This is a genomic window from Jannaschia seosinensis (assembly GCF_001408515.1).
GTDB lineage: Bacteria > Pseudomonadota > Alphaproteobacteria > Rhodobacterales > Rhodobacteraceae > Jannaschia > Jannaschia seosinensis.
This window is the reverse complement of record NZ_CYPR01000085.1, coordinates 1-55,629: the sequence shown is the minus strand read 5'-3', so window position 1 is coordinate 55,629 and position 55,629 is coordinate 1. Positions and strand designations below refer to the sequence as shown.

Genomic DNA, 55,629 nt, shown 5'->3' with positions numbered 1-55,629 from the left:
CCGGGTTGCCTGGATGCTCAAATCTCTGCCTCTCGTCTGCGTCAGTGGCCTCTGGGTCGCGTTTTCACCGATCCGGGCCCGTCAGTCCATGGCCGGGTTCACCCCGAGACCGGTTTCAGGTTCTGGCGTGGTGCCGAACGCCCGCTGGCCAGTCGGTCGTACGGGTCGGAATCGGTCAGCATCATGTCGACGACCTGGCGCAGCAATTGCCGTCGTCCACGCGCCGAATAGAAGCCCCCCGCGACCTGCGACGTCTCCAGAAGGTAGTGCCGGTAATTGCGGTAGGCCCGGGAATCGGGTCGTTGCGGATCGGCGAAGAAGGCGGAAATCGGCTGATCGCTCACGAATTCGGGCTTGGCGTAGACGGAACGGCCGAGAGCGAGGACGGGCAGGCCGCGCCAGAGCGCCTGCTGCGCCGCGGTGGAATTGACCGTGATCGCCGATCGCGCCCCGTTCATCAGATGGGCCAGCTTGCCGCCGCGCAGGACATGGACGCGGCCCGCTAGCCCGTGCTTCCGGGTCAGTCGGCGGATCGCCGCCTGATCCGGCCCGCGTCCGGCATCGAGCGGGTGGGCCTTGAGCACGAGGTGGTGATGCGCCGGTGCCCCGGCGGCAAAGCCCGCGATGACGTCTTCGAGAAAGGCCATCGTCGATGGGTAGGGCGAATGAGCCCTGAAGTTCGAATCGTGCTCAAGCTGCATCAGGCACAGGTGGTAGGGAAAGCCACCATGGACGATGCGCCGCGTGCGCACCCGCCGCTCCAACGCGGTGAAAGGCATGGTGAGCAATCGGCGCAGGTGGAGGCGGAATTCCTGCCCGACCGTGAGGTCGCGATGCGGGCGCCAGCAGGTGTAGCGGGCGGGTCGCAGCAGCACGAAGAAGTGGTAGAGCGCGCCGTAGAAGACGTGGTGGCGCATGTCGCCCCAATGGGCCGGCGCGTCGGGCAGGTCGCGATTCATTCCGGCCAGCGCAGCCTGCATCTGCGGCACGGTGAAACCCATCAGCCGCGAATTCGCATTCGCGCCGCCGCGTTCGTAGGAAACCCACCACGGGCGCAGGTACCCTTCTTCGAAGACATGGATGCGGATGCCGCGGGTGCGCGCGGCGGCGATGGCGGCGGCGTGGATCGGCCGCGTGTCGCCGTAGAGCACCAGATCGGTGACGGCGGTGTCGTCCAGCAGCGCGCCGCAGGCGGCGGGCCAGTCCTCCGGCGTTCCCTGATAGGCCGTGAAGCTGTCTCGGCGGGGCCAGAACGCCTCGTCGCCGCGGTTGAAACCCACCCGGTGCACATGTGCCCCGGCCGCGCGCAGAAGGCCGGCGAGCCGGTGGAAGAAGGGCCCATGCGGACCTTGCAGGAACAGAAAGCGGCGAGTGTCCATGGTCGCTCCCGATACGATTCCGGCCGTCGCAGTGCCAGCACCCGGGACGCGAATGCCGCAACCGTGACGCCAATGGGTCACTTGCGGCGGGAGGCGGCCTTCGCTAGCCCGAAATGCGACCTGAGGGAGTGCCTCCATGTTCACTGGCATCGTCACCGATATCGGCACCATTCGCCGTCTCGACCCGCGCGGCGACCTGCGCGTGCGCATCGGCACCGCTTACGACCCCGCCGGGATCGACCTCGGCGCGTCGATCGCCTGCGACGGCTGCTGCCTGACGGTGGTGGACCGGGGGACGGATGCCGATGGCGGCTGGTTCGATGTCGATGTCTCCGCCGAAAGCCTCTCGAAGACCGCGCTGGGCGACTGGGTCGAGGGATCACGCGTGAACCTGGAGCGCAGCCTGCGGGTCGGCGACGAAATGGGAGGGCACATCGTGTCGGGACATGTCGACGGTGTGGCGCGGATCGTGTCGATCACGCCGGAGGGAGACTCGCGCCGTTACCTGTTCGAGGTTCCGGCGGAGCTTGCCCGCTTCATCGCGCCGAAAGGCTCGGTCGCGTTGAACGGGACGTCCCTCACCGTCAATGAGGTGGAGGGGACCCGCTTCGGCGTGAACCTGATCCCCCATACGCAGGAGGTCACCACATGGGGCGGCGCGGCCGAGGATGATCGCGTGAACCTCGAGATCGACACGCTCGCCCGTTACGTGGCCCGGCTGGTCGAGACCGGCATCTGAGATGGGTATTCTGCGGCCATCTATTTCGCGCGGCTGGTAACGAGACGCCCGCTCTTTCATCTTCGCAGCTTGATTTGCGTCAAGGCCGGCCGGTCCGGCGCAGGTTATCGGGCAGGGGACAAAAAGCGGAGATCGTCATGTCCCATGTGCCCCACGAATTGTCCGAAGAATTCCCCGATGCCGGCGAGCGGATCTCCCGGCTGAAGTCCGGATCCACCCATTTCGCGAAGATGGTGGATCGGTATCACGAGGTGAACCGGGAGATTCACCGCGTCGAGACGAATGTGGAACCTTGCTCCGACCAACATGCGCTGGATTTGCGGCGGGAGCGGCTGCACCTGAAGGATTCCATCGCCGCCGCGCTGGCCGCCGAGACGGCCTGAACAAACCGGATCCAAGGGACTTCGACGGCCGCGCCGGGACCTGGACCCGGCGCGGCCGCCTTGTTTCCGCGGGGCAGGGAAGCATGTTCCGAGGCATCGGTCACGGCAGGCGCGTGCAGCAACACCGGCTGAAACGCCTTCGGACGAGGTCGGGGTGCCGTTTCGTGCGCCGCGGGCTATGTCGCTCGCGGAGAACCTGTTTCGGAGCACAGACATGAGCCGCACCCCCTTGGCGCTGGTTACCGGCGCATCCTCGGGCATTGGCGCCGAGATCGCGCGGATCCACGCCGCGCGCGGCGGCGATCTGATCGTGGCCGCGCGGCGGCAGGCCGAGCTCGATGCGCTGAAGGTGGAGCTTGAAGCGGAGCATGACGTCTCGGTCACGCCGGTCGCGGCCGATCTGGGCACGTCCGGCGGCCAGTCCACCGTGCTGGCCGCCTGCGAGGGGCGCGAGGTGGGCATCCTCGTCAACAATGCAGGCTTCGGCGGGCGCGGTACATTCCTCGAGCGGCCGCTGGCCGACGATCTCGCGATGATCGACCTCAATATCGGCGCACTGGTGACGCTTTGCCATGCCTTGGGGCAGCGGATGGCGGAGCGTGGCTCCGGGCGTATCCTGAACGTGGGCAGCACCGCCGGCATGATGCCCGGCCCGCTTCAGGCCACGTATTTCGCCAGCAAGGCCTTCGTGAACAGCTTCAGTCAGGCCCTCGACGAGGAATTGCGCGAACGCGGCGTCACCGTGACGCTTCTCGCGCCGGGCTACGTTGAAACCGGCTTTGCCGCGCGTGCCGACATGGAGGGTATCCCTCTGACGAAATCCGGCAAGGACGCGGCCTCGGTCGCACGCCATGGCTACGATGCGATGATGGCCGGCCGGCTGGTCGCGGTGAACGAGCCGGCGTTGGCTGTCGGCACACGGCTGATGGGTCTGATGCCGCGGCGTGCCGTGCTGCGGATGGTGCGAAAGATGCAGACGCGGTGATCGCCGCCGCACTGGCTTCCGGCCGGTCGGCCCGCTAGGACGCCAGACGACAGGAGGTGCCTATGACCGATCCCATTCCCTTCGAGACGCCCGGACCTGTGGAAGCTGGCCTGAGCGACGTCATCTCGCCCATCGAGGAGATCATCGAGGCCGCGCGAAACGGCAAGATGTTCATCCTCGTCGATCACGAGGACCGCGAGAATGAGGGCGATCTGGTCATCCCCGCGCAGATGGCGACTCCGGACGCGATCAATTTCATGGCGACGCATGGTCGCGGGCTGATCTGCCTGACCCTGCCGGGTGAGCGGATCGACGCGCTCGGCCTGCCGCTGATGTCCTCGCATAACTCGTCGCGCCACGAGACCGCCTTCACCGTGTCGATCGAGGCCCGCGAGGGGGTCAGCACCGGGATCAGCGCGCATGACCGTGCGCGCACTGTGTCGGTCGCCATTGACGCGTCGAAAGGCGCGGCCGACATCGCCACGCCGGGCCATGTCTTTCCGCTGCGCGCGCGCGACGGCGGCGTTCTGGTTCGGGCGGGACACACGGAGGCGGCGACGGACATCGCGCGGCTGGCCGGCCTGAACCCGTCGGGCGTGATCTGCGAGGTCATGAACGAGGACGGGACGATGGCCCGCCTGCCCGATCTCATCGCCTTCGCACAGCGCCACGCGCTCAAGATCGGCACGATCAGCGACCTGATCTCCTACCGGCGCCGGCACGACAACCTCGTGAACCAGACGTCCTCGCAGAAGGTGGCGTCACGGGTCGGAGGCGACTGGTTGATGCGCATCTTCACCGACGAGACGCAGGGTGCCGAACACATCGTGCTGACCAAGGGCGACATCGCGTCGCCCGAGCCGCTTCTGGTGCGGATGCACGCGATGAACCCGCTCGAGGACGTTCTGGGGATCGGCGACAGCGATCTTGTCGGCGCCATGCAGGTGATCGCCGACGCGGGCCGCGGAGCGGTGGTCGTGCTGCGCGACACCGAGATGAAGCTCGATGCCGAGGGTGTGAGCCCGAACAAGCTGCGACAATACGGGCTGGGTGCGCAGATCCTCGCCGCACTCGGTGTGCACGAGATGGAACTGCTGACAAATTCCGGTACGCCGCGCGTCGTCGGCCTCGAGGCCTACGGGCTTACGATCATGGGAACGCACGCAATTCCGCGGGACGGCGAGGGAGAGAACTGAGATGGCCGGACATTCCGACAACGTGCTGGCGCTGCCGTCCTTCGAGGGCGACCGCCCGAGCGTCCTGATCGTGATCGCGCCCTATTACGGCGCCATCGCCACGCAGCAGCTCGCCTCCGCGCGGCGCGTCTTGGAAGAGGCAGGCGCCACGCATGAAACCGTCGAACTGCCCGGGTCGCTCGAGATCCCGACGGCCATCGGCATCGCCCACAGACAGGCGGAGTTCGACGGCTACGTCGCCCTCGGCTGCGTGATCCGGGGGCGGACATCGCATTACGACGTCGTCGTGGGCGAAAGCGCGCGGGCGCTGGCGACGCTGGGGTTGGGCGGGGCCTGCATCGGCAACGGTATCATCACCGTCGAGAACATGGAGCAGGCCGAAGAGCGGGCCGATGCCGACAGGCTCGACACTGCGGGCGGGGCTGCGGCGGCGGCACTGCATCTGATCGCGCTGCAGCGTGCGATGAAGAAAGCTCCGCAGGGCATCGGGTTCAAGCCAGGCTCCGCGCCGCGTGACGGGTAGGAAAAGGCGAGGTCGGGCGCCGTCTGACGCTCCGATCCTGACGCTCCCCTCATCGCTGCCGCTTGACCCCGCCCGGCCGCCCCCATAGGTCCGCCGCCATGGCCGAGATGACACCCGATGACCGCCGCGCGCTCAAGCGCCGGATGCGCTCCGCAGCGCGCCTTTACGCCGTGCAGGCGCTCTTTCAGATGGAGGCGATCGGGCTGACCGTCGACAAGGTCCGTGTCGAGTTCGAGACCTATCGCTTCGGCATGGTCACCGAAGAGGGCGAGTTCGCCGAGGGCGATGTCGATACGTTCCGCGCGATCCTCGAAGGCGCGGTCGAACATCAGGCCCGGATCGACAAGATGACGGACCGGGCGCTGGTCGCGAAGTGGCCGATCGACCGGATCGATCCGACGCTGCGCGCGCTGTTCCGGGCGGCCGGGGCGGAGTTGGTCGACCGAGACACGCCGCCGAAGGTCGTCATCACCGAATTCGTGGAGGTCGCCCGCGCCTTCTTTCCCGAAGGCAAGGAGGCCGGCTTCGTCAACGCAGTCCTCGACCACATGGCGCGGGCCGCCCGACCCGAGGCGTTCTGAGCGGCGGATCGTCTGCGCGAACGGGTGCCGAGGTCGCCCGATGCCGGGCTCAGACCGCCTCAGGACCGTCTGACCGGAGGCGCCGCCTGCGGGCCAAGCTGATCCCGGCGACGATCCACGCGACGAGAAGCAGGACAGCCGTTCCGCCCACGAAGAGCGCCACGGCGCCAGCCATGCCTGGGACCAGCGTGTCGAACGGCCCCCATGGCGCGCCCGTGGCAAGCGTCCAGCCCAGCGTCAGCCCGCCCCAGCCAAGGATCGCCGCGCCCAGCGCAAGGCCCAGCAGCCCCACGCCGCGCCCGCGCCCGCGCCGCCGCACAGGCAGGCGCAGCATGCGGCGGAACGCGGCGGCCAAGCGCGTGGCATCCGCGCCCATGGCCAGGATCGCCGGCACCAGGATCAGCACCAGAAACATGCCGAAGCCCAGCCCGTAGCTCAGCGTGATGACCGTGGGACGCAGGAATTGCGCATCGCTCGACGTCTCGTAAAGCAGCGGCGTGAGACCCAGCACCGTCGTCAGCGTCGTCAGAAGGATCGGTCGCAACCGGTCGCAGACCGCGTCCACGATCGCGGGCCGCAGCGCGCGGGTCTGCGCGTATTCGTCCACGCTCGTCACCAGGACGATGGAGTCGTTGATGATGATGCCCGTCATGCCAATCAGGCCGACGACGGAGAACATGCTCAGCGGCACGTCCCAGAACCAATGCCCCCAGATCGCGCCGATCAAGCCGAAGGGGATCACCGCCATGATCACCGCCGGCCGGGTCCACGACGAGAAAATCCAGGCGAGCACGAGGTAGATGCCCAGAAGGCACGACACGAGGCCCAGCGTCGCGTCGGTCAGGAACTCCCGCTCCTGCTCGGCCAGACCGCCGAGGCGGTAGGAGACCTGATGCGCGGCCGCGATTTCGGGCAGGATCTCCTCCGACAGGGTCTGGCGGATGTCGTTGGCCCGCGCCGCGTCATCTTGGTTGATGTCGCCGGACACGGTGACCACGGGCACGCCGTTTTCGCGCTGGATGGTGGCGAAACCCGATTGCGTCCGGACCGTCACGATATCCGACAGCGCCACGTCACCGCCCGAGGGCGAGGAGAGCCGCAGCGTGTCGAGGAAATCGGCGCGCACCTCGCCCTTGGGCAACTCGACACGGATTGCCCCGGTGCGTGGCCCCGCCGGAAAGGTGGCCGCCTCGATCCCGCCCAGCCTGTCGCGCAGCACCCGGCCCAGCGCGTCGATGTCGAAGCCCAATGCCTCGCCCTGCGGGGTCAGGTCGAGGATCAACTCGTCACGGTCGTAGGGCAGGCTGTCCTCGAGACCCGAAACCTCTGGAAACCGCGCCGCCGCGTTCTTGAGCGCCTCTGCCGCGCTCTTCAACGTCGCCGCGTCGGCGCCGGAGAACTCCACCGACAGGGAATCCCCGCCCGGACCGGAGCGCCAGCCGCGAAAGCTGATCTCTTCGGTCAGGGGCAGTTGGCGGGCACGCTCCTGAAGCGCTTCGACGAACTGGAACGACGAATATGGCCGCAGGTCGGCTTCGATGAGTTCAAGGGATATGGCGCCAAGCTGCTCGGGCTCCTTGTCATCGGCGGAGGGCAGGGGGCGGCCCGTGTTGCCGCCAATCTCGGCCAGCATGTAAGCCACCGGATTCGCGCCGTATTCGCCCGCGTATTCCTCACCCAGTTCGGTCGCGGCGCGTTGCAGTTCGCGCATCTGCGCCAGCGTGTCCTCCCGCGTTGCGCCGTTGACCATCGCGAAATTGCCGGTGACCGATCCCTGCTCGGGCGAGTTGAAGAAGCGCCACTGGACGTCGCCCGTCAGGAACAGCGCGATCTGCGACGCGAACAGGACGACCGCCCCGGCCGCAACGGGATAGCGCGCGATCAGAACCAAGCGGATGAGCGGGCGGAACACACGCTCGCGCACCCAACCCAAGGCTCGGTTCGTCAGCCGCGAGGGCATGTCGTACCAATGCCCCCGCGCCGTATGCCGCAGCGCCCCCGCCATGTGATGGGGCAGGATCAAAAAGCACTCCACCAGGGACGCGATCAGAACGGCGATCACGGTCAGCGGAATGTCGAGGATCAACTCTCCGAACCGCCCGCCGATGGCCACGAGTGCGAAGAACGCGATCACTGTCGTCAGGGTGGCCGAGAAGACTGGGGTGAACATGCGCCGTGCCGCGTTTTCCGCCGCCGTCGCCGGAGGTTCACCGAGATTGCGGGCACGGAAATCTGCATGTTCGCCCACGACGATGGCGTCATCGACCACGATGCCCAGCGTGATGATGAGCGCGAAGAGAGAGATCATGTTGATCGTGATCCCCGCCAGCCACATCAGCGAGATCGCCGACAGCATCGCCACCGGAATGCCCGCTGCCACCCAGAAGGCCGTGCGTGCGTTTAGAAACAGGAACAGAAGCCCAACGACCAGCGCGAGACCCAGAAGCGCGTTGTCCACCAAAAGGTCGATCCGGCCCGTGATCGCGTCGGTCCGGGTACGGATCAGTTCGATCTTCGTGCCCTCGGGCGCGTCGCGCAGGATCTCGTCGGCCACGGTCTCGACCTGGCGCTGCAGGGCGATCGCGTCGCCTTCGGCGGACCGGTCGACGCGCACGCTGATCGCCGGGTCGTCGCCGACGAAATAGGCCCGCTCCCGGTCGACGCCTTCGGAGATGACGGTTGCCACATCCCCCACGGTCAGGGCGGCGCCTCCCGCCTCGCGGCGCAGGACGATGGCCTCGATCGCGGCGGCGCCGCGGCGGACCTCGCCGGTGCGGACGCGCGCATCTGCCCCGGCCACATCGCCCGCCGGACTGGCCTGCGCCTGCGCGGCGAGGGCGGTGGCGATCTCGCGCATGGTCAGGTCGTGGCGGATGAGTTCGGCCGTGGGCACCTCGACGACGATCTCGGGGGCGGCGACGCCGCGGATGTCTGTGCGCGTGACCCCGGCGGCGAAGAGGCGGACGACGAAGGCATCGGCGATGCGGGCCAACTGATCCACCCCGATCGGGCCTGTCACGATCACGTCGGTCACACGGTCGCGCCAGCGGTTCTGCCGGACCTCCGGCTCCTCGATCCCTTCGGGCAGGCCGGTGACGCCATCGACCGCTGCCTGCACATCGTTGGCCGCATCCGCCGCATTGCGGCCGGGCTCGAATTCCAGACGGATGCGCGCCGATCCCTCGCGGGAGACGGCGGAACTGTCGATCACCCCCTCTACGGCCATCAGCGCGGGCCCGAGCACCTGAACGACGGCGCGGTCCACGTCCTCCGCGCCCGCGCCACGCCAGACGACGGAGACATCGATGTCCTCGACGATGATGTCGGGAAAGAACTGCGCCCGCATGTTCGGCAGCGACAGAAGACCCGCCGCGAGCATCAGCACCAGAAGCAGGTTCGCGGCCGTCCGGTGGCGGGTGAAGTAGCCGAGGATTCCCATCAGCCGCCGAGCCGCGCTTCGAGGCGCGCGACCATGGCGGCGGGAACCGTCTCCTCCTCGAGCTGCGCAAGCAGGCGGCTGCGCCGTTCGGGGGGAATGCGGGTGTTGGACTGCAGGAACGCGACGAGCCGTGCGCGCCGTTCGGGATCGAGGGTGATGCGGTCCGCTCCGGTCTTCGCCTCATCCGCCGTGCCGGGCGAAAGCGGCCGCACGCGGATCCCGGTGCCGAGGGCCGGACCCCGTTCCGCGACAACGACCCGATCGGCGATGTCGCCGCCGACAAGCACCTCGTCACCCTGACGGCGCAGCAGCGTGACCTCGGCTTCCTCCAGCCGCTCATCCGCCCCGAGCAGGAGCACCGTGGAGGTGGCCGAGAGCGCGGTGGCCGGCAAACGGATCGCATCGTCGAGCGGCGGCTCCTCCACCTCGACGCGAACGAAATCGCCGGGTCGAAAGCCGGGCGCGTCGCCCAAGCGTGCATAGACCAGCCGGCCGGTCTGCCCTTCCCCCACGGCGGCGGCCTCACGGATGACCCGACCGGTTGCCGCGAGTGTCAGCCCCTCGACATCGAGCACGACGCGCAAATCCGCCCCGATCAGGTCCCCCGCTCCATCGAGCAGTCGCGCATGCTGTGCCGCCGACAGCCGAAACGCCACCTCGAGCGCGTCGGGATCGATCAGCCGCGCCACCCGTTCGTTGGCCGAGACGAGCCCCCCGGCGAGAACGGCGACGTCGGTCAATTGCCCGTCGAACGCGGCGACGAGAATGCGGTCCTCAAGATCCCGTTCCGCCTGCGCCAAGGCGATGCGGGCGCGGTCGATGCCGAGGCGGGCAGTGTCGATCCGCGCCTCGGCCTGGACCAGCGCGCCCCGCCGGGTCAGGACCGTCTGCTCCGCCGAGGAGAGCGAGAGTTTCGCCGTCTCGACCGTCGCCGCCGCACCCACGCCGCGTGCCGCGAGGTCTTCCTGCCGGTCAAGCGCCTGCTGCTGCAGATCGCGCTGCGCCTGCGCCCCGGCGAGTTCGGCCCGCGCGAGGTCCAGACCGCGCTCGGCGTCGCGCAGTTCCGCCTCGGCCCCGGCCAGATCGGCCCGCGCGACGGCCAGATCGGCCTCGGCCGCGGCGGGATCGATGCGCATCAGCACCTCGCCCTCCCGCACCGCCGCGCCTTCCTCGAACCCTTCGGCCAGTTCCACTACGCGTCCGCCGCCGGGCGCGCGCAATTCCAGGATCCGGCGGGCCCGGATCTCGCCGAAGGTGGTCAGGACGGGAGTGATCGTCTCGGGTGTGGCGCGCACCACATTGACCGCCAGCACCCGTTCCTGCGCCGGCGGCGCACCGGCATCACGGCTCTGACGGGCCTCCATCGCGGTAAACGTGATCTGCGCGGCCCAAGCCAGCAGCCCCGCCGTCAGAGCGGCGAGGAACAAGGCGGTGAGGCTGCGACCGAGAAAGCGCATGGGAACTCCGGCGATGTACCCACCAGTAGATAGGCGGTTCCGGACACGTATCCCATAGCACATCCGCAGGGCGGGAGGATCCGTCGCAGAGGCGGGCCTCGTCCGAGCGCGCAGTCCTTGGAAGTCATTTGCCGCGCGGTCATGGTCCCAAGGGGAAGTCGATCACTTCCGCCGCAGATGTTCGTCCAGCCGGGGCATGATCTCTACGAAGTTGCAGGGCCGGTGCCGGTAATCGAGCTGATGCACGAGAATCTCGTCCCAGGCGTCGCGACAGGCCGAGGGCGAGCCCGGAAGCGCGAAGAGATAGGTGCCCCCCGCCACGCCCCCACAGGCGCGCGATTGCACGGCGGAGGTGCCGATCTTCTGCATCGAGACGAGCGTGAACATCGTCGCGAAGGCGTCGATCTCCTTCTCGTACACATCCCGGTGCGCCTCGACCGAAACATCGCGCCCCGTCAGTCCCGTGCCGCCCGTGCTGATCACTACATCGATGGCCGTATCGGCACACCATTCCCGCAATCGTGCCGCCACCGCCGCGCGATCGTCGGGAAGGATCGCGCGGTCGGCAAGCACATGCCCCGCCGCCCCCAGCCGTTCGACAAGCGTGTTGCCGGACTGGTCGTCGGCCTCGGTTCGCGTATCGCTGACCGTCAGGACAGCGATGCGGCAGGGGAGGAACTCTCGCTCGGACATGCGCCTCTTTCTGGTTGGGGGTCGCGGGGGGCGCTCAGCGGTCGAAGTCGGCGCGCGAATGGCGTTCCGGCAGCTTCAGGGACTCGTCGTCGCCGAAGTTGCGGTTCACCATCCGGCCGCGCCGGATCGCGGGGCGGTCATCGATGCGCCGCGCCCATTCCATGACGTGCTCGTATTCGTGAACCGACAGGAAGGTCGCCGCGTCGTAGAGCCGCCCGAGGCAAAGCTGCCCATACCACGACCAGATCGCCATGTCGGCGATGGAGTAGTCGCCCGCCATCCATTCGTTCTCGGCGAGGTGGCGATTGAGCACGTCGAGCTGCCGCTTCGCCTCCATCGTATAGCGGTTGATCGGATATTCCAGCTTCTCGGGCGCATAGGCGTAGAAATGCCCGAAGCCGCCCCCGAGGAACGGCGCGGAGCCCATCTGCCAGAACAGCCAGGAGAGCATTTCGCTGCGGGGCTGGCCGAGGAAGGCGTCGTAGCGCTCGGCGAGGTGAAGCATGATCGCCGCGCTTTCGAACACACGCACCGGTTCGGGGCCGGTCCGGTCGAGCAGGGCGGGGATCTTCGAATTCGGGTTCACCGCGACGAAGCCGGAGCCGAACTGGTCGCCCTCGCCGATGTCGATGAGCCAGGCGTCGTATTCGATGTCGTGCCCGGCCTCGATGAGTTCCTCGAACAGGATCGTCACCTTGACCCCGTTGGGCGTGGCCAGAGAGTAGAGTTGGTAGGGATGCTCTCCCTCGGGCAATGGCTTTTCATGCGTCGGGCCCGCCACGGGGCGGTTGATCGAGGCGAACCGGCCGCCGGATTCGGAGGGCGTCCAGATTTTGGGGGGCGTGTAGGTCATCGGGCGGTGTTCCTTCTTGGTAGTGCGGGAGCGAGGGGAAAGTCCCTCGCGCTCCCTGAGGTGTTTCTCAAGCGAAGAAGCGGGATGGTCACGACGGCGGTTCGTCCAGCCGGGCGGCGAGGGAGAGCAGATCCGCCCAGGCGTCACGCTTCGCGGCGGGCTGGCGCAAGAGGTAGGCAGGGTGGAGCATCGGCAGGACCGGCAGGCCGAGCGCCTCGCTCCAGGCTCCGCGCAGCCGCGTGATGCCGCGCTTTCCCAACAATGCGAAAGCCGCATGGTTGCCCATCACGACAAGCATCTCGGGCGCCGCCAGTTCAACGTGCCGGCGCAGGAAAGGCAGCATCATCGCCACCTCGTCGGCCGCGGGATCGCGGTTCGAAGGAGGGCGCCAGGGCAGGACATTGGTGATATAGATGGCACGCGCGGGATCCTCGGCCTGCCGCGCCAGCCCGATCGCGCCCAGCATCCGGTCGAGAAGCTGCCCTGCCTGGCCCACGAACGGTTTGCCCTGGCGGTCCTCCTCGCGTCCGGGCGCCTCGCCCACGATCATCACGCGCGCGGCCGGATCCCCGTCGGAGAAGACCAGCGATTTCGCCCCGAGCCGCAGGTCGCAATGGGGATAGGCCATCATCGCCGCCTTGAGGCCCGCAAGATCGGCGGCGCCGGCGGCGGCACGTTCCGCCGCCGCGACGGGATCCTCCGGTGCCGCCGATGCGGGGGCGAATTGCGGGACGGAATCGGGCGGAGGCGTCTTGGCGCGCGCGGGCGCCGGCATCCGCGCCGGAAGAGCGTAGCGGTCCACCGGAGACGGGCCGATCGCCTCGTCGCAGCCCATCTCGATGAGCCATTCGAGCGCGGCGCGCGCGGCGTGGGGATCGAGATCGGGTTCCATGCCGTGGACGTAGCGCGGCCGGCCGCCGGGGGAAAGGCTCGCCCCGGCGGCCCGATTGTTGCGCCGGATCGCCCGCCCTGCGTGCGCGAAGGGTTGAACCGGCCGGGCAGCGCGGCGACAAGCGGTCCATGACCTTCACCCAGCGCCACCTCCTCGGCATCGAGCCCCTGCATCCCGCCGAGATTACCGCATTGCTCGACCGTGCGGACCACTACGCCGAGGCCCAGCGCCGGGGCGATCGCCATGGCGATGCCCTGGCCGGACTGACGCAGGTCAACATGTTCTTCGAGGCGTCCACCCGGACGCAGGCCTCCTTCGAGATCGCGGGCAAGCGCCTCGGCGCGGATGTCATGAACATGGCAATGCAGGCCTCCAGCCTGAAAAAGGGCGAGACGCTGATCGACACGGCGCTGACGCTCAACGCGATGCGGCCGGATCTGCTGGTGGTGCGGCATCCGCATTCCGGCGCGGTCAATCTGCTGGCGGAAAAGGTGAACTGCGCGGTTCTCAACGCCGGCGACGGGCGGCACGAGCATCCGACGCAGGCGCTGCTCGATGCGCTGACGATCCGCCAGGCCAAGGGGCGGTTGCACCGGCTGACCGTCGCGATCTGCGGGGACATCGCCCATAGCCGGGTGGCGCGGTCGAACCTGATCCTGCTGGGCAAGATGGAGAACCGGGTCCGTCTCGTGGGACCGCCGACGCTGATGCCGGCGCAGGTCGGGGAGCTGGGCGTGGAGGTTACCGACGACATGGCCGAGGGTCTGCGCGACGCGGATGTGGTGATGATGCTGCGCCTTCAGCGGGAGCGGATGGACGGTGCCTTCATCCCGTCGGAGCGGGAATATTATCACCGCTTCGGATTGGACGCGGAAAAGCTCAGGGCGGCCAAACCCGACGCGATCGTCATGCATCCCGGTCCGATGAACCGGGGGGTGGAGATCGACGGCACGCTTGCCGACGACATAAACCGGTCCGTCATCCAAAAGCAGGTGGAAATGGGCGTGGCCGTCCGTATGGCGGCGATGGATCTTCTGGCGCGGAACCTCCGGGAACGCGTGAACGGCGTCTGACGGAGGCGGCGTCGGCGCGATCGCCGGGCGGACAGGGGGCGAACCGCCGCCGGGCTCTGCGCGTTCACCGATGGAACCCCGAGCCCGAAGGACCGCACATGCCCATCGAACTTCTCCCCCGCGACCCGCGCATCCACGTTTTCGCCGTCTCCGACGGGGCGCTGAAGCTGCCGCACCAGACGTATCTGTCGCAAATGCGCGAGGAACCCGGCGAGACGCCGTTGTCGGAGGCGTTCGGGGCCGAGATCGACGCAACCTATGCCGAGGTCTTTGCCGTGCGCGATGTGCATCCGATCGGGCTGCGAACCTATCTGGCGCAGGCGCACGACATTCCAGATGTGGCTCTGGCGCCGGATGCGGCCAAGCTCGATGCCTTGTCGGGGGATGTGGTGGTGTTGGCGCCGCGCGCGGTGGAGGGCGTGGACAAGCTCGAACTGACGCCGGAACTGACGCATATCGGCAGCTATGCGCCCGCCGAGGCCGACATGAGTCAGCGTGCCGTTCCCCGCAGCACCGACGTGCCGCCCACGCCGAGGGACAGCCCGGAGGAGCCTGCGCGGCGTGGTCTCGGCACCGGCACGATCGTCTGGATCGTGGTCGCCGCGCTGGTGCTGGCGGCGCTGCTCGTGGTTCTGGCCTGACGCGCGCGATGGACAGCGGGACAGGGCCCGGCTAGCACAAGCGTCATGAGCACGACCCTCTTCACCAATGTCCGCTTGATCGACCCGGTCTCCGGGACTGACGCGCCGGGCGAGTTGCGCATCGAGGACGGGCGGATCGCCGCGCCGGGCCCGGCGTCGGAGGTCGTGGATTGCGGCGGCCGGTGCCTTGCCCCCGGGATCGTTGATGTGGGCGTCAAGGTCGGGGAACCGGGCGAGCGCCACAAGGAGAGTTTCCGCACCGCCGGGCGGGCCGCCGCGCGGGGGGGCGTGACGACGATTGTCTGCCGTCCCGATACAATCCCCGTGATCGACGGACCCGAGATGCTGGAACATGTGCGCGCACGCGCCGCCGAATCGGTCGTCCGTGTCCGGCACATGGCCGCGCTGACCAAGGGGCGCGCGGGGCGCGAGATGACGGAGATTGGCTTCCTGCGCGATGCCGGCGCCGTGGCCTTCACCGACGGGACGCATGTGGTCGAGGATACGAGGGTCCTGAGCCGTTGCCTGACCTATGCGCGGTCGCTCGGCGCGCTGGTCGTCGGGCATCCGCAGGATCCGGGGCTCAGCCGGGGGGCCTGCATCACGTCGGGCAAGTTCGCGTCGCTGCGCGGGTTGCCCGGCGTCGCGCCGCTGGCCGAGCGGATGGGATTGGAGCGCGATCTTGCGCTCGTGGAGGCGACCGGCGTCGCCTATCACCTCGATCAGATCACCTGCGCCGCATCGCTGCCTGCGCTGGTGCGGGCGCGGGCGGCGGGGCTCGATGTGACGGCGGGGATTTCGATCCATCACCTGACGCTCAACGTGCTCGACATTGCCGATTACCGCACCTTCTTCAAGGTGACGCCGCCTCTGCGGGACGAGGACGACCGGGTCGCCATGGTCGCGGCGCTCGCCGAGGGGGCGATCGACGTGATCTCGTCCATGCATACGCCGCAGGACGAGGAGTCGAAGCGCCTGCCCTTCGAGGAGGCCGCGCCCGGTGCCGTGGGGCTGGAGACGCTGCTGCCGGCGGCGATGCGGCTGGTCCATGCGGGGCATCTGGACCTGCCGTCGCTGTGGCGGGCGCTGTCGACCAATCCGGCGCGGCGGCTCGGGCTCGAAGGCGGGACGCTGGAGGTCGGCGCACCGGCCGATCTGGTTCTGTTCGACCCCGATGCGCCCTTCGTGCTGGACCGCTGGACGATGGCGTCGAAGTCGAAGAACACGCCGTTCGACGGCGCGCGGATGGAGGGACGGGTGATCGGAACTTGGGTGGGCGGAACCCGCATCTTCGACCGGAACAACGCACATGCCTGATTTCGTCACGCCGATCGAGTGGCTCGCCGTGACCGCGGTTTTGTCCTATTTCCTCGGCGCGGTGCCGTTCGGGATCGTCATGGCGCGCCTGTTCCGGTTGGGCAATCTGCGAACCATCGGATCGGGCAATATCGGCGCGACCAACGTGCTGCGCACGGGCAACAAGCTCGCGGCGTTCCTGACGCTGATCGGGGATGCCGGAAAGGGCGGGTTCGCGGTATTGATGGCGCGCACGACCTTCGGCGAGGATGCGGCGCAGGTTGCGGCGCTCTTGGCATTTCTCGGCCATGCCTATCCCGTCTGGCTTGGCTTTCGTGGCGGCAAGGGCGTGGCGACGTTCCTCGGCACGATGCTGGCGCTGGCCTGGCCGCTGGGTCTCGCGGCCTGCGGCACCTGGCTTGCGGCGGCGGCGGTGACGCGGATCTCGTCGCTGGGCGCAATCGTCGCGGCGGCGTCGGTGCCGTTCTGGGCACTGATGCTGCGGCCCGAGGCGGCGTTTCTGGCGACCGTCTTCGCTGTAATGGTCGTCTGGTTCCATCGCGGCAACATCTCCCGCCTGCGCCGGGGCGAGGAGCCGCGGATCGGGCGCAAGTGACCGACGCGGAAACGGTTTCGGCGGCGTTGCACGACTTGCCGCTCGGCACGTTTCGCACCGAAGTGGCAGGCGTGGATTGGATCGTCACGCGGACCCTCTTTTCACGCGGCGCATCGGAGAAGCTGGTGGCCCGCGCGCTTGACGGATCGGACTACATCAGCTTCAACCTCTACCGCCTGGACCGTGGCCCATTGCTGAAGCCGTGCGAGATGCCGCGCGCCAAGGTCGTGGCCTTTATGGCCGACCTCGTGCAACGAAGGTGATCAGCGAGGCGCCGCGTCGCGATCCATCGCATCGGCCATGCGGCGGGTGTTGTGGTAGATGCCGAGGCCCAGATACATGAAGCCGCCAAGCAGGATCAGGTTGATCGATCCGCCAATGAGGATCGCCAGCGCCATGAGCACGCCGCCGCCGTTGGGCGCGAGCAGCGCGGCGCCCGCCGAAATCACGATCCCGACCGCGCCGAGGATCACGATGATCCCGACAAGATTGTCGAGAGCCTTGATGAAGAAATCACGCATGTTCGGGGACCTCCGGTCGCGCTGCACTAGGCAAAGATCAGACCGGACCGACAGCCCGGCGCAAGCTCCGGTTGCCGCAGCTTCACGCATGTTGCCCGAGCGCAACGGCCTCGGTCAGTAGGCGCGCTCCGCGAAGATGCGCGTCAGGTCGCCGCCCCACGGTCCGTGATAATCGTCAAGGAGTTCGTCGGCATAGGTGCGTCCGGTCTCGACGCTCTCTTTCAGGGCGTTGAGAAAGTGCGTCTCGTCGGGGATCAGGCCGCCCGCGCCCTCCCGCGCTCGCGCCTTCAGGCCGGCTTCGGAGATTGCCAGCAATTCGCGCGCAAGATCGTGCATCCGCACGCCGTTGGTTTTGGCCTGCAGCCCATCCTCGCTTGCCGCGACCCGCAGGGCGAGGCGCGTCTCCTGATCCCAGTCCTTTGCGAGGTCCCAAGCCGCGTCCAGCGACGTCGCATTATACATCAGGCCCACCCAGAAGGCGGGGAGCGCGCAGAGCCGGCGCCACGGGCCGCCATCGGCGCCGCGCATCTCCATGTATTTCTTGATCCGCGCTTCGGGGAACAGCGTCGTCAGGTGGTCGGCCCAATCGCTCAGCGTCGGCTTTTCACCCGGCAGGGCGGGCAGTTCCCCGCGCAGGAAATCGCGGAACGACTGACCCAGCGCATCGATGTAGCGGCCGTCGCGGTAGATGAAGTACATCGGCACGTCGAGCGCGTAGTCCACCCACCGCTCGAAGCCCATGCCGTCTTCGAAGACAAAGGCGGGGATGCCGGTGCGGTCCTCGTCCAGATCGCGCCAGACGCGGGCGCGCCAGGATTTGTGACCGTTCACCTTCCCCTCGAAGAAGGGCGAGGAGGCGAACAGCGCCGTCGCCACCGATTGCAGTGCCATCGCCACGCGCAGCTTCTTCACCATGTCGGCTTCGGAGGCGAAATCGAGATTGACCTGCACCGTGGTGGTGCGCCGCATCATGACGCGCCCCATCGTGCCGACTCGGCCCATATAGCCGTCCATCAACTTGTAGCGGCCCTTGGGCATCAGGGGCATGTCCTCGTGCCGCCAGATCGGGGCGGCGCCCAGCCCGATGAAGCCGACGCCCAGCGGCTCCGCCACCGCCTTTACCTCGCGCAGGTGGTCGTTCACCTCGTCGCAGGTCTGGTGAATGTTCTCGAGCGGAGCGCCGGACAGCTCGAGCTGGCCACCGGGTTCGAGCGAGACGTTGGCACCGTCCTTCTCCAGCCCGATCAGACGGCCGCCCTCCTCGACCGGAGACCAGCCGAAGCGGTCGCGCAGGCCGGACAGGACGGCGAGGATTGAGCGGTCGCCCTCATAAGGGAGGGGGGTCAGCGTATCGGTGCGGAAGCCGAACTTCTCATGCTCGGTCCCGATGCGCCACTCGGCTTCGGGCTTGCAGCCGGATGCAAGATATTCGGCAAGCTGCGCGTGGTCGGTGATCGGCCCGCCGCCGGATTGTGGAATGGACATCGGGGCCTCTCGCGTCGTCGTCGGGGGGACGAGTGACCGCGCCCCCCGCTCAAGTCAAGGCGCGCGAATGGTCGTTGGACGGATGCCGCCGCCAGATCACGCGTGATGTCCCCCGTCCCGTGCGGGTTGCGCGGACCATGGCGCCGGAATTCAGCCCCGGCAGGGCGGAGAGGGCATCGAGAAGCTTGTCCGCCCCGAGCGCGCCGTCCGGAACCATCAGCGGCGCACCCCCGTCCTGTGCGATGACCCAACCGGCCGGCCCCTGTTCGGGACGGACGAAGACGATCTCCGTCATGTCGTCGAGTTCGGCCGTTCCGCCATTCGTGGGGCCCATATAGGTGACACGGCCCTCAATCACCTCGACCATACCCGGTGCATCGCCGGTGGCCGAGAGCCGGGCACGCCGCAGGCCGGAGACGGCGAGGACCAAACCGACGGCCATCGCCGCCAACCCGAGCAACGCAGGAATGCCCCCCGTCGCCACCGCGAGCCACAGACCGAGCGTCAATGCTCCGACCCCGATCAGGGCCTCGCGCCAAGGGCGCAGGCGCGCCGCGAGTTCCGGGCGGATCACGCCCGCGCCCCTGTGGACAAGATCAGGCGGAGGCGCTGTCCATCCAGGTCTTGTGCCGCTGCTCGTCCTCGAGCGCACGCTCCAGCATCGGGCGCATCGTATCGGGCAGCGACGCGTTGTCGCAGCCGTTGCGATAGGCGGTTACCGTGTCGGTCTCGTTGGTCGACATCGCGCCGAGCACCGCCTCGTCGCTGCCCAAGGCCGCAATCGCTACCTTTCCCTGGGTCAGCATCGCCTTGGCATCGGTGTCGGTTGGAATGTCGGCCCCCAGATCGCGGGCGAAGCCCTCCAACTCTTCGAGGTGGCGCAGGTGGTCCTGCTTGAACTCGTCGATCTTCCCCTTCGCCTCGGCATTCGTGAGGCGGTCGATCGTGGTGTCGTATGCCGCGATCGCGTCGCGTTCGAGTTGGATGAGGTCCGAGACGACCGTTTTGGGATCGCTTCCTGTTCCGACTGTCGTGACCATTGCAATATCCTGCCATTATTACGAGATTCCTGAATCGGAAAAACGCGGGCCGGGCTCGGACGGTTCCCGGCTCAACCCCAGTCGCCTTGTGCGGTCTGCCACAGGGTCAGGGCCGCGACGGCCGCCGTGTCGGCGCGCAGGATGCGGGGGCCGAGCGCGATGGCGGCGGTCGCCGGATGGGCGCGCAGGCGCTCGCGCTCCTCGGGGGAGAAGCCGCCCTCCGGCCCGATCAGGATGGCGGCAGGGGCAGGGGGCAGGCGCTGCGCCGTGCTGGTGCGGGACCCATTCGCCTCTCTCCATGTCGGGTCCTCCGACAGGGCCTCGTCGCAGAAGATCAGCGCCCGGCCCTCGGGCCAATCATCCAGCAGGCCCGACAGCGGCGCGATCTCGTCGACTTCGGGGACGAAGGTTCCGCCGCATTGCTCGGCGGCTTCGATGGCGTGGGCCTGCAGGCGGTCGCGGCGGATACGCTCGGAATTGGTGTGATCGGTGCGCACGGGCAGGATGCGGGCGCTGCCGAGCTCGGTCGCCTTCTCGACGATGAAGTCCGTGCGCGCCTTCTTGATCGGCGCGAAGAGAAGCCACAGATCCGGCGGATCGCGCTGCGGCGCAACCTGTTCCTCGCAGGTCAACTCCCCACTCCGCTTGGACAGCGTGGCAATTCGCGCGCGCCATGCGCCGGAGCGGCCGTCGAACACGGTGAGGGTGTCGCCGACCGACAGGCGCATGACCCCCGACAGATAATGGACCTGCTCGCGGCTCAGCTCCACCGCTTGTCCCGATGCGACCGGTGCGGCTACATGCAGCCTGACTTTGCTGTCCATGGGGAACCCCGCGCGATGACCGACACGTCCGATCAAGGACAGGTGGCCGACGCCGTCAAGGGCAACTGGGTCGATACCCACGCGCCCGCGCCGATGCGGCCCTATCTGCGCCTGAGCAGGGCGGACCGGCCGATCGGGACTTGGCTGCTGCTGATCCCGTGCTGGTGGGGGCTTTCGCTCGCTGTCGCGGCCACAGGGTTCCGCCCGGTGACGATCTGGCTTGCGCTTGCCTGTGCGGCGGGCGCTTTCCTGATGCGCGGGGCCGGCTGCACATGGAACGACGTGACCGACCGCGACATCGACGCGAGCGTGGCGCGGACGCGCTCCCGACCGATCCCGTCGGGCCGGGTCAGCGTGCGTCAGGCGCTGCGCTGGATGGGGGTGCAGGTGGGGATGTCGGCGCTGATCCTGTTCACCTTCCCGCCGATCGCGATCGGGCTGGGGATCCTCGCACTGGTCCCCGTGGCAATCTACCCCTTCGCCAAGCGTTTCACTTGGTGGCCGCAGATCTTCCTGGGCCTTGCGTTCAACTGGGGTGCGCTGCTGGCTTGGGCGGCGCAGACCGGGGCCCTCGGCTGGCCGCCGGTGCTCCTTTATCTCGGCGGCATCGCCTGGACGCTCTTTTACGACACGATCTACGCCTATCAGGATGTCGAGGACGACGCGCTGATCGGGGTGGGATCCACTGCCCGGCGTTTCGGGCGCGAGCCGCAACCTTGGCTGCGGGGCTTCGCCGCGGCGACGGCGATCCTGATGGGGTCAGCCGTCCTCGTGGCGCTGCCGCTCCTGCCGGCGCTGGTCGGGCTGGCGGGGCTCGGGGCGATGGGCTGGCACATGGGCTGGCAATTGGCGCGGCTCGACATCGACGACCCGGCCCGCTGTCTCGCGCTCTTTCGCTCCAACCGGACGACCGGGCTCATCCCTCTGCCGTTTTTCGCCGCCGCCGCGCTCCTCTGATTGCGGGCTGATGGTGGTGCGGATAAGCACCCGGCGGAGGATGAAAGACATCTGATGAGCCGCAAGTTCAAATTCGCATCCATCGCCGCCTTCGCGCTCGCCGCCGCCGCAGCGGCCGGCGGTGCCTGGTTCGGCGCAGACTTCGTCGAGGAACGGTCGCGTGCCGCCGTGACCGCAACCTTCTCGCAGACCGGCATCGAATGGGCCGACGCGCAGACCGACGGGCTGCAGCTGATTCTGACCGGCACTGCACCGGACGAGCCGTCGCGCTTTCGCGCGGTGACGGCGGCGGGCAGCGTGGTCGATCCCGGCCGCATCGTCGACGCCATGCAGGTGGTGCCGCGCGAAGGGGCCGTGGCGCCACGGTTCTCGCTGGAGATCCTGCGCAACAAGGATGACGTCTCGCTGATCGGCCTGGTGCCCGCGCGCGACGATGACCTGCTCGACACGCTGCTCGACCGGACGGCGCGGGCGGAGTTTCTCGAGATCGTCAACATGGTCGAGCGGGCAGACCATCCGGTCGCCGATAGCTGGGACGAGACGCTGCGATTCGCATTGTCGACGCTGTCTGATCTGCACCACGCCAAGGTCTCGGTCGAGCCCGGGCGGGTGGCCGTCACCGCCGTCGCCGATAGCGACGAGGAGAAAATCCGGCTCGAACGCGAGCTGAGCCGTCTCGCGCCGTCCGGCGTTGCGCTACGGCTGGATATCGCCGCGCCGCGCCCGGTCATTACGCCCTTCACGCTGCGCTATGTCATTCCGCCCGACGGGACGCCGCGCTTCGAGGCTTGTGCGGTGGATTCACTCGCCGCCGAGGCGCGGATCGTCGCGGCGGCGCGCGAGACGGGTTTCGAGGGGCGCGCCGACTGCGTCCTTGGCTTGGGCGTGCCTTCGGCCTCATGGGGCGAGGCGGCGGCCGAGGGAATCGCCGCATTGGGCCGGGTCGGCGGCGGTTCGCTGACGCTTTCGGATGCCGATGTTTCGCTCGTCGCGCAGGAAGGGGCGGACCCGGACCGGTTCGAGACCGAGATGGCCGAACTGAAGACCGCGCTGCCTGATCTGTTCGTCCTGTCGGCCGTCCTGCCCGAGCCGACGAAGATCGATGGAACCGGCGAGAACGAGGCCGGGACGCCCGAATTCGTCGCCACCCTGTCGCCCGAGGGTCAGGTGCAACTGCGCGGCCGGCTTTACGACGAGGCGCAGGCGGCGGCGGTCCTGTCTTACGGGCGGGCGCGGTTCGGCGTCTCGAAAACCTATATCGCCACGCGCGAGGATCCGACCTTGCCGAGGGGCTGGCCCGGCCGGGTGCTGGCCGCGCTCGACGCGTTGTCGCGGCTGAACAACGGTGTCGTGATCGTCCAGCCCGATCTCGTGGTCGTGCGCGGCGTCACCGGAGAGCAGCGGGCGGGGGCCCGGATTTCCGGCCTGCTCGGCGACAAGCTCGGCGCGGAGGCCAACTTCCGCATCGACGTGAGCTATGACGAGGAGCTGGATCCGCTTCTGAACATCCCCACGCCGCGGGAATGCGAGGAGCAGCTGAACGCGATCCTGACGGAGCAGAAGCTGACCTTCGCGCCGGGTGCGGACGTGATTGAGGCGGCGGGGGACGGCCAGCTTGCCAAGCTGCGCGCGAAGCTCGACGAATGTGCCCGCGCGGTCTTCGAAATCGGAGGCCATACCGACAGCCAAGGCAGCGAGGGCGGCAATCTCGCCCTGTCGTTGCGCCGGGCCGAAGCGGTGCGCGCCGCGCTGATCGCGCGTGGGGCGCGGCCGGGGCAGATGGTTGCGAAGGGCTACGGCGAAGCGCAGCCGGTCGCCGACAACGCGACGGAAGCCGGACGGGAGGAAAACCGGCGCATCACCTTCGTTCTGCTGGGCCGTCGCGACGAGATGCCCGAAGCCGAGGTCGAGGCCCCGACAGAGGCACCCTCCGGCGATGTTGACACGACGCTTGAGACCGCGACGGAAGATGCTGTGCCATCGGAAGAGGACGGATCATGAACCGCACCGAATTCGTCATCGCGATCGCGGTCATCCTGTTCATCGCCTTCGTCCTCGGCTGGTTCGCCTCATGGCTCGTCCACCGGTTCAGCCGCGTGACCGTGTCCGACGTGGCCGAGCTGGAGGAGATGGCCAAGGCGCTGCACGATGCGGAGGAGCAGCGCGACGAGGCGATTACCTATCTGCGGTTCCGCGAGCAGGAGCTGACGACGAAGCTGAGCGCGACGGAGGCGGATCGCAGCGCGGCGATGGAGGGGCTGCGCGAGGCCCGGCAGGAAGCATCCGAACTGCGCCGCTACATCGAGTCGCTCAACGCCTGAAGGGGCCGGCGCAGACGCGAAAAGGCCGCCCTTCCGGGCGGCCTCGGTCGGTCCATTGGGAAAATTCTGCGCTGTCGTCAGCGGTCTTCGTCGTCGTCCTCGTCCGCATCGTCGGGCAAGTTGAAGAAGCTGTCGGCATCGGACACGTCGCGCTTGTCCTCCGGCTCCTCGTCCTCGGAATTGCCCGACAGGGTGAAGCCTTCCAGCCCCGAAATCGCCGTCGGCATCCGGGCATCGCCGGATTCGTCGGACAAGGACTGTTCCGTCGAGACGAGCTTGCGGCGTGCGTCGTCATCCATCACTTGGCCTGATGCGGCCTGCTTCTGGGCGGCTTTCTGAACGGCGGCATCGAGTTCCGTTTGCTTGCACAGGCCGAGCGCGACCGGGTCGATCGGCTGCATCTGCTGGATGTTCCAGTGCGTCCGCTCCCGGATGGACTGGATCGTCGGCTTCGTCGTACCGATCAGCTTGGAGATCTGCGCATCGGCCAGTTCGGGGTGAAACTTCACCAGCCAGAGGATCGCGTTGGGCCGGTCCTGCCGCTTGGACAGCGGGGTGTAGCGGGGGCCGCGGCGCTTTTCCTCGCCCGCGGAGGCCGGGTTGTTCAGCAGGCGGAGCCGATGCGACGGATCCTTCTCGGCACGCTCGATCTCCTCGGCGGTCAGCTGCTTGTTGGCGATCGGGTCGAAGCCTTTGACGCCCACGGCCACGTCACCATCGGCGATGCCCTGCACTTCCAATTCGTGCAGGTCGCAGAAATCGCCGATCTGCCGGAAGCTCAGCGTGGTATTGTCGACCAGCCAGACGGCGGTGGCCTTGGCCATAATCGGCTTGTTCATTTCTGCCTCCTTCAAGACATGACTTTTGCGTCGCCCGGATCAGGGGCTGCGGCTGGGCCGCGCGTTCTCGCTTTCGGGGAACTTGGCGGGCTATATAGGCTGCGACCAAGAAATGTGGAACCCCCTGATATGATCCGCCTGCTCGCGCTGCTTTCGCTTTTCGCCGCCCCCGTCCTCGCCGAGGGGGAGAGGGCGGGCGCGTTCGACTATTACGTCCTGTCGCTGTCCTGGACGCCGACCTGGTGTGCGCTGGAGGGCGATGCGCGGGCTTCGCCGCAATGCGAGGCCGGGCAGGGGCATGGCTTCACGTTGCACGGTCTGTGGCCGCAATACGAGAATGGCTGGCCGTCCCGGTGCCCGACATCTGCGCGTGCCGCGACACGCGCACAGACGGAGCGGATGGCCGGCATCATGGGCTCCTCCGGTCTGGCCCTGCATCAATGGCGAAAGCACGGCACCTGCTCTGGGATGAACGCGCACGGCTACTTCGCGACCTCGCGCGCGGCTTATGACAGCGTCGTTCGGCCGGACGTCCTGCGGGGGCTGGAGCGGGCCGTAACCTTGCCGGCCGAAGTGGTCGAGGCGGCGTTCCTGGAGGCGAACCCGACGATGGAGGCGGACGGCGTGACCGTCACCTGCCGCGCCGGGCGAATTCAGGAAGTCCGCATTTGCCTCACGCGCGATCTGGAGCCGCGCACCTGCGGCGCGGATGTGGTTCGCGACTGCACGCAGGGCGATGCGTTGCTCGCCCCGATGCGCTAGCTGCGACCGAACCTTTCGGCCCATTCCGCGGCCGGGGCCGGCCGGCCGAGGCCGTAGCCTTGCCCGAGATGTATGCCTAGGGTTCGTAACGTGGCGGCCTGTTCCTCCGTCTCGATCCCCTCGGCGACAAGATCGATGCCGAGGCCCCGCGCGAGGGATATCATGCTCTCGAGGATCGCCTCCTCGCGCCCGTCGCCCCCGAGCCCCGCGACGAAGGCCCGGTCCATCTTGATGAAATCGGCGGGAAACCGGCGCAGCCGTTCGAGGTTGGACAAGCCGGTGCCGAAATCATCCAGTGCGATGCGAACACCCTGCGCGCGCAGCCGTCCGATCAGATCGGCGGCGCGCTCCGGCGCGACGATCACCGCCGTCTCCACGATCTCGAGCACGAGTCGTTTGGCCGGAACGCGTTCCAGCACCGCGCTCAGCCAGCGGCAGCCCGCGCTGCCCTTGCCGTCCAGCACCGCGCCGGTGATGTTGAAGGTCACGAACAGAGGCGCCTCGCCCGTGGCGAAGGGCAGGGCGGCATTTGCTGCGCATTCGGGCAGGATGGCCGACCCCGCCTCGGGAATTCGGTTCAGCGTGTCCATGAATCCCGCCGGCCCGAGAATCGAGCCGTCGTCCCGGTTCCATCGCAGTAACGCCTCGACCCCCACGGCGCGCGGCGTCTCCGGGCGCAGGTCGAAGATTGGCTGGACGTGATATTCCAGCGCGTGGGAAGCGATTGCGGCCTCGACCTCGGCCAGCGGCGGGGCCAGCGAGGGGATATTAAGCTGGGCCTGCACTTCAAGCCGATCGCCGCCGAGAGCCTTGGCCCGCGCCAGAAGCGCATCCGCGCGCAGGACCGCCCGGGTGCGGCCCTCCTCGGGCGCCACGGTGACAAGTGCGGTGGACAGGCTGCACGTGACCTTGTGCCGGAAGCCCTCGACGACGGTCAGGCTGGCGAGGCGGCGAAGATTCTCGATCGGTTGACGGGCTTCCTCCACGCATTTGTCGGGCAGCCAGATGAGAAATCGCCCGCCTTCCGACCGTTCCAGCCCGCCACCCGTCGGCAGGGCCCGGCGCAACGTGTCGCCCACCGCATCGAGCAGCCGGTCGCCCGTGTCGAAATCATGCTGATGGTTCACCTGCTTGAGGCCGTCGATGTCGAAAAGCGCGAGCGCTCCGCTGCCCGCCGCCGGTATCGGGAGGGAAAAGCGGCGGAGTTCGGCCTCCTGTCCGGCTCCGGATGCAAGGTTGCGATGTCCGGCGATGCGACCCTTGGGTGTCAGCGCAGACAGAGCGGCCTTGATCGCGTTGCGCATTTGGCGGACCCCACTTTGCGTCACTCTCCCGCTTCGGGGACAAACGACACCGACGCCGTCGGTTCGGTGGTTCGAATCCTGACGGCTAGAACGGTTTTCTCGAGGATAATGCGGCCTTCAATGTGCCGTCGTCCAGATAATCCAACTCTCCTCCGACCGGGACCCCCTGCGCAAGCCCCGAAATCGTTATATTTGCAACACCGACTTCGCGCGCAACGTAATGCGCGGTCGTCTGACCCTCGACCGTGGCGTTGAGGGCGAGGATGATCTCGGTGACTTCCTCGGCGGCGATCCGATCGCGCAGCTTCGGAATGGCGAGGTCTTCGGGTCCGATATCGTCGAGCGGCGACAGCGTGCCGCCCAAAACGTGATACCGGCCGGGAAAGACGCGCGCGCGTTCCATCGCCCAGAGGTCGGCGACGTCCTCCACCACGCAGATCTGCCCGTTCTGCCGTTCCGGGTCCTCGCAGATGCGGCAGATGTCGCCGGTGGTCAGGTTGCCGCAATTGAGGCAGTCACGTACCGACCGGCCCACCCGGTCCAGCGACTGCGCCAGCGGCAGAAGGTGCGTCTCCCGCTTCTTAAGCAGATGCAGGACGGCCCGACGCGCAGAGCGCGGGCCGAGGCCCGGCAGGCGGGCCATGAGGTCGATCAACGCCTCGATATCGCGCGTGCCGTCCAAGAACTCAGAACGGCAGTTTCATGCCCGGCGGCAGGCCGAGGCTCTCGGCGATCTTCGACATTTCCTGCTGCGACCGCTCGGTGGCGCGGGCCTGCGCGTCCTTGATGGCGGCAAGGATCAGGTCCTCGACCATCTCCTTCTCGGACGCGTCGAAGATCGACGGATCGATGTCGAGCGCCGTCAACTCGCCCTTGGCGGTCGCGGTGGCCTTGACCAGACCCGCGCCGCTTTCGCCGGTTACAGTAATGGACGACAGATTTTCCTGCACCTCGCCCATCTTCTCCTGCATCTCCTGCGCCTTCTTCATCATTCCGGCCATGTCGCCGAGGCCGCCCAATCCCTTCAACATCCGTCTGTTCCTTCTCTTCAGAGGTCCTCTCCGAGGTAGGACGTCCGCACCGGCGCCGCAAGCGCGGCCGGCCCATGCAAAAAGGCCGCCCCCTGCGGGTGACGCATTCCGCACGGTGGGAGGCTGGCGGCTCAGCGATACCTCAAGAAGCAAAGGGCCGCGATCGAAACGGTCGCGGCCCAACTCATGACCTTCCGGAGAGATGTCCGCTTCTATGGCAAGTTAGCTTTAGACCAACTCTCACCCTTCACCTCCTGGCTCATCCACATCGACGACCTCGGTGCGGCTTTGCTTCCAAGCCTGCTGTGTTTTCTGTGAGCCGACAACTTCAACAAAGTCGTCTGGTGTCTGCCTCGCAAACTGGGATACTGCATCGCGCGCCCTGGCGTAATAAAGCGTCGTCCCTGTGATAGGTTCTACGCCGGTATGGGTCTTGTCCCCTTCTGGTTGGTTCCAGAACCCGAGATGTTCCGCTGCTCTACGCAAGTGAAAATGCGACCAAGGAAACGCAGCTCCAAAAACCTCCACGATAGTGGGGCGCATCTCCTCGACTGCATCGGAAGGACGCTTCGGATTTCGCGGATCTTTGTCAGCAGGCGTCGATAGCTGAACATTTCCTACGAGCTTGTAGGCCGGCGCACCGCCTTCCTGCACCAAAGTTCCCCTGTCGATGACGTTCATGTTGGATGCAGCTGTGGCGGGAAGATAGAAAGTCATCTCTTCATTGCCATCTTCCGAATCGCTTCTCGGGTCGGCAACAACAACTTGGTCAAATCCGATTTCACGGCCTCGGCCCAGGTATGCGAATATTTCGCTTCGGATTCTCTCATCCCGCGACAGCAAAAGTTGTGAGAACTCTTCTCCGGTGATGGGAGCAGTCTGCCCTCTTCGACGAGTGTAGACCGTGCCCTTGCGTAGAATATTGTCGGTGCCTTGAGCTCCCGAGAGATCTTTTATTGCGATGGCAGGTGGCTTCGATAGCGGCTCGACGAGTAGCACCCCTATGGCACGACCATGAATATCGAGCGTAGCGAAGTGCGTGGTGGGAATCGGCGAGATGACCGAGGCGATTTGCTCTGATTGTTGACCTTCGTCCAAGACTTGACCGTTGAGCCCGACGAGCATGCGAGGATTATCGGAGACCCCGAACACAATGATCCCGCCATTCTTGTTCGCAAACGCCGCGATGGTCTTCAGTGCTTTCCGAAATGTCGCGACCGCCATATCTCGCTTGAACTCCAAGTCGGTGCTCTCCCAGGCAGTAACACGATATTCGTTTTCTCCCTTAGGAAGCAGCCCAAGCCTGGCTTCCAACTCGTCAGCGTTCATCCTAAGCTCCTGAAATCATCTACTTGCCTCACGTGAGCATACTCGTGTGCTTGCCACCGCGGCCGCGTGTATGGACCTTGTGAGATCAAGATATTGGTTCAGTCGCCGCATAGCGAAAGGCTTTTTTCGTCAGGCGCATGACCTATGACGAGGCTGGCACCTGGTGTTTTTGTCGACCCCGGGATCGCTCAAACCGCGCTCCGAGCTTGGTGCCCATGTAGAGCCACGGGCGATACAGCATCCGGTAGATGTCGGGCGGGTCCTGTGTGCCATCATTGCGCTGCGTGAAGGCGTCCATGCCATGGCGCATGGCCGGCGTCATACGCGCGCGAGAACGTCGCGCCCGCGGCGGAAGATCAACGAACTCATCCGTTCCGGGTATCCGCAGCGCGCGCGGTGTCAGCTTCGGAGGATCGACGAGGTCGTCAATCTCCTCGTAGGGGCATGTGTAGGGCCGGGGTTCGAAGAAGTTATAGTGAACGCGATAGATGTTCAGGAGTGCGATCAGTGTTCTGGGATTGAAGATCGCGCCCTGAACGTAAGAGCCGCCCACGCGAGCACCTCCACTGCCGGCCCGGGCGGCGACGCTCATCCTCTCGCGAAGAGAGTTCATGAAGGAGCTGACCGGTTGAAGCGTCGCCTTGTAAACCCATGGCGCGAGCTCTTCGCGCAGGTCTTGGCTCAGCTCTTCTTGGTCGAACGGCAGCTTCTTTAGCGTCCTACGCATGTGGCGCGGCAAGATGGGAAAGCCGACAGTTTTGTCGATTTCGCCGCTTGCCTGTGTGGCGGACCGAACCCAGAGCGCCGGAAATACCTCGGACTGATAGTTCGAGATCTGAAAATGCGCGGCAGTTCCCCGGAGGGCTGTCGCCATACGATCGGCGATGAACGCCTCACTTACCGTCTGCGCGTCCGTTCCCGGGTCGAAGCGGCCAGCATACATGCCGTCATTATGGAACTGCTTTCGCGCCTTTCGATATTCCTTCACCTTGTCGAGCTTCTCCGGCTTCGTTGCCTTCTTGTTGAAGCTCATGGCCATCCAGGCGAACCGGTCTTCCCGGATCTCCTCGTCGAAGATATGCGGAAGCAGAGGCGGCAAGGTTGCTTCCTGCTCGGTGGTGAGGACGATTGATCCTCGCGAAAGTATCTCCTTCAGGAGCGCAAAATGGGCGCCCTTTGTGTAAATGTCCCTGGTCGTCATGCCCTTGAACGAACCACGCTCCTCGGATTCGTCGATTGGGAAGCCGAACCATCCCTCCGAGATCATCCGGATGTTGGCAATCATGCCCTTCGTTCGCTGGATCAAAGCAGAGCGTGCGGCCTGCTGGCTCTTGTCTTTCTTCGGCATTCGGCGCTTCGCTCGGCTCTGAAATGCCTTGATCTCGTTGACGCAGGCCGCGAAAAACTGCGGCTCGTGATATCGGCCTGTCGGCCGTTGCCACGAGAACTTCGGGGCCGACTGCACCTTGCTGTTCGGATAGAGATGCTCGAGGTTCTGCGGCATCCCGGCCTGGTCGAGATATGTCGCGTTGAACGTATCCAGAGGTGTGGCGCGGGGGTCGAAGTCGACATCGAGGCGATAAACATAGCCGCTGCGTGCATCTGCTGTGATTGCGCAGTTGAGCTGTGTATTGCGTCTGTCAGTCGAAGTCTCCCAGTTTACCGTCAGGACCATGTCGTCGTGGCTGAGAAGGTGTTCGACTGCTTTACCGCTTTGTTCGACCTTGTCGTTCCATCTGCGGAGCATCTCGCGCTCGTATGCGAGAAAAACTCCTTCGAGCCATTCGATGCGGTCGTAGATCCGCGACATGCCGATCTTCTTGCCAGCGATCCCGATCGAGCGCTGGACATCGACGATCCCGGCGCTGTTCAGCACTGCTCCGAGAATCCTAAGATTGTCGGCGGTCGTCTTCTGGCCGGCATGAGGCAGCGAGACGGAGAAGCGCGCGCCCTTCTTCCCCCGGCAGGGCTTGTGAAGCACGCGAAGAGACGTGGGCGTCCTCTTCTGGCGAACAGGTTGCCCCTTGCGATCCTTCGATCGCTCATGGACGCCGTCCAGGGCGAACTCGTCAGGGTCATCCAGAAACCGCTTGCCGCAGGCTCCGCATGAGGGTCCGTCGAGAACGCCATTGAAGTTCCGGAGTCTGTCGATCTCCTCGTCGAGGTGGTCCGGCGACAGGATTGAGAAGCCGGAGTCGCAGATTTTGCCCTCATGAGTTTGGCCCAGGCACCGGATAGTGCGTTGATCGGACCAGACGTGCGGATTGTTCTGGTAGGCAAATACGCGAGAGATTCGGCGGTGCTTCTCGCTCGCGCCTGCGAGCTTGTAGGCACCCGGCCCATGCATCTCCACGAACTTCAGTTGCTCTGGCGTCAGGTCAGGACGCTTTTCCTCCCATATGGACTTGCGGGTGGCACGACCCGTCAGCGGATGCCCGAAGTTCGAGCAGTCCGGGTTCGCGCATGTGTTGATGCAATGTTCCCCCGCGCCAGGATAGAGCTGGGAGAGCTTGAAGTTGAGTGTTGCCAAGCTTGTCATCAGAACCTCGGATATCCGCGGCTCTGCCTCGAGTCGTTTTCCGACCAAAGACCAGAGAATCTGCTTGGATTGAAGTCGATGCGGACATTCGTCCGCGATCTCCGCCTCGTGCGAAGGTCAAGCTTGTGGTCGAAGGATATTGGCTGTATTTCTGGGATCGGAAGAGGAAATGTCCAAGATTCCGGAAGTTTCTTCGCTCAAGCAGGCGGGGCTTGCTTCCGAGAAAAAAGTCTCGGATTTCCGTCAGCTTTTTCCGGTCATGACTGCCGCAACTTGTTGAACAATAGCAATGACCTGCCGCGCGTCGCGCGACAAGTCTGTGTTTTCAAAGCTCCCACCACACGGAATGCGTCACCCTGCGGGAGCGGCCCCTTCGTCTCGTATCGGGTGTTCGGCATTCAGTCCTGCGGCGCGTTCGCCCCGATGAACCAGGCATCCTTGTCGACTTGGCGGCTGACCTCAGTGAACAGGTCCTCGGCATCGTCGTCGCCTGCCTCGCCCGCGGCGTCGATCGCCTCGCGGAGGTTGGCGCCGTGCTGCTTGAAGCGGGACACGAGTTCGCGGACGTGTTCCTTGATGTCGGTCAGCTCGACCGGATAGGGCTCGAGCGTCGTGTTCTTCGACGCTTCCTGCGTCGTGCCGCGGGCGAAGCCGCCCATGATCGCCACGCGCTCGGCCATCGTGTCGGTCTGCTCACGAAGACGCTCGGCAACATCGTCGAGCAATTCGTGCACACCGATATAGCCACGACCGCGCAGGTTCCAATGCGCCTGCTTGACGGCCAGCGTCAGGTCGACGCTATCGGCCACGCGGGCATTCAGGAGGTCGATCATCTGCGATTGGGTCTGGCTCTTGAGGCCTTGAACAAAGCTCTCGGGCATGGGGGTCTCCTTTTTCAGTGCGGTTTTCGGAGGTGAAACGGAGCAGGGCGCATTTGGGTTTCATCGAGAACGCAGAGTCGCTCGAAAAGCCTCAGGCCGTCCCCGGGTGGCCTTGCTTGCAGTCGGTTCCTGTTGAGGGATGTCTTTGCCAAGCCGAACGTGGCTTCGGGCTCCGTGGTGCCGTTCCGCCACCCATCACCCTTCGTCAAACGGATCCCATTCATCCTCGACTTCGGCGAGCGCCCCTTCGGCCGCTTCCTGCGCGATCTCGGCTCGCGTGCGGATTTCGACGAGTTCGGCACCGGGAAAGGCGTCCATGATCGCCTGCGTCATCGGGTGGGCGAGGGCGGCCCGCTCGGCCTCGCGCAACTCGCTGTCGCGGGTCTCCGCGATCGTTGGCGCACCGCCCTCCGAGACGAGCGACACGCCCCAGCGGACGCCCGTCCATCCCTGAAGCCGCCCGGCAAGGCGCGCTGCGAGATCCGGCGCGGCGTCGGGCGTGGGCTCGAACTCGATCCGGCCGGGCGCATAGCGGGCCAGCCGCACACCCGTTTCCACCTCGACCAGCAGCTTCACGTCCCGATTGGCACGGATCAACTCCACGATCTGGTCGAAGGTCTGAAACCGCACGAGCGCGGGATCCTCGGCCAGCGCGGGCTGGGCCGAGCCGCCGCCATGACGCACGCGTGCGACCGGCGCGCCCCCGTCACCCGAGGGGGCGGGGCGCGGCGCCGGGCCGGATCCCGAGGGCGGCGCATCGCGCAGCTTGCGCACCAGATCGTCGGGCGAGGGCAGGTCAGCCACATGCGTCAGCCGAATCACCGCCATTTCGGCCGCCATCATCGCGTTGGGCGCGTTGCCGACCTCCTCCAGCGCCTTGAGAAGCATCTGCCACATACGGGTGAGCGACCGCATCGGAAGGCCTTGGGCAAAGGCCTGGCCGCGCGCCCGTTCGTCCGGGGCGACGGTCGGATCGTTGGCCGCCTCCGGCGTGATCTGAATGACGCTGACCCAATGCGTGATCTCCGCCAGATCCCGCAAGACGGCGAGCGGGTCCGCCCCGTCGGAATATTGCGCACCGAGTTCCAGCAGCGCCCCGGCCGCGTCGCCGTGCATGATCAGGTCGAACAGGTCCATCACCCGGCCCCGGTCGGCGAGGCCCAGCATCGCACGGACCCCGTCGGCCGTGGTTTCCCCCGCACCGTGGCTGATCGCCTGATCGAGCAGGGACATAGCGTCGCGCACCGACCCTTCGGCCGCGCGCGCGATGAGCGCCAGCGCGTCGCCGGCGATCTCCGCCTGCTCCTTCTCGGCCACGCCGCGCAGATGGGCGATCATCGTCTCGGGTTCGATCCGGCGCAGGTCGAACCGCTGGCAACGGCTGAGAACGGTGACCGGAACCTTGCGGATCTCGGTCGTGGCGAAGATGAACTTCACATGCGCGGGCGGCTCCTCCAGCGTCTTGAGCAGCGCGTTGAAGGCGCTGTTCGAGAGCATGTGGACCTCGTCGATGATGTAGATCTTGTAGCGCGCCGAGGCCGCGCGATAGGCCACGCCGTCGATGATCTCGCGGATGTCGTTCACGCCGGTATTCGAGGCCGCATCCATCTCAAGCACGTCGACATGCCGCCCTTGGGCAATCGCCACGCAGGGCTCGCAGACGCCGCAGGGATCGGTCGTCGGGCCGCCGGTGCCGTCCGGCCCGACGCAGTTGAGCCCCTTGGCCACGATCCGCGCCGTCGTGGTCTTTCCGGTGCCGCGGATGCCGGTGAGAATGAAGGCCTGCGCGATCCGATCGGCGGCGAAGGCATTGCGCAGCGTCCGCACCATCGCGTCCTGTCCGATCAGGTCGGCAAAGGTCGCGGGGCGGTATTTGCGCGCCAGCACCTGGTATTCCGTCGTCTCGCTCATTCCGGCCCCCGTCATCGCCGAGGGCAATCTATGGGGCGCGCGCGCGAGTGGCTAGGAGTCGGCGGCTTGAAATCGGGGAAATCGCGACTGCGGGGCGCCGCCCGTCATCGGTCCCTAGAGCGACCAGAGAACCGCGCAGACCGTCACCGCACCCAGCGAGAACATCGACGAGAGCAGGCCGAAGGTCTTGCCGTCCTGCCGCTCGGTGTCATGCGTGTTGAGCCGGACCTGCCCCTTCTTCGAATTGCGCCATGCAGACCAGAAAATCACCAGGGACGCGGCGATGAACAGCGTCGAGACCGCCTTGAGTATCCAGACCGGCTCCGCCTCCGGAAACACCGCATGGAGGCCGACCGAGATGGCGATGGCGGCCATCCCGGTGCGCATCCAGCCCGCGAATGTCCGCTCATTCGCGAGGACCGTGCGGTCTTCGGCCCAATCGGTGCGCCATTCGGCCCAGTCGGTCTTGATCTGTGTGGTGTCTTCGTTCGATCGGTCGGTCATGGTGCGTCAATCAAGTCCCGGATCGGCGGTTCGCGACGCGCCGGAACGGCACCGCGCCGCACATATGGCGAGCAGAGAGGGGACGGAGCGGGAATACAAGGTCATTCATCGCGCCGGTCTGCCATGACTTGCGGGATCGATCCAGCCAGCGGCACGGGTCCGACCCGGCGAGACCGGAGAGCGGTCCGGCCAAGGCTGACCCGATTGCGGACCGGGCAGAGAAAACGGCGCTTTCCGCTGCATCCTGAGAAGGCATGTCAGGAAGGAGCACGCGCAGACGGTTCGCAAGACATCGGGCCAGTCCGTCAGTGTAACGCGAAATCGGCGGCGGACCTCGCAAGACCCGAACCCGCCGAGGGTGAGAGGCTGGACGACGACCCAGACGGGACTCGTTGTGGCTGCTTCCTTCCGGACCTGACCAGGTTGGCGAGACGCCTGCCCGCGCCAACCTCTCGAGGCGGCAGATAGGATGAATGCCGATGCCGTGCAAGGGTGGGGGCCGGGAGAAACATCCTCGTCCGCCGGTTGCATGGCTGCGCCGCCGGCATCGGTGTGGCGCGCGTGGCATTTCGGTGCGCAGTCGGGGCGTGAGTGATCCGGTGGCATCGGCGATCGGCCGCAGGCTAAAGATGCGTCCGAACGAAGGAGCACCGACATGAAAATCGCCGAGACCGTCACGTTCGGAGGCGGGGGGCTGGACCGGGCCGAGGATCTGCGCCGCCACCCCGAGACGCTCGCCGCGCTGCCGGTGCGGACCTTGCCGCTTTGGCGGGGCAAGCCGCTGGCGAATGCTGCGCGCGACGGGCTGACGCTGATCGACGGCCACGCCTTTGCCGCGCTGGGTCAACCTGTCCTGATCGGTCGCGACGAGGAGGCCGTGATCTTCGCGCGCGATGTCTCCGCGCTCGATGTGGACGGCAAGGCCGACAGCGTGGATGCGTTCCGCGACGGGTCGGAGCAGACGCATCCGGACCTCCCCGCCGGCACGGCCTTCACAGACCTCAAGCGGCTGATGACCCACCTCACGCCGCGCGACGCGGAGATCGCGGCCACGGCGCGCGGCATTCTCGAATGGCACCGGACGCATGGTTTCTGCGCCAATTGCGGCACACCGACCGAGCCGGGCAAGGCGGGTTGGATGCGGGGCTGCGCAGGCTGCGGGCGGATGCATTTTCCGCGCACCGATCCCGTGGTCATCATGCTGGTCACAAAGGGCGAGCGCGTGCTTCTGGGCCGGTCGCCCGGCTGGCCGGAGGGGTTCTTTTCCTGCCTCGCGGGCTTCATGGAGCCGGGCGAGACGCTGGAGGGAGCCGTTCGGCGCGAGGTCTGGGAGGAGACGGGCGTGCGGGTCGGGCCGGTCCGCTACCTGTCGAGCCAGCCTTGGCCGTTCCCGGCCTCGCTGATGCTCGGGGCGCATGGCGAGGCGGCGACGGATGCCATTGAGATCGATCCCGAGGAGATCGAGGAGGCGGTGTGGCTCGACCGGAGCGAGGTGATGGACGTCTTCGCAGGCACGCATCCCTGGATCGTGCCTGCGCGCGAGGGGGCGATCGCGCATTTCCTTCTTCGGGCATGGCTCGCCGACCGGCTGGATTGACCTTGCGGGGGCGGCACGCCATCAAGACCGCCGCGCAAGCCGGAGACCCCGCATGAAGTTCGTCGCCACCGAAGATATCGTCGCCCCCGCCGAGAAGGTCTGGGCGCAGCTCTCCGACTTCGACCGTTTCGAGGTCCGCGCCAAGAGCAGCGTAAGTGACCTGACCCGCGTGCCCCCGGGCCCGGCGGGCGAGGGCACGACATGGCGCGGCGTGGCCGAGGTGATGGGCAAGCGGCGCAGCGTTGTCATCAAGCTCGACCGGGTCGAAAGCCCCCGCCTGCTGAGTGCCACGGCCGATGCGGAGGGCATGGACGTGGTTCTGGTGGCGGAGATCGAGCCGCTGGGGCCGACGATGACCCGGCTGACGGTGACGACCGAAGCCCGCGGACGCAGCTTTGCATCACGGGTGATGCTGCAGTCGATCGGGCTTGCCCACAAGCAACTGGCCCAGCGTTACAAGGGCCGCGTCGCCGATTTTGCAGGCCGGATCGAGCGGGCGGCCTGATCCTCGGCCAAGGCGCCGCCCTGGAAATGTTCGGGATCGGCGGGATAAACGCCGAGGATGTCGATCTTCGAGGTGAAGTAATCCAGCTCCTCCAGGGCGCGCGCGACGGCCGGATCGTCGGGGTGGCCTTCGATATCGGCGTAGAATTGCGTCGCCGAGAAGCTGCCATCGACCATGTAGCTTTCCAGCTTGGTCATGTTGACGCCGTTCGTGGCGAACCCGCCCATCGCCTTGTAGAGCGCGGCCGGAATGTTGCGGACGCGGAACACGAAGGTCGTCTTTATCGGGCTCGACCCGACCACCGGCCGTTCCGGGTCGCGCGCCATCAACAAGAACCGCGTCGTGTTCCGGTCGTGATCCTCGATATGGCGCGCGAGGATTTCGAGTCCGTAGATCTGCCCCGCCATCTCCGAGGCCAGCGCCGCTTCGGAACGGTCTCCCGCAGCGGCGATCTGCTGGGCGGAGCCGGCGGTGTCGGCGCCGACGCGGGAGCGGATGCCGTGGCGCTGCAGGAAGGTCCGGCACTGGCCCAGAAGGACGGTATGCGACTGCGCGACGCGGACGTCCTCAAGCGTCGCCCCCGGCAGGGCGAGCAGGTTGATATGCACGCGCACGAACGCTTCGGCCACGATATGCAGCCCGGATTCCGGGAGAAGCGAATGGATGTCCGCCACGCGTCCATAGGTGGAATTCTCGACCGGCAGCATGGCGAGATCGGCCCGGCCCTCGCGCACCGCCTCGATGGCGTCCTCGAAGGTGGGGCAGGGCAGGGGGGCGTGATCGGGCCGCGCCTCGTGGCAGGCCTGATGAGAATAAGCGCCCAGCTCTCCCTGGAATGCGATGCTGCCCATGTCCCGGTTCCTCGTCGTGCCGCGTATCGTCGCAGCGTCTATCTCTTGCGCGCGGGTGCCGAAACCACATACATGTCCGCGACCCGAAAGGGCAGCCACGACGACGAGAGGGCCCGAGACAGATGGACACGATGACGATCACCAAGGCCGTCGGTGCGGGCTGCGGCGCACTTTTGATCTTCCTGCTGGGCGGTTGGGCGGCCGAAGGGCTGTATCACGTCGGCGGCGAGGCGCATGAGGGCGAGGAGATCGTTCAGGGCTACGCGATCGAGGTCGCCGACGCCGGCGAAGCCGCCGAAGTCAGCGACGAGCCGGAAATTCCCTTCGAAGAGGTCTTCGTCAATGCCTCCGCCGAGGCGGGCGAGCGGCTCTGGCGGCAATGCGCGGCCTGTCACAAGCTCGACGGGTCGAATGCGACGGGGCCGTATCTCAACGGCGTCGTCGGGCGCGACAAGGGCGCGGTCGACGGCTACTCCTATTCCGACACCCTCGCCACGATGGAGGGGGACTGGACGCCGGAAAACCTGTCGAGCTTCCTGCATGCGCCGAACGACTACGCGCCGGGGACGAAGATGGCCTATCGCGGCATGTCGGATATCGAGGATCGGGCGAACCTGATCGCCTATCTCGCAAGCGTCGGTGGCTGATCGGCGGATTCGCGCAGATGCGTTTCCGGGCCCGTCCTCATGGCGGGCCTTTGCTTATGGGGTGGCGGAACGGTGGAGTCGCGGTCGGCCCGCGCCCCTCACGATGGCGTGAGTCGCGTGGCCCTTGAATGTCGGCACCGGCCCTCGTTACCTGAAACGAACAGAGATTAGGGAGGGTTCGCCCATGCTCCGCCGGATCGCAGCCGCCACGCTTGCCGCAACCCTCGCTCTGCCCGCTTTCGCGCAGGAGGCCGGGGACGACGCGATTGTGGTCAGCCACGGCTACAGCTATTTCGGCGAATTGAAATACGGCCCCGACGAGCCGTTCTCCTACGTCAATGTCGACGCGCCGAAGGGTGGCGAGATCAGCCTCTCGGCGCTTGGCACGTTCGACAGCTTCAACATGTCGACCCGCAAGGGAAATCCCGAGCCGACGGCGTCCGACGTGTTCTACGACACGATGATGATCGCCGCCGCCGACGATCCCTATGCGATCTACTGCCTTCTCTGCACGACCGTCGAGTATCCCGAAAGCCTCGACTGGGTCGTCGTGAACCTGCGCGACGATGTGCGCTTCACCGACGGCACGCCGATGACGGCCGAGGACATGAAGTTCACGATCGACCTCTACCTGACGCAGGGGATCGCCGAATTTCGCAACGTGTTCACGCGCTACTACGATTCCGTCGAGGTTACGGCGCCGCATCAGCTTCGTTTCGAGTTCAGCAACGAGACGCCGGTGCGTGACCGGATGGGCCTGATCGCGCTGTGGCGGCCCTTCTCCAAGTCCTGGTTCGAGGAGACGGACGCCCGCCTCGATGAAAGCACCCTTGAACCATTCCTCGGGACCGGTCCTTACAAGCTGGGCGATCTCGATGTCGGCCGCTCGGTGGTCTACGAGAAGAAGGACGATTGGTGGGGGGCGGATCTTCCGATCAATCAAGGCCGGTACAATTTCGACAGCATCCGCATCGAATATTTCGCCGACAGCGCCGCCGCATTCGAAGGCTTCAAGGCCGGCGAATACACCTTCCGCATCGAGAACTCCTCGAAGGAATGGGCCACCTCCTACGACTTTCCGGCGGTGAAACGCGGCGATGTCGTGGTCGAGACGCTGCCCGACGGGAACATCACCACGGCGCAGGGTTTCATCTTCAACCTCAAGCGCGACAAGTGGCAGGATCCGCGCGTGCGCGACGCCATCCGCGCGATGTTCAATTTCGAGTGGTCGAACGAGACGTTGTTCTACGGCCTCTACGAACGCCCCGAATCCTTCTGGGGCGGCTCGGAACTTGCCGCCGAGGGGGCGCCGGGGGACGAGGAGATCACGCTCCTGGAGCCGTTGGTCGAGGAAGGTCTGCTCGACCCGTCCGTGCTGAGCGAGGAGGCCGCGACGCCCCCGGTCAACGATCCGGCCAGCAACCGCCCCGACCGGCGCACGCGCCGCGCGGCACAGCAGCTTCTCAACGAGGCCGGCTGGGAGGCCGGGCCGGGCGGGATGCTGCGCAACGAAGCGGGTGAGAGGCTGGAACTTGTCATCCTTCAGTTCAGCCCGACCTTCGACCGCGTCATCAACCCGTACATCGAAAACCTTCGCGATCTGGGCATCGACGCCCGGCTGGAGCGGGTGGACCGCGCGCAGTACATCGAACGCCGCCGCGCCGGCGATTGGGACCTGACGAATCATTCCCCCGGGCAGGATTTCGAGCCCTCGCTCGGCCTCAAGCAATGGTTCCACAGCGAGACCGCGGAGGATTCCAGCCGCAACCTCATGGCGCTGGCCGATCTTGCGGTGGATCGCCTGATCGACGCCGTGATCGAGGCGGAGACGCTGGAAGAGTTGCGCCCACGCGTCCGCGCGCTCGACCGGGTGCTGCGCGCCCAGGGGTTCTGGATTCCGCAATGGACCAATTCCGAACATTGGGTCGCCTATTGGGACATGTACGACCATCCTGAGGCGATTCCGCCGCTGGACCTTGGCGTGCTCGACTTCTGGTGGTTCGATGCGGAGGGCTACGCCGAACTTCGCGCCTCCGGCGCCCTCTGATCCCGGCCCCCGATGCTCGCCTACATCGTCCGCCGCTTGTTGCTGATGATCCCGACCCTGCTCGGGATCATGGTGATCAATTTCGTGCTGATCCAGTTCATCCCCGGCGGCCCGATCGAGCAGATCCTCGCCCGTCTCGAAGGGGGCGGCGATGCATTTGCCGGCTTCTCGGGGGGCGGCGCGGAGGTGACGGAACAGGCGGGCAACCAGAGCGGCTATGCCGGTGCCCAAGGCCTTCCGCAGGAATTCATCGAGGAACTCGAACGGCAGTTCGGCTTCGACAAACCTCCGCTCGAACGGTTCCTCGACATGATGTGGGACTATATCCGCTTCGACTTCGGCGAAAGCTATTTCCGCTCCATCTCCGTCATCGATCTCGTGCTGGAGAAGATGCCCGTCTCGATCACGCTCGGCCTGTGGTCGACGCTGATCGCCTATCTCATCTCGATCCCGCTGGGCATCCGCAAGGCGGTGCGTGACGGCTCGACCTTCGACACCTGGACTTCGGGCGTCGTCATCGTGGCCTATGCGATCCCAGGCTTCCTCTTCGCGATCCTGCTGCTCGTTCTGTTCGCGGGCGGCTCCTACTACCAGATCTTCCCGCTGCGCGGCCTGACATCACCGGATTGGGAGAGCTACGGCCCAATTCGCCAAGCGATCGATTATGTGTGGCACATCACCCTGCCGGTCCTGGCCCTGACGATCTCGGCCTTTGCCGGGCTGACGCTGCTGACGAAGAACTCGTTTCTCGACGAAATCCGCAAGCAATACGTCGTGACCGCCAAGGCCAAGGGCCTCCCCGAGCGGCGGGTTTTCTACGGTCATGTCTTCCGCAATGCGATGCTGATCGTGATCTCGGGCTTTCCCGCCCTCTTCGTCAGCGTCTTCTTCGGCGGCTCGCTGATCATCGAGACGATCTTCTCACTCGACGGCCTTGGGCGGCTGGGCTTTGAGGCTGCCGTGACGCGGGATTATCCGGTCATGTTCGGCACGCTCTTCGCCTTCTCGCTTCTGGGCCTCGTCATGGCGCTGATCACCGATCTGACCTATGTCTGGGTCGACCCCCGCATCGATTTCGAGAGCCGCGAGACATGAAGCTTTCGCCGCTCAACGCCCGGCGCTGGCGCAACTTCCGCAAGAACGGTCGCGCGTATGTGTCGTTGTGGATCTTTGGCGTCCTGTTCGGCCTGTCGCTCGCCGCGGAGTTTATCGCCAACGAGAAACCGATCCTCGTCAGCTACCGCGGCGACCTCCACATGCCGATCTTCCGCTTCTACCCGGAGACGGCGTTCGGCGGCGACTTTCGCACGGAAGCCGAATACCGCGAGATCGAGGTGAGGTGCCTGATCGTCTCGGGCGGGCTGGAGGATTGCTTCGACGCGCCCGAAGAGGTGATTGCGGAAGTTGAGGCGACCGGCACCTGGAACGGCGCGGAGGTCGAGGAAGGCTGGCTCCTCTGGCCGCCGATCCCCTACAGCTACAATACCGTCAGCGACATCCGCGGCGCGGCCCCGTCGCCGCCCGACGCGCAGCACCTTCTGGGCACCGACGACACGGCGCGCGACGTGCTCGCGCGAATCATCTACGGTTTCCGCCTGTCGGTCGGCTTTGCGCTGATCGTGACGGTCCTGACCTCGCTTCTGGGCATCGCGGCGGGGGCGGTGCAGGGTTTCTTCGGCGGCTGGACGGATCTTCTGTTCCAACGGGTGATCGAGATCTGGGGCTCCACGCCGTCGCTCTACGTCATCATCATCGTCTCGGCGATCGTGCCGCTCGGCTTCTGGGTTCTCGTGGGGCTGATGGTCCTGTTCGGGTGGACGGCGCTCGTCTCGGTCGTGCGGGCGGAGTTCCTGCGCGCGCGCAACTTCGAATATGTCCGCGCCGCCCGCGCATTGGGTGTGTCGAACGCGACCATCATGTTCCGCCACGTCCTGCCCAATGCCATGGTCGCCACACTGACCTTCCTGCCCTTCCTTGTGACCGGCACGATCGGCAGCCTTGCCGCGCTCGACTTTCTCGGCTTCGGTCTGCCCTCCTCGGCGCCTTCGCTGGGCGAGTTGACACTTCAGGCCAAGGAGAACCTGCAGGCGCCGTGGCTGGCCTTCACCGCCTTCACCACCTTCGCAATAATGTTGTCGCTTCTGGTCTTCGTCTTCGAAGGCATCCGCGATGCATTCGATCCCCGAAAGACCTTCGCATGACTGCGCCGCTCCTCTCCGTGAAAGACCTGCGGATTGCGTTCCGCCAGGACGGGCAGGTCAGCGAGGCCGTGCGGGGCGTCAGCTTCGACGTCGCGCGGGGCGAAACCGTCGCGCTGGTGGGCGAAAGCGGGTCGGGCAAGTCGATTACTGCGCTGTCGACGGTCGACCTGCTTCCCGATTCGGCGGAGGTGACAGGCTCCGTCACCTATGACGGGGCCGAGATGATCGGCGCCGATGAGCGGGAGTTGCGCCGCGTGCGCGGCAACGACGTCAGCTTCATCTTCCAAGAGCCGATGACCTCTCTCAACCCGCTGCACACGATCGAAAAGCAGCTCGCCGAGAGCCTCGCGCTCCATCAGGGGCTGCGCGGTGCGGCGGCCCGCGCGCGCATCCTCGACCTGCTCGACAAGGTCGGGATCGCCGATGCCGAAAGCCGCCTTGCCGCCTATCCGCACCAATTGTCCGGCGGCCAGCGGCAGCGCGTGATGATCGCCATGGCGCTGGCCAACGGCCCGAACCTGCTGATCGCGGACGAGCCGACGACCGCCCTCGACGTCACGATCCAGGCGCAGATCCTCGAACTTCTGGCCGATCTCCAGAAGCACGAGGGCATGTCGATGCTGTTCATCACGCATGATCTGGGCATCGTACGCCGCTTTGCCGACCGCGTCTGCGTGATGGAGCGCGGCGTGATCGTGGAAACGGGACACGTGGCCGAGATTTTCGACCGACCGCAGCATCCCTATACCCAGAAGCTCCTCGCCGCCGAGGCGACGGGCCTTCCCGATCCGGTCGCCGACGACGCCCCCGAAATCGCCGCGACGGAGCATCTCAAGGTCTGGTTCCCGATCCAGAAGGGCCTGCTCAAGCGCACGGTCGGCCACGTGAAGGCCGTCAATGACGCGACCCTGTCCGTCCGTGCGGGCGAGACGGTCGGCGTCGTCGGCGAGAGCGGCTCCGGCAAGACCACGCTCGCGCTCGCCATCATGCGGCTGATCTCGTCGGAAGGGCCGATCACGCTGGAGGGGCGGCGCATCGACGGGTTGAAGTCCAAGGCGATGCGTCCGCTCCGGCAGGCCATGCAGGTCGTGTTTCAAGACCCCTACGGCTCGCTCAGCCCCCGCATGACCGTGGCCGAGATTGTCGCCGAGGGGCTGCGCCTGCACGATACCGGCGACGACCGCCCGCGCCGGGAGCAGGTTTCGGACATCCTGACCGAGGTGGGCATCGACCCGGCCGCGATGGACCGCTATCCGCACGAATTCTCCGGCGGACAGCGTCAGCGCATCGCCATCGCCCGCGCGATGATCCTGCGCCCCAAGCTCGTCGTTCTGGACGAGCCGACATCGGCGCTCGATCAGACGGTGCAGGTTCAGATCGTGGAGCTTCTGCGCGATCTGCAACGGCGGCACGGGCTCGCCTACCTTTTCATCAGTCACGACCTGAAGGTCGTCCGGGCGTTGTCTCACAAGGTCATCGTGATGAAACGCGGCGACGTGGTCGAGGCCGGCGATGCGGCGCAGATCTTCAATGCCCCGCGCGATGCCTATACCCGCGCTCTCATGGCCGCAGCCTTCGACCTCAAGGCGGGAGAGGCTGTGGCGGTATAGAAGGGTCGAAGGCGCGCCGAACGAGGCGATTGCCCGGATCGAACAGGCCATCCACTGCTGACAAGAAGTTGGCGTTTACCCGGCCCGAGGGCGGCGTCGGTTCGGAAGGAATGGAGTAGATGATCGAGTTCGACTGGAGGAACGCCCACCGGACGTTCCCCGGGCTTCACCCCCCCATCACAACGTCGCATTCGACGTCGCGTGCGCGCAGGCGAGTGCAGGCGCGCAAAGCGTCGCGCTCGCTCAATCCCACAAATGCCGGGGCGAAGCCGCCGCTCACGCGGTTTACCTGCCGCAAGGCTTGATCCAGCGTGTCGAGTTCCTGAAGTGCCGCGCGCAGCAAGAGCTTGTCCGCTGCGGAACGCGTGCCCTGCCGGGCGAGTGCGATCCCGTAGACCGCTGTGCCGCTCGCGGCACGGGTGACGACGATCGGCGCAGGCTCCTCGAAGGCCGGGCGGGGTGTGGGCACGACGGCCGCCGAACTCGGCGCCACGTCGCTTGGAGCCGAGGCGGAGGCGTAGAGATCGCCCCCCAAGCGGCCGCGCATCACCGGGCGCATGGAGCTCGCCGGGGCCGTGGCGCCGACGATGGTCGCGTTGTTGTAGCGAGGCAGTTCGGGGCGCCGCTCCGTCACGCGGGCAGGTGCGCGGGCAAAGCCGAGATCCAGCAATTCCATGATTCGCTTGTCGCGATCCCGCGAAGATCGGCCGCCGAAGACCGTCGCGATGATCCGCACGCCGCCCCGATCCGCCGAAGAGACAAGGTTGAAGCCGGCGGCATTGGTGAAGCCCGTCTTGATCCCGTCCGCGCCGCGATATTCGTTGAGGACGCGGCGGTTCGTGCTGCGCACGGTCTTGATGCCGATATCGGTCGAGGTGCGGCCGAAGAGGTTGTAATATTGCGGGTAATCGTAAAACAGCCGGCGCCCCAGAATGCTCATGTCCCGCGCGCTCGCCAAATGGCCGGACTGGGTCAGGCCGTGCGGGTTGCGGAATGTGCTGTTCGTCATGCCAAGCGCCGCCGCCGTGCGGTTCATCCGGGCGGCGAAGGCCTCGACGGAGCCGGAAATGGCTTCCGCGATCGCCGTGGCACCGTCATTCGACGACCTGACAGCCGCGGAACGCAGCAGATAGCGCAGCGGGATCCGGCTTCCGGCGCGGAAGCCGATGGCATAGGGCGTGGCCGCCGCATTGTGCGAGATGCGAACCTCGGTATCCAGCGTGATCTCGCCCAGCCGCACCGCCTCGAACGCGATGTAGAGGGTCATCATCTTCGTGGTCGAGGCCGGGTGAAGGCGGCTATCGGCATTGTCGGCGCGCAAGACCTCGCCCGTGCGGGCATCCATGACGAATTCGGCATGCGGCGCCGCAAAGCCCGGCGCGGCCAGAAAGAGCCCCGTTGCGACAAGGGTCAGGACGATTGTCATCAGGCCCCTGAAGGCCGCGCGTAATCTGGTCATGTTCACGACTACTCGACTGTTTTCACTGCCTCTGGGCGCCCCGTCTTGTGCGGGTGCTGTCCCTCGTTCCTGTGGAAAAAGTGTAGCGATTCCGGCGCCTCGGATCCAGCAGGATTCGCGGCGTCACGAAATGACCGCGATTGCCCGGCGCGCCGGTCCACATCTGGTGGGCGCCGGCTGACTGCCCTACAACGGGCGCGGCGGATTGCGGCGGAAATGTGGCGTCGCGCGGACTATTTTCCGGACGGAGGTTTCATGAGCGAAAAAGCGGTTACGGATCGGCGTCGGCGCGCGGCCGACTGGTTTCGCAACCTGCGCGACGAGATTGTCGCCCGGTTCGAGGCGCTCGAGGATGTCGAGGCGGTCGGCCCCTTCGCGGGCCTCGCCCCCGGCCGGTTCGAGGTGACGCCGACGAAGCGCACCGCCGAGGATGGCGGCGATGCCGGTGGCGGCTTGATGAGCGTGATGCGCGGCGGCCGGGTCTTCGAGAAGGTCGGCGTGAACTGGTCCGAGGTGCAGGGCTCTCTCGGCGCGCGCGCGCAAGCGGCGATGGCGGCGCGTGGCGTGCCCGGCATGGCGGAGGATCCCCGCTTCTGGGCCTCGGGCATCAGCCTCGTCGCGCATATGCAGAACCCCCACGTCCCGGCCGTGCACATGAATACGCGCATGTTCTGGACACCGCATGCCTGCTGGTTCGGTGGCGGGGCCGACCTCAATCCCTGCATCGAATACGAAGAGGATACCGCGCATTTCCACGCCGAGATGCGGGCCGCTTGCGACGGCCACGGCCCCCTCGACGGCGCGGACCGCTATGCGCGGCTGAAAGATTGGGCCGACGAGTATTTCTACATCCCGCACCGGAAGCGGGCACGGGGCGTCGGCGGCATCTTCTACGACGATCTGGCGACCGGAGACTGGGAGGCGGATTTCGCTTTCACGCAGGATGTGGGCCGCCATTTCCTGCCGGCCTTCGTGCCGATCGTCGAGCGCCGCCGCGAGATCCCGTGGACCGAGGCCGACAGGCACACGCAGCTCGTGCATCGCGGCCTCTACGCGGAATACAACCTCGTCTACGATCGGGGCACGAAGTTCGGGCTGGAATCGGGCCACGATGCGACCGCCGTGCTCATGTCGCTGCCGCCGGAGGCGCGCTGGCCGTGACCTCCTGCCAGACGGCGTGGAAGTCGGTGGCGTAACCCTCGCCGGTCAGGCTTTCCCCGCGCGCGGTCATCGCCCCTAGGCGCCCGATTTCATCACCGGACTTCGCCGCCGCCCCGTTGCCGCCGCACAGGACGGTGACGCCCGGCGCGGCCGCGTCGATGTAGGGATATCCCGTTTCGCTCCAGACGACGGCGCAGGGACCGGTATGGGTGGCCTCCGCCTCCAGCCCCGGCAGAACCGTCCGCATCTCGGCCAGAAGTTGCGCGCCGACCTCCGCATCGCCCGCCCCATGAAACCAGGCGCGCATCTCGGCGGCGGAATGGATGCGCGGACCGTCCACCTGTCCCCCGATCTTGAGGTACAGCCGTCCGTCCGGGTAGCGCACCGGCGGCAGCATGTAGAGGTCGTATTGCCAGCCCTCCGGCACCCAGATGACACTGGGCAGGCTGGCCAGCCGCGCGCCTTCGGCCTCGCTCAGCCGGGCAAAGGCGACGGTGCGCGCCCAGACCTTCATCGCCGGTTTGCGTGGCAGCAGCCCGTCCGACGCGGCATGAGGCCCCGTGGCCACGACAACATGCCCGCCCGCAATCCGCCCCCCGTCGGCGAGCGTCACCACGCCACCGTCCCGCGCCGTGGCGGCCTGCGCGAACACCTTGGCCCCGGCCGTATGGGCCAGCGCCGTCTGCGCATCCCGCATCGCCCGAGGATCGAGCCATCCGCCCCGCCTGACCTCGAATGTCGCCAGCGTCTCGTCCGGCAGGGCCAGCCCCATCCGTTCCCATGCCGACGCAACCTCCAGCACCTCTGGCGGATTGTCGAGCGCCGCCGCCACCGCAAGGAAGTCCTGCGTGAACTTGCTCATCGGGCCGTCTTCGGGCCCTGCCATCAACGCGCCGGTCTCGTGGAAAATCGTCTTGCCCGTCCGCGTCTCGATATCGCGGTATCGGTCGATGGAGCGGCGCGACAAGAGCGACCAATCCCGATCCGCCCCCACCCGCCGCGTGATCCGCGCCGCGTCGAAATGGCTGCCGAAGGGGCCCTGCCATTCGGTCTTCACCTCCGGCTCCGGCGCGGCGACCAAGGCCACCGAAGCCCCGCCCTCGGCCAGATGGCGCGCGCAGGGCGCACCCATCATGCCGCCACCGATGACGATGAAGTCGAAGCTGTCCATGATGTCGTCTCTGCTTCAGAAATATCTCGAAGAGCACGAGAGGCTGGCCTCTCGTTCCCGTCAACCGTTCTCGCGCAGGGTCTCGACCATCAGTGCCACATTGTCGGGATCGGCGTCGGGCGTGATCCCGTGGCCGAGATTGAAGATATGCGGCCCATTCGACAGCGCGTCACGGATCCGCCGCACCTCGGAGACGAGCGCATCGCCCCCGGTCACCATGTGGGACGAGGCAAGGTTGCCCTGCACGCAGCCGTCGGGCTGGACGTGCTGCGCGATCCATTCCGCATCGACCGAATTGTCGACCGCCACGCAATCCGCTCCGGTCGCGGCATGGAAGCCCAAATATCCCTCTCCCGCCTCGCGCGGGAAGACGATGACCGGCACGCCGGGATGCCGTGCCTTGAGCGCCGTGACGATCCGCTTGGCCGGGGCCAACGCATATCGCGCGAAATCCTCGCCCGACAGCGATCCGGCCCAGCTGTCGAACAACTTCACAACCTCCGCGCCGGCGTCGATCTGGGCCGACAGATATTCCACCGTGGCTTCGGTGAGCAGGTCGATCAGCGCCTCGAACGTGGCCCGGTCGTCGTCCTTGAGCGCATGAGCGGGCGCCTGGTCCGGCGTGCCGCGCCCGGCGATCATGTAGGTCGCCACCGTCCACGGCGCCCCGGCGAACCCGATCAGCGCGACGTCGCGGGGCAGGGTGCCCGACAGGTTGCGAACCGTCTGGTAGATCGGGGCGAGCGTCTCGTGCACGTCCTCCGCCCGCTTCAGCCGCGCCAGATCCGCCGCGCCCGTCACCGTCGACAGCCGCGGACCCTCGCCGGTGACGAACCACAGATCCGCACCCAGCGCCTGCGGCACCAGAAGGATGTCGGCGAACAGGATCGCCGCGTCGAAATCGAAACGCCGAAGCGGCTGCAGCGTTACTTCGGTGGCGAGGTCGGGATTGTAACACAGCGAAAGGAAGTCGCCCGCCTTCGCCCGCGTCGCGCGGTATTCCGGCAGGTAGCGCCCCGCCTGCCGCATCATCCAGACCGGCGGCACGGGTAGCGTTTCGCCCGCAAGGGCACGCATCAGGGGCTTGGTCATGAAAGCTCTCGATCTGGAACAGGGCCGGGTCTGGACACGACCTGTCGTGGCAGGCAGGTGGTGTCAACTCGACCGCCGGAGACTGCGATGGATCTGCCCCGCCCTGACCGCCCCTGCCGCATCGGAACGCGCGGCTCGCCGCTGGCGCTCGCGCAGGCGCACGAAACCCGCGATCGGCTGATGGCGGCGTTCGATCTGGAGGAGGACGCCTTCGAGATTGCCGTCATCAAGACGACCGGCGACCGGGTGCTCGACCGTCCGCTGTCGCAGATCGGGGGGAAGGGTCTCTTTACCCGCGAGATCGAGGCGGCCCTTCTCGAAGGCGGCATCGACCTCGCCGTCCACTCGATGAAGGACATGCCGACGCTGCAGCCCGATGGCCTCGTGATCGACGCGCTCCTGCCGCGCGAGGACGTGCGCGACGCCTTCATCACGCCGCAGGGGCGGACGCTCGCCGATCTCAAACACGGCGCGACGATCGGCACCTCGTCGCTGCGCCGGCGTGCGCAGGTCGCGCTGCGCCGCCCCGATCTGCGAATCGTGGAGTTTCGCGGCAACGTCCAGACGCGCATGGCCAAGCTGCGCGACGGCGTGGCCGATGCGACGTTCCTCGCCATGGCGGGCCTTCACCGGCTGGGCGCGGCAGAGATTCCGCGCATGCCGATGGATCCCGGCGACATGCTGCCCGCCGTGGCGCAGGGCGCGATCGGGATCGAACGGCGTGCGGACGACACGCTGATGGCCGAGATGCTGGCGGCGATCCACGATCACCCCACCGGGCTGCAACTCGCGTGCGAGCGGGCGTTCCTGCTCACGCTCGACGGATCCTGCGAGACACCGATTGCGGGTCTTGCGGAACTGGATGGCGACCGTCTGGCCTTTCGTGGCGAGATCCTGCGCCCCGACGGCTCCGACGTGCTGACCGTGTCGGGCGAGGCCCCGACGGGCGAGGGCGCGGATTTGGGCGAGGCGATGGCGCGCGATCTTCTAAGCCGCGCGCCAGCCGGCTTCTTCGACTGGCGAACCTGAGGGCCTCTGCCCCCCTCAGGTCTTCGGTTCGTGCTTCGGCGTCGCGGTCTGGCGCGCCCAGGGCCCGTGCTGGTGGAACAGGCCGTTGACGTGCTCGAACCCGTGCAGCCCGAAGAAATCCCGCTGTCCTTGGATCAGAGCCGCCGTGCCCCGCGCGGTGCGCATCGCATCGAAATAGGCCAGCCCGGACGACAGCGCCGGCGTTGGATGGCCGTGAAGCGCCGCCTCCGCCACCACACGGCGCAGCGCCCCGTGGTTTTCCTTCAGCAGGTTCGCGAAGAACGGCGTGCGCATCAGATTCTCGCCCGGATGCGCCTCCAGCGCGGCCGCCATGTCGTCGAGCATCGTCGAGCGGATGATGCATCCCTCCCGCCACAGGCGCGCGACCTGCGGCAGATCGATGTCCCAGCCATGCGCCTCGCAGGTGGCGGCGATCATCACGAAACCCTGCGCATAACACAGGATCTTGCCGGCGATCAGGGCGCGCTCCAGCGTGTCGTGGTCGAGCGTGTCGAACCGTTCCGGTGCCGCGCCGAACATGGCCTCGCCGCGTGCCCGCTCCTCGCGCCGTGACGACACATTGCGCGCGACCACCGCGGCCTCGATCGCGGGGATCGGGGTCATCAGGTGCTGGCTCTCGATGGCGGTCCAGCGGCCGGTGCCCTTCTGGCCCGCCGCGTCGATGATCTGGCTCAGCAGCGGCTCGCCCGTCGCGACGTCGCGGGCCCGCGCGACCGCGCTGGAAATCTCGATCAGGTAGCTCTTGAGCGGCCCCTCGTCCCAGCGTGCGAATACGTCGGCAATGGCGTCGTAGCCCATGCCGTGCCCCTCGCGCAGGATGCCGTAGACCTCCGCGATCATCTGCATGTCGGCATATTCGATGCCGTTATGGACCATCTTGACGAAATGCCCGGCCCCTTCCGGCCCGACCAGCGCAGCGCAGGGCTCGTCCCCGTGGTGCGCCGCAATGGCCAGCATGATGTCCTCGACCCGGGCCCAATGCGCCGGATCGCCGCCGCCCATGATCGCCGGCCCGTGACGCGCGCCTTCCTCCCCGCCCGAGACGCCGACGCCGAGAAAGGGGCCGGTCGCCTCCGCCACGCGGCGGTCGGTCTCGTGGAAATTGGCGTTGCCGCAATCGATGATCAGGTCGTCCGCATCCAGAAGCGGGCGCAGCGCCGCGATCTGGTCGTCCACCGGCTGCCCGGCCGGCACCATCAGGATGATCGCGCGGGGCGGGGCGATGGCTGCGACCAGTGCCTCAAGCGTCTCGGTCGGCACCATGCGCGCCGCCAGATCCCCGGCATCGGCGACGAATTCGCGCGTCACCTGCGTGGTGCGGTTGAAGACGGCGACTTCGAAGCCCTTCTCCGCGATGTTCGAGGCCAACGCCGCACCCATCGTCCCGAGCCCGATCAATCCGATTCGCGCCTGTCCGTCCTGCATCGTCCCGCCTTTCCTGCGTGATTGTTCCGCAGGGACCTAATCCGCCCGCTCCGTCAGGAAAAGCCGTCAGCGCCGGGCGCGGTCGTGGGCGGCGGTCTCGAACAGGACGAACCAGGCATTCGCGGCGGCCAGGATCCGGTCCGCCTGCGCGCCGTAACCCGGCTCGGCCTCCAGCATCGAACAGAGCGTGCGGAATCCTGCAACGTCGCGCGGCAGGCTCAGGTAATGCCCCGCATCCCCAAGGGCCGGATCGGTATCCGCCGCGATCGCCCGGTCCCGCGCCGCCGGGCGCAAGCCCATCTGCATCGCGTGCCACAGCCATTCGCGCGCCACCGCATCGTCCGGGTCGGGCAGGCGGCGTTTCACCGGATCCGCCGCCCGGCCGAGCGCCGCAAGATCCGCATCCAGCGCCGCACGCGCCGTCACCATCGCAGGGGGCGGCGCCGCTTTACCCTTTGCGCCGAGCAGCGCCGCGACGGTGTCGAGATGCGCGGACAGAAAGGCGGCAAGCCCGTCCGCCCCGCTCACATCAAGCCGGCCATAGGCCTGCGCCGCCGAATCCTGAGCCCTGCGCGTTCCCGTCCGCAGCCTGTCCCGAAGGTTCATGCGCCCGTCCCTGCTCGATCTCGAGCAACGGTTAGAGGCGGCGCGCCCCACGCGAAAGGGGGCGATGTCGGCGTCGTCGTCTTCGCTCTCAGATCGCACATCGCTCGGTGCTTTGGGAAGCAATGTCCTCTCAGGAGGTGCGGCGCCGTTTCGGAGTGCGGTGAAGGAAGTTTATGCCCGTCTGTCCCGGAGCGCATAGTGGTGACACCGCAGGCCAAGGATGGCTGCTCAGGATTGGAGCAAGCGCAATGAATTCGAAATTTCATCCATCACAGACGTCCTGAACAAAGCCGATTGACCGGCGAAAAGCCGATGGAAATAACGGCCAGCCAGATGCCACCACACAGGCGAGCCTTTCGTGCATCAACTTCTATGCAGAGTTTCCGCAACCCAAGGCATCGTTTCATTGGCCGCTTGAGCGGTGTTTGACCGGCGGCAAATTCGCAGGGCGCGAGTGGAGGAAAAGTCGCGATGCGAATTGCCATCATGTCCATCATCGGTTTGGTCACGCTGATGGCCACGGCACCGGCACTGGCTCAGGACGATATCGCTTTGGTCGCAGCAGGAAGCTTCAAGACCGCTCTGGGAGACGTCGCCGCCAAGTTCGAGAGGAGCAGCGGGAGGACCGTCGACACCGCCCTCTGACCCTGGGGCCTCATGCGCCAAGAAATCGAGGGCGGCGCAACCGCGCATGCCTTCGCCTTGGAGAACATGGCCGCGCGTGCCGTGACCGACAGCGCCGGCCGCACGGTCGAGGTGCCCACCGTCCTGGCCCACCCGAAGGGCTCTTCGATCTTCTGCCGCCGTTTCTGCGACATGGCGTCGCCTGAATGACGGGTCGTTCGGCCGTCTGTCGCGCAATGGCGCGATTTGCGGGCGACGTGCGGCGTGACGCACATCTGACGAAGGTCGCAGATGAAGTCCGCGCTGTCGTATCCCTTGTCGGCACCGCGTGTGAGGCGGCCCAGGTCGGGCCTGGGGCGTGGCGGTCGACCATCTTCAATGCGGCCTTTCGCTCGGCGTGGCCGTCAGTTTGCGTGACCTCCGCCTGCACGATCGGTCCGTCACGGTTTTCCATCGGCGCATGGCCCATGAAGCAAAGGATGGCCCCGGCGCCGGGCGAGTTTTCGTAGAGACGCGCCTAGGGATCGGTCACGGAGGCATGCGTCGCATTCGACCGTTTCCGTCCGCGAACGTCGGCTTCGGCATTTCGACTGCGGCTTGTCTTGCGGGGCATCGGCTCGATCCCGGTGGGGCTGGACTCGGCGGCATCGGTGTCGGAGGGCGAGGACGGCGGCGGATCGTCTGGGCCATCCGCCCGGTCCGGCGGCGCGGTTATCGGCTTTTGGCTGAAAACCCTTCATGCAAGCCCATGCCCTGATCAGCGTGTCATCGACCGAGACGTGCGCGTCCGACAACAGCGGCTTCACCTCCGAATGGGCAAGAATGGCGGCCATGAACCTGCGCGACATCGCCGTCGTCAGCAGACGGTCCCGGTTCTTCGTGAACACCGCCGGCCTTCGGCCCGGGGCTTCGCCCGTTCAGGGCTGACGCCCTTCCCCCCGGACCGGGTCGCCGATGCCGAGGCCCACGAACCAGCGAAACAAGAGATTATACTGCATCTGCTCCATCAACGGCCGCTCGGAGCGGATCGAGAAGAGGATCTGGAGCAGGCTGGCCCGGATCGGCCGTTCAGGCGCAATCGAGGGCCGGCCCTCAACCGAACAGAGCTGGTCGAACTCGGGATCGAGGCTGACCCAAGCGTCGTTGACGATCTGCCGGATCTTGCGGAGCGGATACTTGCCGGAATGCGATCCTCAAAGTCGACATAGCCGAACAGCGACCCGCTCGTCTCGTCCATTCCGCGCATGATCGCCTCCTGCCAACCGCCAGAAAAAGCGAACCATGTCCCGGATCCGGCGTCCACCGGCGGGTTTTTCCGCAGCGTGGTAGGGAGGTCGGGCGCAGTCGGGGGGGCACCTTCCTGCCACCGCGTCGTTCGGCCGGATCAATCGGTTACCGTCGCTCAACCGTATGATGGGTCTCAAGGGGATGGCGCGGCTCTTCTACCCTGAACGGTGGGAGGGGGGAGCTGTGCGACGAGACGGCGGAATTCCACGAGACCTGGTATCAGGTCGAACACCGGCGATGTGGAAATCGCCCATCTGCTGGAATGGGCCCAGGGCCAGCCGCCGGAATGAGATCTGCGTAACAACCGCGAGACTGAATTTGGCCCTTGCCTGCGCGCTGGCCGCGCTCGCCTTCGGCACACTTCTCATCGAATCGTTCAGGTTGACGCTTGGCCAGACCGTCGCAGCGTTTGGCGGGCGCGGTCGAACAGGCCCGGATCGTCGTCTGGAAAATCCGCCTGCCGCGCATCGCCGGCGCCTGTCTGGTCTGTGCGGTCCTTGCGGCGGCGGGCGCCAACTATCAGGCGCTCTTTCGCAGCCCGCTCGTGTCGCCCGACATCCTCGGTGTCTCCGTGGGAGCCGGTCTGGGCGCGTTCGCGGGTATTTTCCTGTGGCGTTGAACCAGCTGCCGGCCTTCGTGAGTGGCCTTGCCGCCGTTGCGGTGCTTATGGACGTCACCTCTGAGGTGCGCGGGGGCGACCGGGTGCTGACGCTCGTTCTGACCGGTGTGCTGATTGGCGCGCTCTCTGGCGCCGCTAGGTCGTTGCTGAAGGTGCTTGCTGATCCCTGCGGCTAAGAGCGCCTAACCCGCATAATTCATGAAGCTGCGGACTTGTGCTCCGTGGGATGGTTTCCCCGGTCTCGGTTTTCTTGCGCGCACCCGGTGTTTGCGTCCGGTTGGCATGCCGGCCGGTGACTTGGGTCTTGGGCGATACGGGTTGATGTTTCGGGATTTGTCGGGGCGCTTGCGTCAGGCTGTTTTCGGTGGGGCGAGGGCGTCGAAGAGAAGGAGGAGAAGTCCCTTTCGGGGACACGATGCCGGCAGGGTCACGATGATCCGGGTCTTCTTTTCGACGATGGTGGCGGCCAGCTTGACGAGATGCAGCCGCAGCGTGTCGAACTGGACGCGGCGCCATGGTGAACGTTTCAGGCAAGCCGCGCGAAGCTTCCACCAAATCCAGTAGGCGCAGCCGTGCAGCATCAGGCGCATCTGGTTGGCGTTGGCTTTCGAGCACGACGTCCGGTCTGCTGCGAGGTGGGCCTTCCACGCCTTGATGTGGTTCTCGGCCTGGCCGCGGGCGGA

The 55,629-nt window shown here is 66.6% G+C and carries 55 protein-coding genes, 1 other RNA gene and 1 pseudogene (1 of these 57 only partly in view); 27 read left to right on the top strand and 30 right to left on the bottom strand.

Annotated elements, in window-relative coordinates; all coding sequences use genetic code 11:
• Positions 1-21: the 5' end (the start) of a polysaccharide biosynthesis/export family protein gene (locus JSE7799_RS07140; RefSeq protein ID WP_055663003.1), read on the bottom strand. 1,119 nt of this gene lie to the left of the window's left edge; only the first 21 of its 1,140 coding nucleotides appear in the window; its start codon is at positions 19-21; its stop codon lies off the left edge, out of view.
• Positions 22-98: 77 nt separating this feature from the next.
• Positions 99-1,379: a capsule polysaccharide biogenesis protein gene (locus JSE7799_RS07135; protein ID WP_055663002.1), complete on the bottom strand. Its 1,281-nt coding sequence runs from the start codon at positions 1,377-1,379 to the stop codon at positions 99-101.
• A gap of 136 nt (positions 1,380-1,515) precedes the next feature.
• Here JSE7799_RS07135 and JSE7799_RS07130 point away from each other — a divergent pair, with 136 nt between their 5' ends.
• From JSE7799_RS07130 to nusB, 6 genes are all read left to right on the top strand, one after another.
• Positions 1,516-2,118 (top strand): riboflavin synthase, encoded by a 603-nt coding sequence (locus JSE7799_RS07130; RefSeq protein ID WP_055663001.1) that lies wholly within the window; start codon positions 1,516-1,518, stop codon positions 2,116-2,118.
• A 137-nt stretch (positions 2,119-2,255) separates the two neighbouring features.
• Positions 2,256-2,501: an HP1242/YdcH family protein gene (locus tag JSE7799_RS07125; protein ID WP_055663000.1), complete on the top strand. Its 246-nt coding sequence runs from the start codon at positions 2,256-2,258 to the stop codon at positions 2,499-2,501.
• 214 nt (positions 2,502-2,715) lie between these two features.
• Entirely contained in the window at positions 2,716-3,486 is a 771-nt protein-coding gene (locus tag JSE7799_RS07120; protein ID WP_055663012.1) for an SDR family NAD(P)-dependent oxidoreductase, read from the top strand.
• Between the two features lie 62 nt (positions 3,487-3,548).
• Positions 3,549-4,682: a 3,4-dihydroxy-2-butanone-4-phosphate synthase gene (gene ribB / locus JSE7799_RS07115; protein ID WP_055662999.1), complete on the top strand. Its 1,134-nt coding sequence runs from the start codon at positions 3,549-3,551 to the stop codon at positions 4,680-4,682.
• Position 4,683: 1 nt separating this feature from the next.
• Positions 4,684-5,205: a 6,7-dimethyl-8-ribityllumazine synthase gene (locus JSE7799_RS07110; protein WP_055662998.1), complete on the top strand. Its 522-nt coding sequence runs from the start codon at positions 4,684-4,686 to the stop codon at positions 5,203-5,205.
• Between the two features lie 98 nt (positions 5,206-5,303).
• Positions 5,304-5,786, top strand: a complete 483-nt coding sequence (gene nusB, locus JSE7799_RS07105) for a transcription antitermination factor NusB (RefSeq protein WP_055662997.1) — start codon at positions 5,304-5,306, stop codon at positions 5,784-5,786.
• 49 nt (positions 5,787-5,835) lie between these two features.
• Here the strand turns inward: nusB and JSE7799_RS07100 are convergent, their stop codons facing one another.
• The 5 genes from JSE7799_RS07100 to JSE7799_RS07080 all read right to left on the bottom strand — a co-directional run bounded on the left by JSE7799_RS07100 (position 5,836) and on the right by JSE7799_RS07080 (position 13,120).
• Complete coding sequence (locus JSE7799_RS07100; RefSeq protein ID WP_055662996.1) at positions 5,836-9,225, bottom strand: efflux RND transporter permease subunit; 3,390 nt, start codon at positions 9,223-9,225, stop codon at positions 5,836-5,838.
• Complete coding sequence (locus JSE7799_RS07095) at positions 9,225-10,682, bottom strand: efflux RND transporter periplasmic adaptor subunit (RefSeq protein ID WP_055662995.1); 1,458 nt, start codon at positions 10,680-10,682, stop codon at positions 9,225-9,227. The genes JSE7799_RS07100 and JSE7799_RS07095 overlap by 1 nt, the downstream gene beginning before the upstream one ends.
• 162 nt (positions 10,683-10,844) lie before the next feature.
• On the bottom strand, positions 10,845-11,375 hold the full coding sequence (gene moaB, locus JSE7799_RS07090; protein WP_055662994.1) for a molybdenum cofactor biosynthesis protein B: 531 nt from the start codon (positions 11,373-11,375) through the stop codon (positions 10,845-10,847).
• Between the two features lie 34 nt (positions 11,376-11,409).
• Complete coding sequence (gene yghU, locus JSE7799_RS07085; protein WP_055662993.1) at positions 11,410-12,228, bottom strand: glutathione-dependent disulfide-bond oxidoreductase; 819 nt, start codon at positions 12,226-12,228, stop codon at positions 11,410-11,412.
• 88 nt (positions 12,229-12,316) lie between these two features.
• The gene (locus JSE7799_RS07080; protein WP_055662992.1) at positions 12,317-13,120 is read right to left on the bottom strand and encodes a uracil-DNA glycosylase; all 804 of its coding nucleotides are present in this window, start codon (positions 13,118-13,120) and stop codon (positions 12,317-12,319) included.
• A 128-nt stretch (positions 13,121-13,248) separates the two neighbouring features.
• Between JSE7799_RS07080 and JSE7799_RS07075 the strand changes: the two genes are divergently transcribed.
• The 5 genes from JSE7799_RS07075 to JSE7799_RS07055 all read left to right on the top strand — a co-directional run bounded on the left by JSE7799_RS07075 (position 13,249) and on the right by JSE7799_RS07055 (position 17,009).
• Positions 13,249-14,193, top strand: coding sequence for an aspartate carbamoyltransferase catalytic subunit (locus JSE7799_RS07075; RefSeq protein ID WP_055662991.1), 945 nt, complete (start codon positions 13,249-13,251; stop codon positions 14,191-14,193).
• 98 nt (positions 14,194-14,291) lie between these two features.
• Positions 14,292-14,834: a hypothetical protein gene (locus tag JSE7799_RS07070; RefSeq protein WP_055662990.1), complete on the top strand. Its 543-nt coding sequence runs from the start codon at positions 14,292-14,294 to the stop codon at positions 14,832-14,834.
• A gap of 45 nt (positions 14,835-14,879) precedes the next feature.
• Complete coding sequence (gene pyrC / locus JSE7799_RS07065; RefSeq protein WP_055662989.1) at positions 14,880-16,151, top strand: dihydroorotase; 1,272 nt, start codon at positions 14,880-14,882, stop codon at positions 16,149-16,151.
• Positions 16,144-16,746, top strand: a complete 603-nt coding sequence (plsY, locus tag JSE7799_RS07060; RefSeq protein ID WP_055662988.1) for a glycerol-3-phosphate 1-O-acyltransferase PlsY — start codon at positions 16,144-16,146, stop codon at positions 16,744-16,746. Before pyrC ends, plsY begins: the two co-directional genes overlap by 8 nt.
• Positions 16,743-17,009: a hypothetical protein gene (locus JSE7799_RS07055; RefSeq protein ID WP_245624826.1), complete on the top strand. Its 267-nt coding sequence runs from the start codon at positions 16,743-16,745 to the stop codon at positions 17,007-17,009. Before plsY ends, JSE7799_RS07055 begins: the two co-directional genes overlap by 4 nt.
• Here JSE7799_RS07055 and JSE7799_RS07050 read toward each other — a convergent pair whose 3' ends face one another.
• The 5 genes from JSE7799_RS07050 to JSE7799_RS07030 all read right to left on the bottom strand — a co-directional run bounded on the left by JSE7799_RS07050 (position 17,010) and on the right by JSE7799_RS07030 (position 20,616).
• On the bottom strand, positions 17,010-17,267 hold the full coding sequence (locus JSE7799_RS07050; RefSeq protein WP_055662987.1) for a hypothetical protein: 258 nt from the start codon (positions 17,265-17,267) through the stop codon (positions 17,010-17,012).
• A gap of 114 nt (positions 17,268-17,381) precedes the next feature.
• Positions 17,382-18,752, bottom strand: a complete 1,371-nt coding sequence (locus JSE7799_RS07045) for a glutamate--cysteine ligase (RefSeq protein WP_055662986.1) — start codon at positions 18,750-18,752, stop codon at positions 17,382-17,384.
• A 49-nt stretch (positions 18,753-18,801) separates the two neighbouring features.
• A complete protein-coding gene (locus JSE7799_RS07040) occupies positions 18,802-19,326 on the bottom strand; it encodes a hypothetical protein (protein WP_055662985.1) in 525 nt (174 codons plus the stop codon).
• Positions 19,327-19,348: 22 nt separating this feature from the next.
• Positions 19,349-19,792 carry a ferritin-like domain-containing protein gene (locus tag JSE7799_RS07035; protein ID WP_055662984.1) on the bottom strand — a complete coding sequence of 148 codons (444 nt, stop codon included), beginning with the start codon at positions 19,790-19,792 and terminating at the stop codon, positions 19,349-19,351.
• Between the two features lie 71 nt (positions 19,793-19,863).
• Entirely contained in the window at positions 19,864-20,616 is a 753-nt protein-coding gene (locus JSE7799_RS07030) for a 16S rRNA (uracil(1498)-N(3))-methyltransferase (RefSeq protein ID WP_055662983.1), read from the bottom strand.
• A gap of 15 nt (positions 20,617-20,631) precedes the next feature.
• On the opposite strand from JSE7799_RS07030, the gene ubiA reads away from it, so the two are divergent.
• Genes ubiA through JSE7799_RS07015 form a run of 3 tightly spaced genes read left to right on the top strand, consistent with a single transcriptional unit; the run spans position 20,632 to position 23,894 of the window.
• Entirely contained in the window at positions 20,632-21,573 is a 942-nt protein-coding gene (ubiA, locus tag JSE7799_RS07025; protein WP_055662982.1) for a 4-hydroxybenzoate octaprenyltransferase, read from the top strand.
• A gap of 54 nt (positions 21,574-21,627) precedes the next feature.
• Positions 21,628-23,574: an OmpA family protein gene (locus JSE7799_RS07020; RefSeq protein ID WP_055662981.1), complete on the top strand. Its 1,947-nt coding sequence runs from the start codon at positions 21,628-21,630 to the stop codon at positions 23,572-23,574.
• On the top strand, positions 23,571-23,894 hold the full coding sequence (locus JSE7799_RS07015; RefSeq protein WP_055662980.1) for a hypothetical protein: 324 nt from the start codon (positions 23,571-23,573) through the stop codon (positions 23,892-23,894). The genes JSE7799_RS07020 and JSE7799_RS07015 overlap by 4 nt, the downstream gene beginning before the upstream one ends.
• Positions 23,895-23,971: 77 nt before the next feature.
• Here JSE7799_RS07015 and JSE7799_RS07010 read toward each other — a convergent pair whose 3' ends face one another.
• Positions 23,972-24,733 (bottom strand): DUF1013 domain-containing protein, encoded by a 762-nt coding sequence (locus JSE7799_RS07010; RefSeq protein WP_055662979.1) that lies wholly within the window; start codon positions 24,731-24,733, stop codon positions 23,972-23,974.
• Positions 24,734-24,862: 129 nt separating this feature from the next.
• Here JSE7799_RS07010 and JSE7799_RS07005 point away from each other — a divergent pair, with 129 nt between their 5' ends.
• Complete coding sequence (locus JSE7799_RS07005) at positions 24,863-25,495, top strand: ribonuclease T2 family protein (protein ID WP_055662978.1); 633 nt, start codon at positions 24,863-24,865, stop codon at positions 25,493-25,495.
• On the opposite strand, the gene JSE7799_RS07000 is transcribed toward JSE7799_RS07005, so the two are convergent.
• The 9 genes from JSE7799_RS07000 to ffs form a co-directional block, all read right to left on the bottom strand.
• The gene (locus JSE7799_RS07000; RefSeq protein WP_055662977.1) at positions 25,492-26,799 is read right to left on the bottom strand and encodes a bifunctional diguanylate cyclase/phosphodiesterase; all 1,308 of its coding nucleotides are present in this window, start codon (positions 26,797-26,799) and stop codon (positions 25,492-25,494) included. The genes JSE7799_RS07005 and JSE7799_RS07000 overlap by 4 nt on opposite strands.
• An 85-nt stretch (positions 26,800-26,884) precedes the next feature.
• Positions 26,885-27,481 (bottom strand): recombination mediator RecR, encoded by a 597-nt coding sequence (recR, locus tag JSE7799_RS06995; protein WP_144431600.1) that lies wholly within the window; start codon positions 27,479-27,481, stop codon positions 26,885-26,887.
• Between the two features lie 4 nt (positions 27,482-27,485).
• A complete protein-coding gene (locus tag JSE7799_RS06990; RefSeq protein ID WP_055662976.1) occupies positions 27,486-27,830 on the bottom strand; it encodes a YbaB/EbfC family nucleoid-associated protein in 345 nt (114 codons plus the stop codon).
• 240 nt (positions 27,831-28,070) lie between these two features.
• Positions 28,071-29,159, bottom strand: coding sequence for an ATP-binding protein (locus JSE7799_RS06985; protein ID WP_055662975.1), 1,089 nt, complete (start codon positions 29,157-29,159; stop codon positions 28,071-28,073).
• Positions 29,160-29,301: 142 nt separating this feature from the next.
• Complete coding sequence (locus JSE7799_RS06980) at positions 29,302-31,689, bottom strand: hypothetical protein (protein WP_144431599.1); 2,388 nt, start codon at positions 31,687-31,689, stop codon at positions 29,302-29,304.
• A 407-nt stretch (positions 31,690-32,096) separates the two neighbouring features.
• A complete protein-coding gene (dps, locus tag JSE7799_RS06975) occupies positions 32,097-32,579 on the bottom strand; it encodes a DNA starvation/stationary phase protection protein Dps (RefSeq protein WP_055662973.1) in 483 nt (160 codons plus the stop codon).
• A 195-nt stretch (positions 32,580-32,774) separates the two neighbouring features.
• Positions 32,775-34,490, bottom strand: coding sequence for a DNA polymerase III subunit gamma/tau (locus JSE7799_RS06970; protein ID WP_055662972.1), 1,716 nt, complete (start codon positions 34,488-34,490; stop codon positions 32,775-32,777).
• Positions 34,491-34,604: 114 nt separating this feature from the next.
• A complete protein-coding gene (locus tag JSE7799_RS06965; RefSeq protein WP_055662971.1) occupies positions 34,605-34,994 on the bottom strand; it encodes a YidH family protein in 390 nt (129 codons plus the stop codon).
• A 356-nt stretch (positions 34,995-35,350) separates the two neighbouring features.
• Positions 35,351-35,449: signal recognition particle sRNA small type (ffs, locus tag JSE7799_RS19635), an RNA gene on the bottom strand.
• Between the two features lie 200 nt (positions 35,450-35,649).
• On the opposite strand from ffs, the gene nudC reads away from it, so the two are divergent.
• The gene (gene nudC / locus JSE7799_RS06960) at positions 35,650-36,591 is read left to right on the top strand and encodes an NAD(+) diphosphatase (RefSeq protein WP_055662970.1); all 942 of its coding nucleotides are present in this window, start codon (positions 35,650-35,652) and stop codon (positions 36,589-36,591) included.
• 52 nt (positions 36,592-36,643) lie between these two features.
• Complete coding sequence (locus JSE7799_RS06955; RefSeq protein WP_055662969.1) at positions 36,644-37,096, top strand: SRPBCC family protein; 453 nt, start codon at positions 36,644-36,646, stop codon at positions 37,094-37,096.
• On the opposite strand, the gene JSE7799_RS06950 is transcribed toward JSE7799_RS06955, so the two are convergent.
• Entirely contained in the window at positions 37,045-37,947 is a 903-nt protein-coding gene (locus JSE7799_RS06950; RefSeq protein ID WP_083480346.1) for a prephenate dehydratase, read from the bottom strand. The genes JSE7799_RS06955 and JSE7799_RS06950 overlap by 52 nt on opposite strands.
• 131 nt (positions 37,948-38,078) lie before the next feature.
• Between JSE7799_RS06950 and JSE7799_RS06945 the strand changes: the two genes are divergently transcribed.
• The 5 genes from JSE7799_RS06945 to JSE7799_RS06925 all read left to right on the top strand — a co-directional run bounded on the left by JSE7799_RS06945 (position 38,079) and on the right by JSE7799_RS06925 (position 44,452).
• Complete coding sequence (locus tag JSE7799_RS06945; protein ID WP_306455400.1) at positions 38,079-38,594, top strand: c-type cytochrome; 516 nt, start codon at positions 38,079-38,081, stop codon at positions 38,592-38,594.
• A 184-nt stretch (positions 38,595-38,778) separates the two neighbouring features.
• A complete protein-coding gene (locus JSE7799_RS06940; RefSeq protein ID WP_055662967.1) occupies positions 38,779-40,641 on the top strand; it encodes an extracellular solute-binding protein in 1,863 nt (620 codons plus the stop codon).
• Positions 40,642-40,653: 12 nt separating this feature from the next.
• Positions 40,654-41,736 carry a microcin C ABC transporter permease YejB gene (locus JSE7799_RS06935; RefSeq protein ID WP_055662966.1) on the top strand — a complete coding sequence of 361 codons (1,083 nt, stop codon included), beginning with the start codon at positions 40,654-40,656 and terminating at the stop codon, positions 41,734-41,736.
• Complete coding sequence (locus JSE7799_RS06930; protein ID WP_055662965.1) at positions 41,733-42,842, top strand: ABC transporter permease; 1,110 nt, start codon at positions 41,733-41,735, stop codon at positions 42,840-42,842. Before JSE7799_RS06935 ends, JSE7799_RS06930 begins: the two co-directional genes overlap by 4 nt.
• The gene (locus tag JSE7799_RS06925) at positions 42,839-44,452 is read left to right on the top strand and encodes an ABC transporter ATP-binding protein (RefSeq protein ID WP_055662964.1); all 1,614 of its coding nucleotides are present in this window, start codon (positions 42,839-42,841) and stop codon (positions 44,450-44,452) included. The genes JSE7799_RS06930 and JSE7799_RS06925 overlap by 4 nt, the downstream gene beginning before the upstream one ends.
• Positions 44,453-44,618: 166 nt before the next feature.
• Here JSE7799_RS06925 and JSE7799_RS06920 read toward each other — a convergent pair whose 3' ends face one another.
• The gene (locus JSE7799_RS06920; protein WP_245624825.1) at positions 44,619-45,911 is read right to left on the bottom strand and encodes a D-alanyl-D-alanine carboxypeptidase family protein; all 1,293 of its coding nucleotides are present in this window, start codon (positions 45,909-45,911) and stop codon (positions 44,619-44,621) included.
• Positions 45,912-46,166: 255 nt separating this feature from the next.
• Here JSE7799_RS06920 and hemF point away from each other — a divergent pair, with 255 nt between their 5' ends.
• On the top strand, positions 46,167-47,072 hold the full coding sequence (gene hemF, locus JSE7799_RS06915) for an oxygen-dependent coproporphyrinogen oxidase (RefSeq protein WP_055663009.1): 906 nt from the start codon (positions 46,167-46,169) through the stop codon (positions 47,070-47,072).
• On the opposite strand, the gene JSE7799_RS06910 is transcribed toward hemF, so the two are convergent.
• Together JSE7799_RS06910 and hemE are read right to left on the bottom strand one after the other, a co-directional pair.
• Positions 47,038-48,243, bottom strand: a complete 1,206-nt coding sequence (locus JSE7799_RS06910) for an NAD(P)/FAD-dependent oxidoreductase (protein WP_055662962.1) — start codon at positions 48,241-48,243, stop codon at positions 47,038-47,040. The genes hemF and JSE7799_RS06910 overlap by 35 nt on opposite strands.
• A gap of 60 nt (positions 48,244-48,303) precedes the next feature.
• Positions 48,304-49,335 (bottom strand): uroporphyrinogen decarboxylase, encoded by a 1,032-nt coding sequence (gene hemE, locus JSE7799_RS06905; RefSeq protein ID WP_055662961.1) that lies wholly within the window; start codon positions 49,333-49,335, stop codon positions 48,304-48,306.
• Between the two features lie 87 nt (positions 49,336-49,422).
• Between hemE and hemC the strand changes: the two genes are divergently transcribed.
• The gene (gene hemC / locus JSE7799_RS06900; protein ID WP_055662960.1) at positions 49,423-50,364 is read left to right on the top strand and encodes a hydroxymethylbilane synthase; all 942 of its coding nucleotides are present in this window, start codon (positions 49,423-49,425) and stop codon (positions 50,362-50,364) included.
• Between the two features lie 15 nt (positions 50,365-50,379).
• On the opposite strand, the gene gnd is transcribed toward hemC, so the two are convergent.
• Complete coding sequence (gene gnd, locus JSE7799_RS06895; protein ID WP_055662959.1) at positions 50,380-51,810, bottom strand: NADP-dependent phosphogluconate dehydrogenase; 1,431 nt, start codon at positions 51,808-51,810, stop codon at positions 50,380-50,382.
• Between the two features lie 66 nt (positions 51,811-51,876).
• The gene (locus tag JSE7799_RS06890; RefSeq protein ID WP_055662958.1) at positions 51,877-52,416 is read right to left on the bottom strand and encodes a hypothetical protein; all 540 of its coding nucleotides are present in this window, start codon (positions 52,414-52,416) and stop codon (positions 51,877-51,879) included.
• Between the two features lie 471 nt (positions 52,417-52,887).
• Here JSE7799_RS06890 and JSE7799_RS20975 point away from each other — a divergent pair, with 471 nt between their 5' ends.
• Positions 52,888-53,061 carry a hypothetical protein gene (locus JSE7799_RS20975; protein ID WP_186201862.1) on the top strand — a complete coding sequence of 58 codons (174 nt, stop codon included), beginning with the start codon at positions 52,888-52,890 and terminating at the stop codon, positions 53,059-53,061.
• Between the two features lie 10 nt (positions 53,062-53,071).
• On the opposite strand, the pseudogene JSE7799_RS19630 reads toward JSE7799_RS20975, so the two are convergent.
• A pseudogene (locus JSE7799_RS19630) lies at positions 53,072-54,286 on the bottom strand (IS5 family transposase).
• A gap of 450 nt (positions 54,287-54,736) precedes the next feature.
• Between JSE7799_RS19630 and JSE7799_RS21630 the strand changes: the two are divergent.
• Together JSE7799_RS21630 and JSE7799_RS21625 are read left to right on the top strand one after the other, a co-directional pair.
• Positions 54,737-54,946 (top strand): iron chelate uptake ABC transporter family permease subunit, encoded by a 210-nt coding sequence (locus JSE7799_RS21630; RefSeq protein ID WP_055662955.1) that lies wholly within the window; start codon positions 54,737-54,739, stop codon positions 54,944-54,946.
• Entirely contained in the window at positions 54,943-55,122 is a 180-nt protein-coding gene (locus JSE7799_RS21625; RefSeq protein ID WP_245624824.1) for a hypothetical protein, read from the top strand. Before JSE7799_RS21630 ends, JSE7799_RS21625 begins: the two co-directional genes overlap by 4 nt.
• Positions 55,123-55,296: 174 nt before the next feature.
• Here JSE7799_RS21625 and JSE7799_RS06865 read toward each other — a convergent pair.
• On the bottom strand, positions 55,297-55,629 hold a 333-nt coding region (locus JSE7799_RS06865; RefSeq protein ID WP_186201860.1), incomplete at its 5' end, for a transposase.

Coding starts and splice junctions, on each gene's coding strand:
- JSE7799_RS07120 (WP_055663012.1), top strand. CDS start 2,716: ATGAGCCGCACCCCCTTGGCGCTGGTTACCGGCGCATCCTCGGGCATT.
- JSE7799_RS07095 (WP_055662995.1), bottom strand. CDS start 10,682: ATGCGCTTTCTCGGTCGCAGCCTCACCGCCTTGTTCCTCGCCGCTCTG.
- JSE7799_RS07000 (WP_055662977.1), bottom strand. CDS start 26,799: ATGCGCAACGCGATCAAGGCCGCTCTGTCTGCGCTGACACCCAAGGGT.
- JSE7799_RS07130 (WP_055663001.1), top strand. CDS start 1,516: ATGTTCACTGGCATCGTCACCGATATCGGCACCATTCGCCGTCTCGAC.
- JSE7799_RS06990 (WP_055662976.1), bottom strand. CDS start 27,830: ATGTTGAAGGGATTGGGCGGCCTCGGCGACATGGCCGGAATGATGAAG.
- dps (WP_055662973.1), bottom strand. CDS start 32,579: ATGCCCGAGAGCTTTGTTCAAGGCCTCAAGAGCCAGACCCAATCGCAG.
- hemF (WP_055663009.1), top strand. CDS start 46,167: ATGAGCGAAAAAGCGGTTACGGATCGGCGTCGGCGCGCGGCCGACTGG.
- plsY (WP_055662988.1), top strand. CDS start 16,144: ATGCCTGATTTCGTCACGCCGATCGAGTGGCTCGCCGTGACCGCGGTT.
- JSE7799_RS07015 (WP_055662980.1), top strand. CDS start 23,571: ATGAACCGCACCGAATTCGTCATCGCGATCGCGGTCATCCTGTTCATC.
- yghU (WP_055662993.1), bottom strand. CDS start 12,228: ATGACCTACACGCCCCCCAAAATCTGGACGCCCTCCGAATCCGGCGGC.
- JSE7799_RS06970 (WP_055662972.1), bottom strand. CDS start 34,490: ATGAGCGAGACGACGGAATACCAGGTGCTGGCGCGCAAATACCGCCCC.
- JSE7799_RS07070 (WP_055662990.1), top strand. CDS start 14,292: ATGCCCATCGAACTTCTCCCCCGCGACCCGCGCATCCACGTTTTCGCC.
- JSE7799_RS07125 (WP_055663000.1), top strand. CDS start 2,256: ATGTCCCATGTGCCCCACGAATTGTCCGAAGAATTCCCCGATGCCGGC.
- hemE (WP_055662961.1), bottom strand. CDS start 49,335: ATGACCAAGCCCCTGATGCGTGCCCTTGCGGGCGAAACGCTACCCGTG.
- JSE7799_RS07075 (WP_055662991.1), top strand. CDS start 13,249: ATGACCTTCACCCAGCGCCACCTCCTCGGCATCGAGCCCCTGCATCCC.
- JSE7799_RS07100 (WP_055662996.1), bottom strand. CDS start 9,225: ATGGGAATCCTCGGCTACTTCACCCGCCACCGGACGGCCGCGAACCTG.
- pyrC (WP_055662989.1), top strand. CDS start 14,880: ATGAGCACGACCCTCTTCACCAATGTCCGCTTGATCGACCCGGTCTCC.
- JSE7799_RS07050 (WP_055662987.1), bottom strand. CDS start 17,267: ATGCGTGATTTCTTCATCAAGGCTCTCGACAATCTTGTCGGGATCATC.
- JSE7799_RS06910 (WP_055662962.1), bottom strand. CDS start 48,243: ATGGACAGCTTCGACTTCATCGTCATCGGTGGCGGCATGATGGGTGCG.
- JSE7799_RS06950 (WP_083480346.1), bottom strand. CDS start 37,947: ATGGGCAGCATCGCATTCCAGGGAGAGCTGGGCGCTTATTCTCATCAG.
- JSE7799_RS07045 (WP_055662986.1), bottom strand. CDS start 18,752: ATGTCCATTCCACAATCCGGCGGCGGGCCGATCACCGACCACGCGCAG.
- JSE7799_RS06940 (WP_055662967.1), top strand. CDS start 38,779: ATGCTCCGCCGGATCGCAGCCGCCACGCTTGCCGCAACCCTCGCTCTG.
- JSE7799_RS07135 (WP_055663002.1), bottom strand. CDS start 1,379: ATGGACACTCGCCGCTTTCTGTTCCTGCAAGGTCCGCATGGGCCCTTC.
- nusB (WP_055662997.1), top strand. CDS start 5,304: ATGGCCGAGATGACACCCGATGACCGCCGCGCGCTCAAGCGCCGGATG.
- JSE7799_RS06935 (WP_055662966.1), top strand. CDS start 40,654: ATGCTCGCCTACATCGTCCGCCGCTTGTTGCTGATGATCCCGACCCTG.
- moaB (WP_055662994.1), bottom strand. CDS start 11,375: ATGTCCGAGCGAGAGTTCCTCCCCTGCCGCATCGCTGTCCTGACGGTC.
- JSE7799_RS07110 (WP_055662998.1), top strand. CDS start 4,684: ATGGCCGGACATTCCGACAACGTGCTGGCGCTGCCGTCCTTCGAGGGC.
- JSE7799_RS06985 (WP_055662975.1), bottom strand. CDS start 29,159: ATGAACGCTGACGAGTTGGAAGCCAGGCTTGGGCTGCTTCCTAAGGGA.
- ubiA (WP_055662982.1), top strand. CDS start 20,632: ATGACCGACACGTCCGATCAAGGACAGGTGGCCGACGCCGTCAAGGGC.
- JSE7799_RS06945 (WP_306455400.1), top strand. CDS start 38,079: ATGACGATCACCAAGGCCGTCGGTGCGGGCTGCGGCGCACTTTTGATC.
- ribB (WP_055662999.1), top strand. CDS start 3,549: ATGACCGATCCCATTCCCTTCGAGACGCCCGGACCTGTGGAAGCTGGC.
- JSE7799_RS07030 (WP_055662983.1), bottom strand. CDS start 20,616: ATGGACAGCAAAGTCAGGCTGCATGTAGCCGCACCGGTCGCATCGGGA.
- JSE7799_RS07005 (WP_055662978.1), top strand. CDS start 24,863: ATGATCCGCCTGCTCGCGCTGCTTTCGCTTTTCGCCGCCCCCGTCCTC.
- hemC (WP_055662960.1), top strand. CDS start 49,423: ATGGATCTGCCCCGCCCTGACCGCCCCTGCCGCATCGGAACGCGCGGC.
- JSE7799_RS06965 (WP_055662971.1), bottom strand. CDS start 34,994: ATGACCGACCGATCGAACGAAGACACCACACAGATCAAGACCGACTGG.
- gnd (WP_055662959.1), bottom strand. CDS start 51,810: ATGCAGGACGGACAGGCGCGAATCGGATTGATCGGGCTCGGGACGATG.
- JSE7799_RS06930 (WP_055662965.1), top strand. CDS start 41,733: ATGAAGCTTTCGCCGCTCAACGCCCGGCGCTGGCGCAACTTCCGCAAG.
- JSE7799_RS06890 (WP_055662958.1), bottom strand. CDS start 52,416: ATGAACCTTCGGGACAGGCTGCGGACGGGAACGCGCAGGGCTCAGGAT.
- JSE7799_RS20975 (WP_186201862.1), top strand. CDS start 52,888: ATGCGAATTGCCATCATGTCCATCATCGGTTTGGTCACGCTGATGGCC.
- JSE7799_RS06920 (WP_245624825.1), bottom strand. CDS start 45,911: ATGACCAGATTACGCGCGGCCTTCAGGGGCCTGATGACAATCGTCCTG.
- JSE7799_RS06925 (WP_055662964.1), top strand. CDS start 42,839: ATGACTGCGCCGCTCCTCTCCGTGAAAGACCTGCGGATTGCGTTCCGC.
- JSE7799_RS07020 (WP_055662981.1), top strand. CDS start 21,628: ATGAGCCGCAAGTTCAAATTCGCATCCATCGCCGCCTTCGCGCTCGCC.
- JSE7799_RS07080 (WP_055662992.1), bottom strand. CDS start 13,120: ATGGAACCCGATCTCGATCCCCACGCCGCGCGCGCCGCGCTCGAATGG.
- nudC (WP_055662970.1), top strand. CDS start 35,650: ATGAAAATCGCCGAGACCGTCACGTTCGGAGGCGGGGGGCTGGACCGG.
- JSE7799_RS07035 (WP_055662984.1), bottom strand. CDS start 19,792: ATGGTCACGACAGTCGGAACAGGAAGCGATCCCAAAACGGTCGTCTCG.
- JSE7799_RS06955 (WP_055662969.1), top strand. CDS start 36,644: ATGAAGTTCGTCGCCACCGAAGATATCGTCGCCCCCGCCGAGAAGGTC.
- JSE7799_RS07010 (WP_055662979.1), bottom strand. CDS start 24,733: ATGAACAAGCCGATTATGGCCAAGGCCACCGCCGTCTGGCTGGTCGAC.